Origin of the sequence: Bacteroides sp. AM54-2NS (assembly GCF_003602935.1) — a bacterium.
In the GTDB taxonomy this organism is placed as follows: Bacteria; Bacteroidota; Bacteroidia; order Bacteroidales; family Bacteroidaceae; genus Bacteroides; species Bacteroides xylanisolvens.
In genome coordinates this window covers 1-57,671 of sequence record NZ_QTMZ01000035.1, presented here as the reverse complement: position 1 = coordinate 57,671, position 57,671 = coordinate 1, and the positions used below count along the sequence as shown (strand labels likewise).

Annotated in this window: 50 protein-coding genes and 4 pseudogenes (1 of these 54 running past the window's edge); 37 read left to right on the top strand and 17 right to left on the bottom strand. The window is 39.0% G+C overall.

The window, feature by feature from the left end; translation table 11 throughout:
* The 3 genes from DXA05_RS18885 to DXA05_RS18870 all read right to left on the bottom strand — a co-directional run.
* Nucleotides 1–388: the start of a clostripain-related cysteine peptidase gene (locus tag DXA05_RS18885; protein ID WP_087318716.1), read on the bottom strand. Its footprint begins 887 nt before the window's first position; only the first 388 of its 1,275 coding nucleotides appear in the window; its start codon is at nucleotides 386–388; the stop codon falls past the left edge of the window.
* Between the two features lie 422 nt (nucleotides 389–810).
* Nucleotides 811–1,710 (bottom strand): response regulator transcription factor, encoded by a 900-nt coding sequence (locus DXA05_RS18875; protein ID WP_008022588.1) that lies wholly within the window; start codon nucleotides 1,708–1,710, stop codon nucleotides 811–813.
* A 30-nt stretch (nucleotides 1,711–1,740) separates the two neighbouring features.
* A complete protein-coding gene (locus DXA05_RS18870) occupies nucleotides 1,741–2,643 on the bottom strand; it encodes a helix-turn-helix domain-containing protein (protein ID WP_008022585.1) in 903 nt (300 codons plus the stop codon).
* 204 nt (nucleotides 2,644–2,847) lie between these two features.
* Between DXA05_RS18870 and DXA05_RS18865 the strand changes: the two genes are divergently transcribed.
* Nucleotides 2,848–3,864: an SDR family oxidoreductase gene (locus tag DXA05_RS18865; RefSeq protein ID WP_087318113.1), complete on the top strand. Its 1,017-nt coding sequence runs from the start codon at nucleotides 2,848–2,850 to the stop codon at nucleotides 3,862–3,864.
* 105 nt (nucleotides 3,865–3,969) lie between these two features.
* On the opposite strand, the pseudogene DXA05_RS18860 reads toward DXA05_RS18865, so the two are convergent.
* The 3 genes and pseudogenes from DXA05_RS18860 to aspT all read right to left on the bottom strand — a co-directional run bounded on the left by DXA05_RS18860 (nucleotide 3,970) and on the right by aspT (nucleotide 8,049).
* Nucleotides 3,970–4,517 (bottom strand): annotated as a pseudogene (locus DXA05_RS18860) (occludin).
* A 174-nt stretch (nucleotides 4,518–4,691) separates the two neighbouring features.
* Nucleotides 4,692–6,332, bottom strand: coding sequence for an aspartate 4-decarboxylase (gene aspD / locus DXA05_RS18855; protein WP_008640015.1), 1,641 nt, complete (start codon nucleotides 6,330–6,332; stop codon nucleotides 4,692–4,694).
* Nucleotides 6,333–6,354: 22 nt separating this feature from the next.
* Entirely contained in the window at nucleotides 6,355–8,049 is a 1,695-nt protein-coding gene (aspT, locus tag DXA05_RS18850) for an aspartate-alanine antiporter (RefSeq protein WP_008022577.1), read from the bottom strand.
* Nucleotides 8,050–8,218: 169 nt separating this feature from the next.
* On the opposite strand from aspT, the gene DXA05_RS18845 reads away from it, so the two are divergent.
* The gene (locus DXA05_RS18845) at nucleotides 8,219–9,886 is read left to right on the top strand and encodes a formate--tetrahydrofolate ligase (RefSeq protein WP_008640016.1); all 1,668 of its coding nucleotides are present in this window, start codon (nucleotides 8,219–8,221) and stop codon (nucleotides 9,884–9,886) included.
* A 338-nt stretch (nucleotides 9,887–10,224) separates the two neighbouring features.
* Here DXA05_RS18845 and glyA read toward each other — a convergent pair whose 3' ends face one another.
* The 8 genes from glyA to DXA05_RS18805 all read right to left on the bottom strand — a co-directional run bounded on the left by glyA (nucleotide 10,225) and on the right by DXA05_RS18805 (nucleotide 16,373).
* Nucleotides 10,225–11,505 (bottom strand): serine hydroxymethyltransferase, encoded by a 1,281-nt coding sequence (glyA, locus tag DXA05_RS18840; RefSeq protein ID WP_004303451.1) that lies wholly within the window; start codon nucleotides 11,503–11,505, stop codon nucleotides 10,225–10,227.
* 134 nt (nucleotides 11,506–11,639) lie between these two features.
* Nucleotides 11,640–12,380 carry a porin family protein gene (locus DXA05_RS18835; RefSeq protein ID WP_087321158.1) on the bottom strand — a complete coding sequence of 247 codons (741 nt, stop codon included), beginning with the start codon at nucleotides 12,378–12,380 and terminating at the stop codon, nucleotides 11,640–11,642.
* 16 nt (nucleotides 12,381–12,396) lie between these two features.
* Nucleotides 12,397–12,966, bottom strand: a complete 570-nt coding sequence (locus DXA05_RS18830) for a flavin reductase family protein (protein WP_004303449.1) — start codon at nucleotides 12,964–12,966, stop codon at nucleotides 12,397–12,399.
* Nucleotides 12,967–13,074: 108 nt separating this feature from the next.
* A complete protein-coding gene (gene pyrI / locus DXA05_RS18825) occupies nucleotides 13,075–13,536 on the bottom strand; it encodes an aspartate carbamoyltransferase regulatory subunit (RefSeq protein WP_009039537.1) in 462 nt (153 codons plus the stop codon).
* Nucleotides 13,533–14,474 (bottom strand): aspartate carbamoyltransferase, encoded by a 942-nt coding sequence (gene pyrB, locus DXA05_RS18820; RefSeq protein WP_009039538.1) that lies wholly within the window; start codon nucleotides 14,472–14,474, stop codon nucleotides 13,533–13,535. The genes pyrI and pyrB overlap by 4 nt, the downstream gene beginning before the upstream one ends.
* Nucleotides 14,475–14,586: 112 nt before the next feature.
* Complete coding sequence (locus DXA05_RS18815) at nucleotides 14,587–15,366, bottom strand: DUF4373 domain-containing protein (RefSeq protein WP_008022568.1); 780 nt, start codon at nucleotides 15,364–15,366, stop codon at nucleotides 14,587–14,589.
* Nucleotides 15,367–15,389: 23 nt separating this feature from the next.
* Nucleotides 15,390–15,734, bottom strand: coding sequence for an SH3 beta-barrel fold-containing protein (locus tag DXA05_RS18810; RefSeq protein ID WP_009039539.1), 345 nt, complete (start codon nucleotides 15,732–15,734; stop codon nucleotides 15,390–15,392).
* Nucleotides 15,735–15,962: 228 nt separating this feature from the next.
* The gene (locus tag DXA05_RS18805; RefSeq protein ID WP_008022561.1) at nucleotides 15,963–16,373 is read right to left on the bottom strand and encodes a DUF4119 family protein; all 411 of its coding nucleotides are present in this window, start codon (nucleotides 16,371–16,373) and stop codon (nucleotides 15,963–15,965) included.
* Between the two features lie 128 nt (nucleotides 16,374–16,501).
* Here DXA05_RS18805 and DXA05_RS18800 point away from each other — a divergent pair, with 128 nt between their 5' ends.
* From DXA05_RS18800 to DXA05_RS26550, 30 genes and pseudogenes are all read left to right on the top strand, one after another.
* Nucleotides 16,502–17,452 carry a tyrosine-type DNA invertase cluster 3b gene (locus DXA05_RS18800; protein WP_008022559.1) on the top strand — a complete coding sequence of 317 codons (951 nt, stop codon included), beginning with the start codon at nucleotides 16,502–16,504 and terminating at the stop codon, nucleotides 17,450–17,452.
* A gap of 395 nt (nucleotides 17,453–17,847) precedes the next feature.
* The gene (locus DXA05_RS18790) at nucleotides 17,848–18,375 is read left to right on the top strand and encodes a UpxY family transcription antiterminator (RefSeq protein WP_128859497.1); all 528 of its coding nucleotides are present in this window, start codon (nucleotides 17,848–17,850) and stop codon (nucleotides 18,373–18,375) included.
* A gap of 70 nt (nucleotides 18,376–18,445) precedes the next feature.
* Entirely contained in the window at nucleotides 18,446–19,333 is an 888-nt protein-coding gene (gene rfbA, locus DXA05_RS18785; protein WP_128859496.1) for a glucose-1-phosphate thymidylyltransferase RfbA, read from the top strand.
* Between the two features lie 44 nt (nucleotides 19,334–19,377).
* Nucleotides 19,378–19,947, top strand: coding sequence for a dTDP-4-dehydrorhamnose 3,5-epimerase (rfbC, locus tag DXA05_RS18780; RefSeq protein WP_087321143.1), 570 nt, complete (start codon nucleotides 19,378–19,380; stop codon nucleotides 19,945–19,947).
* A 5-nt stretch (nucleotides 19,948–19,952) separates the two neighbouring features.
* Nucleotides 19,953–20,239 (top strand): annotated as a pseudogene (locus DXA05_RS27900) (sugar nucleotide-binding protein); the annotation flags it as partial.
* 14 nt (nucleotides 20,240–20,253) lie between these two features.
* Nucleotides 20,254–20,727, top strand: a complete 474-nt coding sequence (locus DXA05_RS18765; RefSeq protein ID WP_120068620.1) for an acyltransferase family protein — start codon at nucleotides 20,254–20,256, stop codon at nucleotides 20,725–20,727.
* Between the two features lie 4 nt (nucleotides 20,728–20,731).
* Nucleotides 20,732–22,258 (top strand): oligosaccharide flippase family protein, encoded by a 1,527-nt coding sequence (locus tag DXA05_RS18760; protein WP_128859495.1) that lies wholly within the window; start codon nucleotides 20,732–20,734, stop codon nucleotides 22,256–22,258.
* Complete coding sequence (locus DXA05_RS18755; RefSeq protein ID WP_120068612.1) at nucleotides 22,255–23,442, top strand: Coenzyme F420 hydrogenase/dehydrogenase, beta subunit C-terminal domain; 1,188 nt, start codon at nucleotides 22,255–22,257, stop codon at nucleotides 23,440–23,442. Before DXA05_RS18760 ends, DXA05_RS18755 begins: the two co-directional genes overlap by 4 nt.
* Nucleotides 23,443–23,451: 9 nt before the next feature.
* Entirely contained in the window at nucleotides 23,452–24,612 is a 1,161-nt protein-coding gene (locus tag DXA05_RS18750) for a polysaccharide pyruvyl transferase family protein (protein ID WP_128859494.1), read from the top strand.
* The gene (locus tag DXA05_RS18745) at nucleotides 24,609–25,859 is read left to right on the top strand and encodes a Coenzyme F420 hydrogenase/dehydrogenase, beta subunit C-terminal domain (RefSeq protein ID WP_128859493.1); all 1,251 of its coding nucleotides are present in this window, start codon (nucleotides 24,609–24,611) and stop codon (nucleotides 25,857–25,859) included. Before DXA05_RS18750 ends, DXA05_RS18745 begins: the two co-directional genes overlap by 4 nt.
* 11 nt (nucleotides 25,860–25,870) lie before the next feature.
* Nucleotides 25,871–27,007 carry a polysaccharide pyruvyl transferase family protein gene (locus DXA05_RS18740; RefSeq protein ID WP_128859492.1) on the top strand — a complete coding sequence of 379 codons (1,137 nt, stop codon included), beginning with the start codon at nucleotides 25,871–25,873 and terminating at the stop codon, nucleotides 27,005–27,007.
* A gap of 131 nt (nucleotides 27,008–27,138) precedes the next feature.
* Nucleotides 27,139–28,332 carry an O-antigen ligase family protein gene (locus tag DXA05_RS18735; protein WP_165861533.1) on the top strand — a complete coding sequence of 398 codons (1,194 nt, stop codon included), beginning with the start codon at nucleotides 27,139–27,141 and terminating at the stop codon, nucleotides 28,330–28,332.
* Nucleotides 28,310–29,296: a glycosyltransferase family 8 protein gene (locus DXA05_RS18730; protein WP_165861532.1), complete on the top strand. Its 987-nt coding sequence runs from the start codon at nucleotides 28,310–28,312 to the stop codon at nucleotides 29,294–29,296. The genes DXA05_RS18735 and DXA05_RS18730 overlap by 23 nt, the downstream gene beginning before the upstream one ends.
* Before the next feature lie 208 nt (nucleotides 29,297–29,504).
* A complete protein-coding gene (locus DXA05_RS18725; protein WP_128859491.1) occupies nucleotides 29,505–30,626 on the top strand; it encodes a glycosyltransferase family 4 protein in 1,122 nt (373 codons plus the stop codon).
* Nucleotides 30,627–30,630: 4 nt separating this feature from the next.
* On the top strand, nucleotides 30,631–31,197 hold the full coding sequence (locus tag DXA05_RS18720) for a 4Fe-4S dicluster domain-containing protein (RefSeq protein ID WP_128859490.1): 567 nt from the start codon (nucleotides 30,631–30,633) through the stop codon (nucleotides 31,195–31,197).
* A complete protein-coding gene (locus DXA05_RS18715) occupies nucleotides 31,188–31,841 on the top strand; it encodes a Coenzyme F420 hydrogenase/dehydrogenase, beta subunit C-terminal domain (RefSeq protein WP_165861531.1) in 654 nt (217 codons plus the stop codon). Before DXA05_RS18720 ends, DXA05_RS18715 begins: the two co-directional genes overlap by 10 nt.
* Complete coding sequence (locus DXA05_RS18710; RefSeq protein ID WP_128859488.1) at nucleotides 31,838–32,875, top strand: polysaccharide pyruvyl transferase family protein; 1,038 nt, start codon at nucleotides 31,838–31,840, stop codon at nucleotides 32,873–32,875. The genes DXA05_RS18715 and DXA05_RS18710 overlap by 4 nt, the downstream gene beginning before the upstream one ends.
* A 10-nt stretch (nucleotides 32,876–32,885) precedes the next feature.
* On the top strand, nucleotides 32,886–33,857 hold the full coding sequence (locus DXA05_RS18705) for a glycosyltransferase (RefSeq protein ID WP_128859487.1): 972 nt from the start codon (nucleotides 32,886–32,888) through the stop codon (nucleotides 33,855–33,857).
* Between the two features lie 244 nt (nucleotides 33,858–34,101).
* Nucleotides 34,102–34,404, top strand: a complete 303-nt coding sequence (locus DXA05_RS18700) for a hypothetical protein (protein ID WP_284515619.1) — start codon at nucleotides 34,102–34,104, stop codon at nucleotides 34,402–34,404.
* A gap of 38 nt (nucleotides 34,405–34,442) precedes the next feature.
* Complete coding sequence (locus tag DXA05_RS18695) at nucleotides 34,443–35,621, top strand: glycosyltransferase (protein ID WP_128859485.1); 1,179 nt, start codon at nucleotides 34,443–34,445, stop codon at nucleotides 35,619–35,621.
* Between the two features lie 46 nt (nucleotides 35,622–35,667).
* Nucleotides 35,668–36,738 carry a radical SAM protein gene (locus tag DXA05_RS18690; RefSeq protein ID WP_120068578.1) on the top strand — a complete coding sequence of 357 codons (1,071 nt, stop codon included), beginning with the start codon at nucleotides 35,668–35,670 and terminating at the stop codon, nucleotides 36,736–36,738.
* A 4-nt stretch (nucleotides 36,739–36,742) separates the two neighbouring features.
* The gene (locus tag DXA05_RS18685) at nucleotides 36,743–36,928 is read left to right on the top strand and encodes an acyltransferase family protein (RefSeq protein WP_128859484.1); all 186 of its coding nucleotides are present in this window, start codon (nucleotides 36,743–36,745) and stop codon (nucleotides 36,926–36,928) included.
* A gap of 17 nt (nucleotides 36,929–36,945) precedes the next feature.
* Entirely contained in the window at nucleotides 36,946–37,725 is a 780-nt protein-coding gene (locus tag DXA05_RS18680; protein ID WP_128859483.1) for an acyltransferase family protein, read from the top strand.
* A 19-nt stretch (nucleotides 37,726–37,744) separates the two neighbouring features.
* Nucleotides 37,745–38,827 carry a glycosyltransferase family 4 protein gene (locus tag DXA05_RS18675; RefSeq protein ID WP_128859482.1) on the top strand — a complete coding sequence of 361 codons (1,083 nt, stop codon included), beginning with the start codon at nucleotides 37,745–37,747 and terminating at the stop codon, nucleotides 38,825–38,827.
* 25 nt (nucleotides 38,828–38,852) lie between these two features.
* Nucleotides 38,853–40,259 (top strand): undecaprenyl-phosphate glucose phosphotransferase, encoded by a 1,407-nt coding sequence (locus DXA05_RS18670; RefSeq protein ID WP_128859481.1) that lies wholly within the window; start codon nucleotides 38,853–38,855, stop codon nucleotides 40,257–40,259.
* A gap of 53 nt (nucleotides 40,260–40,312) precedes the next feature.
* A complete protein-coding gene (locus DXA05_RS18665) occupies nucleotides 40,313–41,119 on the top strand; it encodes a polysaccharide biosynthesis/export family protein (protein WP_128859500.1) in 807 nt (268 codons plus the stop codon).
* Nucleotides 41,120–41,128: 9 nt separating this feature from the next.
* Nucleotides 41,129–43,567, top strand: a complete 2,439-nt coding sequence (locus tag DXA05_RS18660; protein ID WP_128859480.1) for a polysaccharide biosynthesis tyrosine autokinase — start codon at nucleotides 41,129–41,131, stop codon at nucleotides 43,565–43,567.
* A 351-nt stretch (nucleotides 43,568–43,918) separates the two neighbouring features.
* Nucleotides 43,919–45,480, top strand: a pseudogene (locus DXA05_RS18655) (ATP-binding protein).
* Between the two features lie 161 nt (nucleotides 45,481–45,641).
* Complete coding sequence (locus tag DXA05_RS18650) at nucleotides 45,642–46,172, top strand: HU family DNA-binding protein (RefSeq protein ID WP_008022512.1); 531 nt, start codon at nucleotides 45,642–45,644, stop codon at nucleotides 46,170–46,172.
* A 67-nt stretch (nucleotides 46,173–46,239) separates the two neighbouring features.
* On the top strand, nucleotides 46,240–46,332 hold the full coding sequence (locus DXA05_RS26550; protein ID WP_151433315.1) for a smalltalk protein: 93 nt from the start codon (nucleotides 46,240–46,242) through the stop codon (nucleotides 46,330–46,332).
* A gap of 87 nt (nucleotides 46,333–46,419) precedes the next feature.
* On the opposite strand, the pseudogene DXA05_RS18645 reads toward DXA05_RS26550, so the two are convergent.
* A pseudogene (locus DXA05_RS18645) lies at nucleotides 46,420–48,167 on the bottom strand (AAA family ATPase).
* A gap of 228 nt (nucleotides 48,168–48,395) precedes the next feature.
* On the opposite strand from DXA05_RS18645, the gene DXA05_RS18640 reads away from it, so the two are divergent.
* The 5 genes from DXA05_RS18640 to DXA05_RS18620 all read left to right on the top strand — a co-directional run bounded on the left by DXA05_RS18640 (nucleotide 48,396) and on the right by DXA05_RS18620 (nucleotide 54,530).
* On the top strand, nucleotides 48,396–50,723 hold the full coding sequence (locus DXA05_RS18640; protein ID WP_009039563.1) for a transglycosylase domain-containing protein: 2,328 nt from the start codon (nucleotides 48,396–48,398) through the stop codon (nucleotides 50,721–50,723).
* A 124-nt stretch (nucleotides 50,724–50,847) separates the two neighbouring features.
* Nucleotides 50,848–51,234 carry a 2-amino-4-hydroxy-6-hydroxymethyldihydropteridine diphosphokinase gene (locus DXA05_RS18635; RefSeq protein ID WP_009039564.1) on the top strand — a complete coding sequence of 129 codons (387 nt, stop codon included), beginning with the start codon at nucleotides 50,848–50,850 and terminating at the stop codon, nucleotides 51,232–51,234.
* Nucleotides 51,235–51,987 carry a 3-deoxy-manno-octulosonate cytidylyltransferase gene (gene kdsB / locus DXA05_RS18630; RefSeq protein ID WP_008022505.1) on the top strand — a complete coding sequence of 251 codons (753 nt, stop codon included), beginning with the start codon at nucleotides 51,235–51,237 and terminating at the stop codon, nucleotides 51,985–51,987.
* 4 nt (nucleotides 51,988–51,991) lie between these two features.
* Nucleotides 51,992–53,275: a pitrilysin family protein gene (locus DXA05_RS18625; RefSeq protein WP_008022503.1), complete on the top strand. Its 1,284-nt coding sequence runs from the start codon at nucleotides 51,992–51,994 to the stop codon at nucleotides 53,273–53,275.
* Nucleotides 53,276–53,360: 85 nt separating this feature from the next.
* On the top strand, nucleotides 53,361–54,530 hold the full coding sequence (locus DXA05_RS18620; RefSeq protein ID WP_128859479.1) for a phosphatidylinositol-4-phosphate 5-kinase: 1,170 nt from the start codon (nucleotides 53,361–53,363) through the stop codon (nucleotides 54,528–54,530).
* A gap of 291 nt (nucleotides 54,531–54,821) precedes the next feature.
* Here the strand turns inward: DXA05_RS18620 and DXA05_RS18615 are convergent, their stop codons facing one another.
* Nucleotides 54,822–56,180 carry a transposase gene (locus tag DXA05_RS18615; protein ID WP_008022065.1) on the bottom strand — a complete coding sequence of 453 codons (1,359 nt, stop codon included), beginning with the start codon at nucleotides 56,178–56,180 and terminating at the stop codon, nucleotides 54,822–54,824.
* A 214-nt stretch (nucleotides 56,181–56,394) separates the two neighbouring features.
* Nucleotides 56,395–57,336 (bottom strand): ribose-phosphate pyrophosphokinase, encoded by a 942-nt coding sequence (locus DXA05_RS18610; protein ID WP_165861529.1) that lies wholly within the window; start codon nucleotides 57,334–57,336, stop codon nucleotides 56,395–56,397.
* Between the last annotated feature and the right edge of the window lie 335 nt (nucleotides 57,337–57,671).

Sequence of the window (57,671 nt, the reverse complement as noted above, 5' to 3'; positions counted from 1 at the left end):
TTTTTAAAGCCTTCTGCACAGCTGCGCCTTTTTCGTAAGAAAGCTCATAGAGAGTGGCTTTTGTAGCCGTTGTGCACATAAATACGAGAACCCGCTCGTTTTTCAATATATTCTGTCCGATAATACTTTTCAGATCAGCAATATTTTGATAGAAAAAGGAAGTCAGGTCAGTCGACCAAGGCAGATACATAAATACAGTTTGTTCATTATCCGAACGAACCACCGGGTCGGTAGGATCAGGATCTGTCGGATCAGTGTTGTCCGTCTGCCTTGTGTTGGGAGATGTAGAAACCGGATCTTCTTTCTCACACGAAATCATGCCGAAAGAAAGAAATAATACGAAGAGGATTGATTTCATCAGACGATAATATTGTTGCATTGTTTCCATTATTCTACTAAGGATTAAATTTTCTTTTTATATATAACGTAAAAAGAGAACTTTTTGATTTGCTTTACCGGGACATAATTGATACATCTCTCTTTGCAAAGTTACTGAAAAATAGCGTAATTCCAATACCGTCATTCATAAGAAAGAACAGCTGTCCGGGAAATGGTAACTTAGGAAGTTAAAGAGGAGAGTTGACGTATGGACATAAAAAAAGGAGCAACGCCTTGCTCCAACCTTTGTTAACCTTAAATCTAATACTATGAAAAACACATTGCAAAGATACGGACTCTTGGGAAATTAGCAAATAATCCAAGCAAAAAAGTATGTTTCATAACATAGATTAAGAATTGGATATTTCAATTCAAATTTTATTAAGACTTTTTTGTTGCTTTATCGTCCTCCAATCCTTTTAGATTTCATTTCTAGTTAGGTACTCTGAAATCATTCGGAGAGCAACCGGTAACTTTCTTGAATAGCCGGCTGAAATACTGCGGATTCTGGAAACCCAGTTCTCGTGTTATCTGATTAACTGTTTTATCAGTATTCAGCAACCAGTCTTTGGCAATCTCGAAACGTTTGAACTCGATGTATTCTTTAAAAGATTTCCCCGTTTCGTGCTTCAGCAAGTCGTTGAAATATTCAGGAGATAAATGAAGCACGTTAGCGCAATACTCATTTGAAAGCACATCGACACCCGGTACCGGCTTCGTTTCGAAATGGTTATTTATGATTTTATCAAATTGCTTGATAATCTTTTTATTCACTTCGTTACGTGTAATGAATTGGCGTTCGTAGAAACGTACACAGTAATCCAGCAATAGCTCTATATATTTGGAAACTATTTTTTTGCTGTGGCGATCAATACAACGTTCGAGTTCCTGGTTGATTCTGTCCATAAATTCCAGAATGATCTGTTTCTCGCGCAATGATATATGCAGTGCCTCTTCAGGCTGATAAGAGAAGAAAGTATAGTTATCTATATTAAGCCCGAGCGGAGTACCACAAATCAGATCGGGATGAAAAGCCAATATCCATCCTTTGGAAGGAAATCTTTTATTCTTTTCTTTCATGCTGATAGACTCTCCGGGAGTCAGGCAGATCAAAGTACCGTCCGAGAAATCATAATACTGGTGACCATACACATAGGCCTCACATTTACACTCACTCAATAGAATCGTATAAAAGTCGAACTTGATGTCCGTATGAGGCGACAAGTCAGCCTTTGAGAGATCAATGACACTCACTAGTGGATGTAGTGTTTTGCTTCCCAGACAACAATTGCATTGATGCACGGTTCCTATTTTGAGTACTTTATCTCCCATGATGTTGAGACTCCTGTAGCTAAAAAATGCTTAGTTTCTTTGTTTATATTCGTTCGGGGTGCAACCGACATGCTTTTTAAACAATCGGCTGAAGTGTTGTGGATATTGAAATCCCAGTTCATAAGCCACCTGGCTGACAGTTTGAACACCTTCCAGTATTCTTTCTTTTGCCAGTTCGATAATCCGGCACTGGATATATTCCTGTGCAGTTTTTCCTGTTTCCTTCTTTATCAAGTCTCCGAAATAATTAGGAGAGAGACATGCCTTGTCTGCAAAATATTTCACGGATGGCAGTCCTTCGGTTATTGCCACCTGATTCTGGAAGTATTCGTCCAGCAATTGCTCGAATTTTACGATAATATCTTTGTTCGCCTGATTACGTGTAATAAACTGCCGTTCGTAGAAACGCATACAGTAATCCAGCAGCAGTTCGATGTTTCGCACGATGAGTTGCTTGCTGTGTTTGTCGATAGGGTGTTCCAGCTCGATCCTGATTTTATGTATGCAATCAGTTACGATTTCTCTTTCCTGGTCTGAAAGATGCAATGCTTCATTTACCTCGTAAGAGAAAAAAGTATAGTTCTTGATATGCTGTCCTAATGAAGTTCCGCGGATTAAATCGGGATGAAACAAAACGCCGATTGACTTGGTGCGGGGAGCAGGCCTGTTGCGGTTGTCTATTCCGCTCACTTGTCCCGGTGCCATACAAACAACCGTTCCTTCCTGATAATCGTAATTCTTACGTCCATAAGTGAGGTCGCCACATTTTGCATCCTTCAGGAACAAGCAGTAGAATCCGATATTCATACGGATATATTCAACTGACCTGGTGGCTTTTGAGAAGTCGATTACATTCACCAAAGGGTGCAATGTTTCCAGTCCAAACAATTGGTCATACTGATCGACGGTTTCAATTTTTGTTATTTCATCCATATGCTTCTGTTATTAATCTGATACAAAGATAAAACATTTGAAGGTATCTTTTTAATTTCATTCAGCAAATCAGTAATATGGGTATAAGAATCAGTAATCTGTATACTACATAAACTTTCGGGCAGAAAAATAAATGGCAATGATTGCTGGAAGTAAGTGATGGAATTGATATATTTGTTCCGGAGAATATAAAAAACAGGTTTTATGAAAGCATTATTTATTGGAGGAACAGGTACGATTAGTACAGATGTAGTGGCATTGGCGCAACAAAAAGGGTGGGAGATTACTCTCCTAAATCGTGGTTCGAAAAAGATGCCGGAGGGAATTCACAGTATCATTGCGGATATTAATGATGAAGAAGCTGTGGCAAAAGCCATCGTGTCCGAACATTACGATGTGGTTGCGCAGTTCATCGGATATACGGCAGAAGACGTGAAGCGTGATATCCGCCTGTTCCAGAATAAAACGCGGCAATATATCTTTATCAGCAGTGCCTCTGCCTACCAAAAGCCATTGGCCGATTACCGCATAACCGAAAGCACCCCTTTGGTCAATCCCTATTGGCAGTATTCCCGTAACAAGATAGAAGCGGAAGAAGTGCTGATGGCAGCCTATCGCACAAACGGTTTCCCCGTTACAATCGTTCGTCCCAGCCATACCTACAACGGAACAAAACCTCCCGTATCTGTACATGGCGATAAGGGAAACTGGCAGATCCTAAAACGAATCCTTGAAGGTAAACCTGTTATTATCCCCGGCGACGGTTCTTCTTTGTGGACATTGACTCACTCTAAAGATTTTGCCAAAGGTTATGTAGGACTGATGGCGAACCCTCATGCCATTGGGAACGCTTTTCATATCACTATCGATGAAAGCATGACCTGGAATCAGATTTATCAAACCATTGCCGACGCGTTGGGTAAACCTCTGAATGCATTACACGTAGCCTCCGATTTCCTTGCCAAGCATAGCGATCATTATGATTTCAGAGGTGAACTGTTAGGAGATAAAGCAGCTACGGTAGTCTTTGATAACTCGAAGATAAAGCGGTTGGTTCCTGATTTTATATGCAATACTTCCATGGCAGACGGATTACGACAAGCCGTACACTATATGCTTTCCCATCCGGAATCACAAATACCCGATCCGGAATTTGATTCATGGTGTGATCGTATTGCCAACGCAATAAGTGCGGCAGATAAGGCCTTCGAGCTTTCCTAATTCTGTGCCGAACTTACTTAATTTAATTCCGGACTGTCTGATCTAATCTATAGGACTACTTGGTTTTATTTCAGACTTCCGGGGTTGTATATTGAAGTACCTTATTTAATAAGGCGCGTTTCGTCCTTGTTGTACTTCGATTCGTATTCCGAAATTACCATTTGCCGATTTCAGTTCGAATGCTCCCCGGAAATTATTTCTTTCCCAAGGCATAGCGCTGCGGTTAGCACCCGCCAGCCATCCTTATCATAATCTCCGTAGGTATTGATTCTCATTCCGTTTTTCAGTTTGAAAGACCCCATCTGTATAAACTGTGGAGAAGAGGACAATCCCCAACCATATCCGTAGCCAAAGCCAGAAAAACCAGAGAAAGAAGACGAAGAAAAAGAGTCAGTGAATCCTTGCGAATAAGTAACGTCTGTATTTAAACGAAAGAGCTGATTATAATCTTTCGTCATATTAGGCATCTCTAAATTAAACTTGGGAAGTTCGGGAGTCGCTACATTCATTAACCCCATATCCAGCAGAAAGCCACCAAACTCTTTAATATTGGTGGATGGAGCACGACGAATACTATCGGAAGGAATTTCCGACTGTGCGGATGCAAAACCGACCGATAATATCAGCGAAAGAAATAGAATCAGTTTTTTCATCTTCGTAAAGGTTGATTTACCACAAAGATAGAGATTTTCAACCTGACTATTCGCTTCCGTTATGTTTTCTTAGAAAAAAACTATCTTTTCAGTTATTTACGATTAGGCGATTTACAATGTACGATTGAGGTTACTATCCTCAATCATACGATCGTAAATCGTCTAATCAGTTAATTATTTTGATGCTTTCCATGTTTGGGCATATTCTTCCAACACACACTTGATGCTTTGCCCGATTTTCACATAATCGGCTTCATTCAGATTAGCTAGTGACACACGCACGCTCCATTTCGGTCCGGCAAAGCCACCGCCATTCAACAGCACGAGTGAAGTTTCGTTTGCCAGACGGAAAACCACATCCAGCGGATTGTATGTCTTTTGCAGATAAGCAACGAAGTCATCTCCGTAGAATTTCTTCGCCCATACCAGCATATCAATCTCCGAATAATATCCGGCACGCAGCGGATCCTCTACCAGTGTGAACCCCGTGTTATCCCACAACGCATGCAGGCGTCGATGAATAATTTCCTGCATCTTGGTTTTATAACTGTCTTCTTTATCCAGAAGCGAGAAGATGGCAAACAAACTCATTTGCATTTGTTGAGGCAGAGAAAGCCCTGCGGTATGATTCAGCGCAATCTGCCGGCTGTCAGCCACCATGCGGTCGATAAATTTCATCTTTTCCGGTTGCAGGCTAAGACTGGAATAACGTTTGTTCAATATTGATTTCTGCTCCTCCGACAGGCGGGCAATCATTTTGTCGTAGATGTTGTCTTCGTGTAAAGCAATCACTGCGGTTCTCCATCCCGTAGCTCCGAAATATTTGGAGAACGAATAAACGCAAAGCGTATTGTGTGGCAATTCTGCCATCAATGAACGGAAATGAGGGATAAACGTTCCATACACATCATCCGTAATAATCATCAGGTTCGGATTGTCATTCTTCACAATGTTGATGATACGTTCGGTAGTCTCCCTGCTAAGTGCGTAACTGGGCGGATTACTCGGATTGGTGATAAATAACGCTTTGATCCGCGGATCTTTCAACTTGTCTATATCTTCATCCTTATACTGCCAGGTGTGCAATCCGTCAGGAGTCATCTGGTCGGCGGAAATCTCGGTAACGTCAAACTGATAGCGTCGCAATTCCGGGATTTCTATATAAGGAGTGAACACGGGAATCATCAAAGCAATGGCATCTCCCTGATTCAACAGGAAATTCTCTTGCAAAGAATCGAACAGATAACACATGGCTGCCGTACCCCCTTCGGTGGCGAAAAGGTCAAAAGTCCCTTTCGGTGGACGGCGGTCACACATCTCTTGTGCCAAGTAATCCTGCACGATTAACTCTGTAAAATGTAAAATACGGTCGGGCACAGGATACTGGTCGCCGATGACCGATTCCGCCCATTCGTGAATCAGCGTATCCGGATCGGCAGCATGCTCCATCAACATATAATTGTAGCCCTCTTTCAGCAGATTAGCCCCCGGAGCTTTTTCATTCTCTTTTAGGAAAGCCTCGAAACGGGCGGCTATTCCAGCCTTTTGCGGAATACCTGCTATTCCTTCTTCCAGTGAAAACGCATGGCGACATTCGCAAAGTCCGAATTGTCCCAACAGAAAAAATGCTTCGCGTGGTTCGGTAGCAATCCAGTTCGGATTACCTCTTCCCGCATTCAGCATGGTATGTGCTATTTTCTTGATACTTTCATCTGCCATATCGATCAGTTTGTTTTTCAGCTCGAACGGGCTGATCGTTTCCATTTTCTTGGCATAACTTTTCGTAATGGCAGGGTTATTTGTTTTCTTTTCCATAATGATATTTATTTATATAGTTTTACATAAGTAACACGATGACGACTCCCCAGATAATCAGTAGCGTATTGCCGACTGCATACGTCACTGTATACCCTAATGCAGGTGTATCACTTTCCACTGCATCCTGAATCGCTCCCAGTGCCGCTGTTGTGGTACGTGCTCCTGCCGTGCATCCCAATGAAAGGGCAGGGTGGAATTTGAACAGGTATCTCGCCATCAGCAATCCTGCGAGAAGAGGGATGGCTGTTGCCAGTGCACCGACAATAAACAGACTGACTCCGACTTCCTTGAATCCGGCTATAAAACTGGGGCCTGCAGCAATGCCGACCACTGCGATAAACATATTCAGCCCTACATTATTCAATACCCATAAAGAGGGTTCGGGGATACCTCCGAAAGTAGGATGCTTGCTGCGTAACCAACCGAACAGAAGTCCGGCAATCAATGCGCCGCCACTGGTAGAAAGACTGATAGGAACACCTCCCAGATGGATAGCCAGTGCACCGAAAAGACCACCGAGCAAAATGCCCAGCCCGACGAAAATCATATCCGTCTGATTGGTCGGACGGTCAATGTAACCCATTTGTTTGGCAGCGTCTTCCACTTCATGTTTAAGACCGGTGAGCTCGAGAATATCTCCCGAATCCACAACTGTTTTGGATAATACCGGAACATTGATTCCGGCACGCTTGATGTTGCGGATACTGACTCCGTGCATAAATTTCTGTGCCCGGATTTTGGCTACCGTTTCGCCGGCAAACGTCCGGTGAGTCACCATTACGGGAAGAGTTTCCGCCGGAAAATCCAATAATTGTGCGTCGATCACTTCCGGACCGATCCAGTCTTCTTCTCCGATTACAAACTCACGGCGTCCGCTTAGTACTACTTCGTCGTTTTTGTGAAGAATCAGGTTCGGATTGACATCTTTCACCACTCCTCTTTGACGAATCCGCTCTACAAACAGCCGTTTATCATTCTTGCATAAATATGTTTCGAGTTCACTGACTTTCTTTCCTTTGCCGAACCATTCATTGGTGATTTTATAGGCACGGAATACCACCGGACGAAGAGCCGGGGAAAATCCGGGTTCATCAGCTTCCGATGTTCCCATTTGAGCCTCCAATTCTTTGCAGTCAGCTTTCACCTTATCCAGTCCGCCCAGCATTTTAGGGCCGAGAGAAGCCAGAATCCATGCAGAACCGGCTGTACCGAAGATATAAGTTACAGCGTAAGCTACCGGAATCGCATTGATGAATGTCGCTTTTTGCGCATCGCTGATTCCCAATTGGTTGATTGTATCGCTTGCCACGCCGATCACGGCGGATATGGTCTGTGAGCCTGCCAAAAGTCCGGCAGCTTCCCCTACATGGTATCCCATGATTTTGGCGAGTATCCATGGTGCCACCAGGCTGACAATACACATCAGTACAGCGAATCCCACCTGTGGCAGCCCATCCTTTTTTAATCCACGGAAAAACTGCGGACCTACCTTATAGCCGACGGCAAACAGGAAAAGCAGAAAGAACACAGCTTTCATCGGACCATCCACAGTGATATTCAGTTGCCCGACCAATACTCCGACCAGCAGAACACTGGTGACTGTCCCCAATGAAAATTTTCCTATTTTGAGTCTGCCCAGCCAGAATCCGGCAAAGAGCGTCAGGAAAATAGCAAGTTCAGGGTGTACCCTTAATTGATTAATAATCCATTCCATAATTAAGTTGTTGTTTTAGGTTATGCCATTTACAACAGTTATTGCGTGAAAAGAGTTTATAGTGTTTATGATAAATAGATATATAAATATCCGATGAACTTTAAATTTCTCTATTTCGCTTTTTTGTTATACTTTTGTTCTTTCAAAAATAAAACTAATCATATTCTGTATGAAATCAGACATAGAAATTGCTCGCAGCATTGAGCTGAAGAAGATTAAGCAAGTTGCCGAAGGTGTCGGAATTCCTCGCGAGGAAGTGGAGAATTATGGTCGCTACATCGCAAAGATCCCTGAACAACTGATTGATGAAGAGAAAGTGAAGAAAAGCAATCTCATCCTGGTCACTGCTATCACAGCAACCAAAGCGGGCATTGGCAAAACTACCGTATCTATCGGTCTTGCTTTGGGACTGAATAAAATTGGAAAGAATGCGATTGTTGCTCTTCGCGAACCGTCTCTCGGTCCTTGTTTCGGAATGAAGGGAGGAGCGGCCGGTGGAGGATATGCACAAGTGCTTCCGATGGATAAGATTAACCTTCATTTCACAGGGGATTTTCACGCCATTACCTCTGCCCATAACATGATTTCGGCTTTGCTCGACAATTATCTCTATCAGAACCAGGCAAAAGGTTTCGGATTGAAAGAAATTCTTTGGCGGAGAGTGCTTGATGTGAATGACCGTTCGTTGCGCAGCATCGTTGTCGGTCTTGGACCTAAATCCAACGGGATTACCCAGGAGTCTGGTTTCGATATTACTCCTGCTTCGGAAATTATGGCGATTCTTTGTCTTTCCAAAGATGTGAGTGATTTGCGTCGTCGTATCGAAAACATCCTGTTGGGCTTCACTTATGACGACCAGCCTTTTACCGTAAAAGATTTGGGAGTGGCAGGAGCCATCACCGTGCTATTGAAAGATGCCATCCATCCTAATCTGGTGCAGACTACCGAAGGAACCGCTGCTTTTGTACACGGCGGTCCGTTTGCTAATATCGCACATGGTTGTAACTCTATTCTGGCCACTAAATTGGCAATGTCTTTCGGCGATTATGTAATTACAGAAGCCGGATTCGGTGCCGATCTTGGTGCAGAGAAGTTCTACAATATCAAATGCCGCAAGAGTGGACTCCAACCGCGTCTCACGGTGATTGTCGCTACGGCACAAGGATTGAAGATGCACGGAGGTGTCAGTCTCGACCGTATCAAAGAACCGAATATGGAAGGACTGAAAGAAGGATTGCGTAATCTGGACAAACATGTCCGTAATCTTCGTTCATTCGGTCAGACGGTTATCGTAGCTTTCAATAAGTTTGCGTCCGATACCGATGAAGAAATGGAATTGCTGCGTGAGCATTGCGAACAGTTGGGAGTCGGTTTTGCCATCAACAATGCGTTCAGTGAAGGAGGAGAGGGGGCAGTAGACATGGCCCGCCTGGTGGTAGATACAATCGAAAATAATCCGTCCGAACCTTTGCGTTATACATATAAGGAAGAAGATAATATACAGCAGAAGATTGAAAAGGTGGCTACTAATATTTACGGAGCCAGTGTAATTACTTACAGCAGTATTGCACGCAACCGTATCAAACTGATCGAGAAAATGGGCATCACTCATTACCCGGTTTGTATTGCTAAAACACAGTATTCATTCTCTGCCGACCCTAAGATTTATGGTGCGGTGAACAACTTCGAGTTCCATATTAAAGATATTGTAATCAATAACGGAGCTGAAATGATTGTAGCCATTGCCGGAGAAATTCTTCGTATGCCGGGATTACCTAAAGAACCGCAAGCATTGCATATCGATATTGTGGATGGAGAAATAGAAGGATTGAGCTGATATACACTTAAAGAACACTTGTTCTGGCGCTATGCCGGTAAAATAAATCCCCGTCTTTCCCTATAAAATGAATGTGGAAAGACGGGGATGACTGTATATAGAGTCCAGTGTGCTTCTCTTTTCTCTTCATGCACACTGGACGGTTGAATTCGTACTTGTTGTGGGTGATATATGACATCATATATTTCTTTTATAGTAAGAAAAACGAAATTCCGAAAAGATGGTTCGAACGGGACCGTTAATAAATAAAAAAAAGGCCTGCTCCTTTCGTAAAGAGCAGACCTTAAATGGGAATTAAGCTAATAACAGTTTACAATTACTAGCTTTAAAATTGTGTTTTAGTAAGCGAAAAGAGGATATTTTTTCATTGTCTCATTGACGCGTGCACGTACTTGTGCAATAACTTCCTCATTTTCTACGTTAGACAATACAGTCTCGATCATTTCTGCAATTTCGAGCATCAAGTCTTCTTTTGCACCACGAGTTGTGATAGCAGGAGTACCCAAACGGATACCGGAAGTCTGGAAAGCCGAACGGCTGTCGAACGGAACCATGTTCTTGTTAACGGTAATATCAGCAGAAACCAATGCTTTTTCTGCCACTTTACCTGTCAGATCAGGATATTTGCTACGCAGGTCGACCAACATAGAGTGGTTGTCTGTACCACCGGAAACGATGGTAAAGCCGCGGTCGATCAAAGCCTGTGCAAGTACGGCAGCATTCTTCTGTACTTGTTTAGCATATTCCTTAAATTCAGGTTGCAGGATTTCACCGAAAGCAACTGCTTTAGCAGCAATTACATGTTCCAACGGTCCGCCTTGGATACCCGGGAAAACGGCAGAATCCAGTAATTGAGACATCATCTTGATCTCACCTTTCGGAGTTTTCTTACCCCATGGATTGGGGAAATCCTTACCCATCATGATGACACCACCACGAGGTCCGCGAAGTGTTTTATGTGTAGTAGAAGTGACGATATGTGCATATTTAACCGGATTTTCGAGCACTCCGGCAGCGATCAGACCAGCAGGATGAGCCATGTCGATCATCAGGATAGCGCCTACTTTGTCAGCGATTTCACGCATACGTTTGTAATCCCATTCACGAGAGTATGCAGAACCACCACCGATAATCATTTTTGGTTTCTCACGAAGAGCGACTTCTTCCATCTGGTCGTAATCAACGCGTCCTGTTTCCTGATTCAAGTTATATTCGCAAGGAGTATAGATGATACCGGAAGTGTTCACTAATGAACCGTGAGACAGGTGTCCGCCGTGTGCCAGATTTAATCCCATGAATTTGTCGCCCGGATTCAGAACAGCAAGGAAAACAGCAGCATTAGCTTGTGCTCCCGAGTGTGGCTGTACGTTTGCCCATTCAGCGCCGAAAATTTCTTTCAGGCGGTCGATAGCGATTTGTTCGCTTTGGTCTACTACTTCGCAACCTCCGTAGTAACGTTTGCCGGGATAACCTTCTGCGTACTTGTTAGTCAGGCAAGAACCCATTGCCTGCATTACCTGGTCACTCACAAAGTTTTCTGATGCAATCAGCTCGATTCCTTTCAACTGACGTTGATGCTCTTTTTCGATGATGTCGAAAATGATGTCGTCTCTTTTCATTCTTTTATAAGTAAGATTAAATTTCTAATTCGAGATACCTATTTTAAGCGCACAAAGTTAATGAAAATAAATAAAGAATGAAGGAACAGCAAGAAAAATGTTAGTAAAAAGCGGGATTTAATGATATTTTATTCTTAAAGAATGAATCCCAATGAAAAACTTAACGCGCTGTCACGGCGACGGAAAATAATGTTGCTCACACCCGTACTGCCGTCGGAGTTGATATTGTCATAAATGATAGACTTGGAGATGTTTCCTATACCTTGTTCGTAGCGGAAATCGAAGAAGATACGTGAGATGTTGACACCTACGCCAATCACTGCGCTGACATTGAACGGATACAACTTTTCGTGAATACCCTTTTGGTCGAAATTCTTAAAAGTGATTTCATTGTGCTTTCCCCATAGGTAGCGAAGCTTGGGACCTGCGAAGATAGACATTCCGTATGGTCCTTTTTTCACTACGTTATATCCATATAGAACGGGAAAATCGACACTGTGCAACACCGATTGCACCGAAGCGTAATCAGGCTCGATGGCAGGATGCTGGGAACCGAGTTTGTCGAAAGTAATCTCACATTTGCTTACATTATACGACACTTCAGGCTGGATGAAATGTTTTTTCATATTGATGCGCATGAAGAGAGCACCAAAATAACCTATCTTGTAGTTATTCTGCACCTCATCGATAGTTACATCTTTAATTTTCAGTTCAGACACCATGAACATGGAAGAGTTGAAGCCCGCTTTGATACCGATATTTATTTTTTTTGTGTTGGGACGGTCTACTCTGTCTGCGTTATAATTCTGTCCGACAACCGGGCTGCCGGCTGCAACTAATAAACCAAGAAGAATGAATTTACGCAGCATATCCATGACAGTATTGTTCCTTTTATGATTTTTTCTTTTCTACACTCCAACCGAACTTACCGATTTTCTCTCCCAAATTGTAATATCCTCCGTGCACATATACCAGCGGATTAGCTTCCGCCAGTTCCAGCTTTCCGGTTTCGGGGTTCAGGTTCCGTTCGTCGGCACGCACATTTACCACGTCGGCAATAAACATATCATGTGAACCAAGAGAGATGATTTCTTTTACACGACATTCAATGCAAAGAGGTGATTCTTCAATCAGCGGGGCACTGACTACCGTACACTGTCCGGGTGTCAGTTTCATCTCTTCGAATTTATGATAATCACGTCCCGAACGAACTCCGCACCAGTCGGTGGCAAAAGCCATGTCTTTGGTTGTCAGGTTGATAACAAACTCCATGTTCTTTTTGATAATATCGTATGAATGGCGTTCCGGACGTACGGATATATAACACATGGGCGGGTTCGTGCAAATCGTACCCGTCCATGCTACTGTGAACATATTATATTCGCTTTCCTCTTTTCCGCAACTGACTAGTACAGCCGGCAGCGGATAAATCATCGTTCCTGGTTTCCAGTCCTGTTTCATAGTTGTCATTTTTTCACCACAGATTACACAGATTAACACAGATATAGATGTTATTGTCCCATAAAATAAAAATCTGTGTGAATCCGTGTAATCTGTGGTGAGCTGAAGTTAGAGGATTGTTATCTCTTCACGTCTCTGTTCTTTTTCGCAATAATGGCATTTCACGATGCAATTATCCTTATCTATCACATGAAAGATGGTGCTCATCGGTTCATTGTTGGTAATACATTTCGGATTGGCACATTTCACGATGCCACGAAGCTCATCCGGCATTTTTACCTCTTTCTTTTCCACTACCTCGTAATCGCGGATAATATTCAGTTTGACGTGCGGTGCTACTACCGAAATACGGTTGATCTCTTCGTCACAAAAGAATTTATCTGCAATTTTGATGATTCCTTTTTTACCCAGCTTCTTGCTGTCGAGGTTGAATCCGATCGTGATATTGCTTGTCATTTGTTCCACACCGAGCAGTTGCACTACGGTGAAGAGCTTTTCAGATGGGATATGGTCAATCACTGTTCCGTTTTTCAGGGCAGCTACTTGCAATGCTTGTTTATTTTCGCTCATAATAAAATATCGTTTTTAACGTCCTCTAATGTGATACCTAATACATCGCAAAGGATTGCTTCGCGGGCATACAGACCGTTTTGTGCCTGTTGGAAATAATATGCTTTCGGGTTGTCATCCACATCGTAAGCAATTTCGTTGACACGGGGAAGCGGGTGCAGGATACGCAGGTTCGGACGTGTGTTTTCCAACATTTTGTTACGGAGAATATATACATTCTTCACCCGTTCATATTCCATCAGGTCGGTGAAACGTTCGCGTTGTACACGGGTCATATACAGAATATCGGCGTCGGCGATAATCTCTTCGGAAAAGTCTGTATGTTCAACGTATTTTATTTGGTGCGTTTTGCAGTAAAGTTTGTATTCTTCCGGCATTTTCAATTCTTCGGGAGCGATAAAATGGAAAGTCGGATTAAAGTGTCGCATCGCCATCAGCAAAGAATGTACGGTGCGGCCGTATTTCAAGTCACCCACCAGGAAAATATTCAAATTTTCCAGCGTTCCTTGCGTCTTGTAGATAGAGTAAAGATCGAGCATCGTCTGCGACGGGTGCTGGTTAGCTCCGTCACCTGCATTGACAATGGGCACCGGGGCTACTTCGCTGGCATATCGTGCAGCTCCTTCGAGATAGTGTCGCATGACGATAATATCTGCATAGTTACTCACCATCATGATCGTGTCTTTAAGTGTTTCCCCTTTGGAAGAGCTGGTGGCCTTGGGGTCAGAGAATCCGATTACTCGTGCACCGAGACGGTTGGCAGCTGTTTCAAAACTCAAGCGGGTACGGGTGGAAGGTTCGAAGAACAGGGTTGCTACTACCTTTCCTTGTAATAACCGGCGATTGGGGTTCATTTCAAACTGCTTCGCCATTTCGAGCATGTAGAGGATTTTTTCTTTAGAATGTTCGGCAATGGTTACTAAACTTCTGTTTTCCATTTTGTTATCTTTTATGTGGATAGAACTTGTTTTACCGGAGCGTAAAGGTACGAAGAATTTGTGAAAAGCACAGATTTTTCGTACCTTTTTTATCAGCTTTTAATCAGTCGGTTTATTTCCGTCCGCTGGCTAGTGCTGCAATGATATATTTCCCCGGTGCTCCGATTTTGCTCCAAGCCGTATTGGAGAGTAGTTTCCATACTTGGGTGCCTTTCCTGCCATAGTCTGATAACCGGAGAATTGTCTGCCTCTCCTTCAAATTAGTCACTTTGTGGCGTTCCAGACTTTCTATCAGTCCGTTCATGTTGTGTGTGGCCTGATTGTATGCATACCCCGGAATTTCAAACGAAGCATCGCTTATTTCTTCTTCTTCAGTATTTAGTTTAGTTTCCTTTAGTTTAGTTTGTCGAGAAATGTCTGCATTTTCAGAACTCACCTCCTCTTGAGTTGGAAAAATGTTAGCATTTTCCTTGTTCAACTCATCCTTGTGTATCCTTTTTCTCTGTTTGGTCTCTAATAAATAAGGTAGTTGTGAGAAATCTATTTTTCTTCGTGTCGTAGCTTCGAACCACACTCTTTGAATCTGTTCCGAAGTGAGTATACCGTGTTTCTCGTAGGTTTCTTTATGGAAAAATCCTTTTTCCAATAACAGATCGACAATCTTTTCCATCATGTCCTCTTTGATCCCGCCACCTACTTTGCGGACGAAAATTAGATTTTGTTCTTTCCCCCAAGAGATGTAATATCCCTCTTTATAGATTTTGCAAAGCAATCTCATGACCATGTAAGAAGCTAACACTCCGAATTTTGCTTCTAATAATTCCATCACTTCTTCGTCAAAAAAGTTTGCCGGTGTCGGGAAGTAAGGTATCCCTTTATTAATCATATTCATTATTCAGTATTTTTTATTATAAACTATACAATGGCTTTCCATTCCATCAGGTTTCCGATCATGAATCTTCTCCATCCTTTTTGTTCTTCACTCCAATAGATAATAGACTCTTGTTGTGCTGTGATATTAAATTCTCTATGAAAGAATTTTTCATATCCTACCAGTGTTCCTCTTTCCAGGCAGAACGTACCATCCTGCTTATGAAAAGCTATCATTGCATTTCCATACAACATGTGTTCTATTAGTTTAATGCACTCCTGTACAATTCTCTCTGCACATTTATCCGAAATCCCCTTTTCGGCAGTAATACGTTTTTTCCATACTAATTTGCAAGCTTCCAACTTGCCTTTCTTGATCTTTTGTCTCATTTTCTTCTGTTTTTTGATTGAAAAATTAAGTTTTTATTTAAACATAAATATCCCCTGTCGGATAGTGACGGTATGCTGTTGTCATAGCGTTACTATCCTTTCATTATAGTGACGCTATGACAACAGCATACCGTCACTATTTTTTGAGAGAAATTCTTGTTGTTTTCCGACCGGTTGAAAACGGCGGCGAAGGTAGGTCTTATATTTCACTTGTCCCATTATTTTTTCTTAGTACTTGCTTTTAAGCTTTTCAGCCTGTTCTCTTTTTTCCTTTTTCTCTTTCATATATTCTTCTTCGACAGACTTTTTCAATGCCGCCAATTCTGCATGTATACTGCTAAGTTCCATTAACTTATAGCCGCCATGCTTGTGAATGTATAATACTTTTTGGTCATAGATATATTGGGCCAGATTTATCAGCTTTTTTTTCTTAGGATGGTGGAAATATCCATCGATAAAGATTCTCAAATGCATGGTGAGATAAAGGCGGATATCTCCACTGATTGCTATTCTGTTTTCCAGCTCTTCTTCACTGATGATTTCTTCCTTTGACTGTCTTCCAGGGGCTTTTCCCACTGTTTGAACATTTCTTTTTGCTTTGTTGTTTTTACTTCCTTTTTTAGATTTTTCGCTTCTCATAATTAGTTAATTTTTGCAATATTAATGAATGTTAATTCGAAAATAATATCTGGAAAGTGAAATTGAACCTGCAAAAAGATTTGTTCTTTTGTCGCTTGCCAAATAGTATATATATAAAATAACTAGTGATGCAAATGATGAATAAAAATGGATTTAGTCGATGTGGTGAGAACTACATCAATCGTTTACGAAAGGAAGGGCGTTATTCTACGGCGCACGTTTATAAGAACGCCCTTTATTCTTTCGGGAGGTATTGTGGTACATTGAATGTGTCGTTCAAGCAAGTTACCAAGGAACGTTTACGACGTTATGGTCAGTATCTTTATGAGTGTGGTTTGAAGCCCAATACGATTTCTACGTATATGCGTATGCTTCGTAGTATTTACAATCGGGGAGTGGAAGCGGGGAGTGCCCCTTATGTTCCTCGATTGTTTCATGATGTCTATACAGGTGTGGATGTCCGGCAAAAGAAAGCTTTGTCTGCCGGTGAATTACATAAGCTTTTGTATGAAGATCCCAAATCGGAACGTTTACGTCGTACACAAATTATTGCCGCCCTGATGTTTCAGTTTTGTGGAATGTCATTTGCTGATTTGGCACATTTGGAAAAATCAGCTTTAGATCAGAGCGTGTTGCGCTATAATCGAATCAAGACGAAAACTCCTATGAGCGTAGAAGTATTGGATACCGCCAGGGGAATGATAAATCAACTCCGGAGTAATCAGGAACCCATTCCCGATTGTCCGGACTATCTGTTTGATATACTTTGTAGTAACAAAAAACGGAAGGATGAAAGGGCATATCGTGAATATCAGTCTGCTCTTCGGAATTTTAATAATCGTTTGAAAGATTTGGCGAGAGTTTTACGGTTGAAATCTCCGGTTTCTTCTTATACACTGCGCCATTCTTGGGCAACGACAGCGAAGTATCGTGGAGTGCCAATTGAAATGATCAGTGAATCATTGGGGCATAAATCTATAAAAACGACACAAATCTATTTAAAAGGTTTTGAACTCAAAGAACGTACAGAGGTAAATAAAGGGAATTTATCTTACATTAGAAACTATCGTTTAGGTTGATAGTTAACGATAAAGTGTTAGAAATCAAGGGCGAAATGTTTCCGTTACTTCTTAGGTAACGGATAAGGTACTCATTCACAGAAAAACAGATGAAAGCAGAAAAACATGGACAGGAACTGCCTACAAAGATGTTTTTCTAACCTACGCGAAGGGAAAAGCATCTTTGGAAACAGAGTACAGGAATTTCAGGCACGATCAAACAGAATCATCATGTCCTGATATATTTTTGTTGCATATTTCAACAATTCAGAAAAAAAAGAAGATTTTACTTGTTTACTATTTGTATTTTTGCATATCTTTGCACCGAATAATTATCCGTTACCTAAGAAGTAACGGAAAAGTAAGGGGTAAAAAAGTATGATCTAACGAAAGAAACTTTAAGTGCTGGGCCTAGTATTGGGACAGGGGAAGGCGTAGCACACTCTAAACGCTGGTATGTCGCTCTGGTCCGTATGCATCATGAAAAGAAAGTAGCCGAGCGTTTAGATAAAATGGGGATTGAAAATTTTGTACCAGTCCAGCAAGAAGTACATCAATGGAGTGACCGCCGTAAAGTGGTTGAATCCGTATTGCTTCCTATGATGGTTTTTGTACACGCTGATCCCAAAGAACGTAAAGAGGTTCTTTCCTTTTCCACTGTTAGTCGGTATATGGTAATGCGCGGTGAGAGCAGTCCAACTATCATTCCTGATGAACAAATGGCTCGTTTCCGTTTTATGCTCGACTATTCCGAAGAGGCAATTTGTATGAATAGTGCTCCTTTGGCACGTGGTGAAAAAGTACGTGTTATTAAAGGTCCTTTGACTGGTCTTGTAGGAGAACTTGTTACGATAGATGGTAGAAGCAAAATTGCTGTTCGGTTGAATATGCTGGGGTGTGCTTGTGCAGATATGCCGGTGGGATATGTGGAACCATTTAAATAGGCACAGAATAAAAGCTACTTTGTGTCCATCTCAAAACAGTTTACTTATTTTGAAATTGAAATAAGCTTTTATGAAAGGAATAGTTTTAGCTGGTGGTTCAGGCACTCGTCTGTATCCTATCACCAAAGGAGTGAGTAAGCAGTTGCTTCCTATCTTTGACAAGCCTATGATTTATTATCCGATTTCAGTCCTTATGTTGGCTGGAATCCGTGAGGTCCTGATCATTTCCACTCCTTATGATCTTCCGGGCTTCAAGCGTCTTCTGGGTGATGGCTCCGACTACGGAGTACGGTTTGAATATGCCGAACAACCATCCCCGGACGGTCTGGCTCAAGCTTTTATTATCGGTGAAGACTTCATCGGCAATGATTCCGTCTGTCTGGTATTAGGTGATAATATCTTCTATGGCCAAAGTTTTACCCGCATGTTGCAGGAGGCTGTCCGTACAGTCGAGGAAGAGCAGAAAGCAACTGTGTTTGGCTATTGGGTTGCCGATCCCGAACGTTATGGAGTTGCCGACTTTGACAAGGATGGAAATGTTTTGAGCATTGAAGAAAAACCTGCAAACCCAAAATCCAATTATGCTGTAGTAGGACTCTATTTCTATCCCAATAAAGTGGTAGATGTAGCTAAACATATAAAGCCTTCTTCTCGTGGGGAACTAGAAATTACGACTGTCAATCAGGAGTTTCTTGATAACCACCAATTAAAAGTTCAACTATTAGGCCGTGGTTTTGCCTGGCTTGATACCGGCACACACGATTCCCTTTCCGAAGCCAGCACTTTTATTGAAGTGATTGAAAAACGTCAGGGATTGAAAGTAGCCTGTCTTGAAGGTATTGCCCTACGTCATGGCTGGATAACAGCTGATAAAATGCGTGAACTGGCAAAACCCATGTTAAAGAACCAATATGGTCAGTACCTTTTAAAAGTAATAAATGAACTGGGACTGGAATAATGCCATATTCCTTTCCGGTAATCTAATAACTAACACTAATCACAGTGGAAATAATCAAAACTACTATAGAAGGCGTTGTAATTATTGAGCCCCGCCTTTTTAAAGATGACCGTGGTTACTTTTTCGAATCTTTCTCTCAACGTGAATTTGCAGAAAAGGTCCGTAAGGTAGATTTTGTCCAGGATAATGAAAGTAAATCCAGCTATGGTGTTTTGCGTGGTCTTCATTTTCAGAAGCCACCTTATGCGCAAAGTAAACTGGTACGTGTCATTAAAGGCTCTGTCCTTGATGTGGCTGTCGATATCCGTAAAGATTCACCAACATTTGGAGAGCATGTATCAGTGGAATTGACTGAAGAAAATCACCGTCAGTTCTTTATTCCGCGCGGATTTGCCCATGGCTTTGTTGTCCTGACGGAAGAGGTTATTTTTCAGTATAAATGTGACAACTTCTATGCTCCCCAATGTGAAGGTGCCCTGGCTTGGGATGATCCTGCATTGAAAATTGACTGGAAGGTTCCTGCTGATAAAATAATTCTTTCCGAGAAAGACAAACATCACGAATGTCTGGAAGAAGCTAGCTGGTTATTTGATTATAACGAAAATCTGTATTAGGTTCAATGAATATTCTAGTGACAGGAGCTAACGGTCAGCTTGGTAATGAGATGCGCCGTGTTTCATCAGTCAGCTCCAACCATTATATTTTTACCGATGTGGCAGAGCTGGATATAACCAGTCGTAATGCTATCCGTAGAATGGTTAATGACAACCATATGTTATCTATCAAGTGATTGAGGAGAATCAATTCTATAAAGAGGGTATTTACTATTTCAGTAAGGAAGGTGTATGTTCATGGTATGACTTTGCAAAAGAAATCTGTGACTTGAGTGGCAATGTGTGTGATATTATATAAAAATAGCAATGCCAAACTACTATTCTGGGGTGAAACCGGCATTTACGCAATTTCCTTCTTTTATCATTGGCGTTTTAATTGGTAGCTTTTCAAAGCTAGGAGTTAGAGTTCCTACTTTAAAATATTTTCTTATTCTGTGTCTATGTAGCATTATTTTCATGGGGGTATTTTATGATTTTTTCTTATACGATTATTTTGCTATGATTAGGGTGCTTCTTTCTATTCCGCTTGTGTGCATTATTTGTGAGTTAATTTCAACTAAAAAATACTTTTTAAAGATTAAATCGGTCTTAGTATGGTTTGGTAAGTATTCATTAGAGTTGTATGTTATCCATTTGATGCTTATGAAATTAGTTAAAAGTATATCACCTTATACTGTACAGATGAATGTAATCATAGTGCTTGCCATCACATTTGTTCTTCTCATTCCTATATCAAGAGTTGTGAATAAAGTTAGTGATTTTATATGTGCGCATCTTTAAATTTATGTCAGATACCTCAATTAATAACAAACGTATAGCCAAGAATACACTTCTTCTGTATTTTCGTATGTTTTTCATGATGGCGATTACACTCTATACAAGTAGAGTTGTTTTGGCAGCATTGGGTGTTGAAGATTTTGGTATTTATAATGTGGTTGGTGGTGTGGTAGCTATGATGGGGATTCTTAATGGAGCAATGTCTGTTTCTACTCAACGTTTTCTCACTTTTGAATTAGGGAAAAATGATAAGATACGGCTGAAGCAAGTATTTAGTATGTCTATGAGTATATACATATTATTTGCAATCATATTAGTCCTTTTAGCTGAAACCATTGGCCTTTGGTTTCTTAACACATATTTGGTGATTCCTTCCGAAAAAATGGAAGCAGCAAATTGGGTTTATCAGTTTTCAATTATTTCAGCTGTCATAACCCTTTTATATAACCCTTATAATGCAATGATTATAGCTCACGAACGAATGAAAATTTATGCTTATGTGAGCGTTTATGAAGCTATATTGAAGCTGACTGTAGCCCTATTAATCCAGTTTCTTGCGGATGACCGACTGTTTTATTATGGACTTTTTCTCTTGATAGCATCGTTTATGGTCACTCTAACTTATTTCATTTATTCGGTACGATCATTCGAAGAGGCTAGATATACGTTTTATTGGGAGAAAGAATTATTTAATCAGTTATTGTCTTATTCAGGATGGAATATGTTTGGCTCTATTGCTAGTTTAGTCAAAGGGCAGGGTTTGAATATCTTGCTTAATCTGTTTTTTAATCCTTCTGTGAATGCGGCACGGGGCATCGCTTTTCAAATAAACTCTGCTGTCAGCCAGTTCTTTACAAATTTTTATACGGCAGTGCGCCCACAAATTACAAAGTATTATGCACAAGACGATATAGAGAATATGACGAAACTTGTCTTTCGTAGCTCAAAATTTTCATTTTTCTTGATCATGTTTATTTCGCTGCCACTTATAGTGGAAGCTCCTTTTGTTATTAAATTGTGGTTGGGACAAATACCTGAATATGTGATACCTTTTATGCGTCTCATTATTTTGATTACAGCGGTGGACGCAATGGCTACTCCGTTAATGACCACGGCGCACGCAACTGGAAATATCAAGCTCTATCAATCTGTAGTTGGTACATTGGTAATGTTTAATATACCTATTTCTTATGTAGCCCTTGAATTAGGATATTCTGCAGTTTCCGTGTTTTATATATCACTGGTTATTTCTATTATTAGTCTTTTTCTTCGATTATGGATTGTAAACAGACTTTTGGATTTTCCGGTTATCGATTATATGAAAGACGTTTTTGGACGTTGTACTCTTTGTTCTCTGTTGGGTGCAATTATCCCAGTATTATTAGCTTCTAGATTAGGTACTACTTTCTTATCTTTTTGCTTGGTATCTATCGTGTCCTTATTCTCAAGTAGCTTAACTATCTGGTTCATCGGATTAAATGCTACTGAACGATCTCAATTGTTGACTATAGTAAAGAAAAAAATAAAAAGATGATTCAACTCGCCCCTAAAAATCTATGTACGGGATGTGGCGCATGTGCTTTTGTCTGTGGTAAGAACTGTATTGTGATGAAAGAGAATGAAGTAGGCATTGTTTATCCGGAATTGGAAATGTCTAATTGCGTACAATGTGAACGTTGCCAAAAAGTTTGTCCTATAATTGAGAATGTGGATTCTCGAAAATCTTTAACTGCTTATGCAGCATGGAGTAGTAATGAGAATGAACGAGCTACCAGTGCCTCTGGAGGTATTGCTTCTGAAATATACAAGATGGCCATTGCGAACGGTTATCTTGCAGCCGGGGCGGTCATTAATAATGATTTTTATGTATCGATGCAGTTGACAGATTCTATGGAAGATGTGGGACTCTTTAAAAATTCGAAATACGTATTTAGCAGTGCAATAGAGCTTTATCCAAAACTTCGTATTCTTCTGAAAGAAGCAAAAAAGGCGGTAATTATAGGCTTACCCTGTCAAATAGCTGCTATACGGAAGCTTTTTAAAGACAATGAGAATCTTTTGTTGATAGATGTTGTATGTCATGGAACTACACCGTACAGCTACCTAAAGCAACATATTGCTATGTTGGAAAAGAAATATGGTGAAGTGGCGAAACGAATGTCATTTCGTGATCCGTCTCTATATACTTATACTTTCACTTTCACTTTATATAATGCCGATAATAAACGTTTTTATGCGCAGCGGACAAAGGATGGTGATACTTATCAATTCGGTTATCATCGGATGGTGAGTTATAGAGAAAATTGCTATTACTGTAAGTTTGCCAAAAGTGAACGAATTTCAGATGTTACATTGAGTGATTATAAAGGATTGGGAACGATGGCGCCATGTACTTTCAGTGCTCAAAAAGTATCAAGTGTTTTAATTAATACCGATAGAGGCAAAACCTTTATCGAATCACTCATAGCTACTGGAAAAATAAAGGCAGAGGAAAGGCCTGTTGATGAGCCTGTTCAAGGTGATGAACAACTACGCCGTCCTTCCACCAAAAGTAAATATAGACTATATTTCGAGAGGGATATACAAGTATTTAGAGGAAATTTTGAGATTGCAATTCAGAAGGCTCAAAATCAATATATTCATGATGAAAAAATAAAAAAAATGATATCTTATCCTAAACGGATTGTTCGTAAACTATTAAAAGTAATCCATATATAAAATCGAAAGATGAAGAAAATAGGTATTATTACTATTCATAATTCTCCGAATTATGGAGCTAGTTTGCAGGCTTTTGCTTTATATGAATACATTCGTCAACAAGGTGCTGAAGTGGAAATTATTGATCTTCATAGACCTAATGCCCATGTTGATTATATTCAAAGTAAGAAGTATCTACCCTATCGATTACAGAAGAAAAGTGGTGCCAACCAACTAAAAATAATGGTAAAGAAGTTACTATATACAATTGTTTATGGGAAAAAAAAGGCATTTACAATGGGGTATTATGATGATGCTCTTATGAAATTTAAAGTTTTTAATTCTGCAATTAAGATGTCAAAACCATATAAAAGTGTGGACGCTATATATGCAGATCCCCCTGTGTATGATGTTTATATAACAGGTAGTGATCAATTGTGGAATCCAACTCAGCGATTCTGCTTAGAGCCTTTTTTCTTGACTTTTGCTCCTAATGATGCTGTGAAAATATCTTATGCGTCAAGCATCGGGATTTCTTCATTGACCAATAGAGAGAAGAATGACTTTAAAAGATGGTTGCCGAGCTATAATGCGATTTCTGTAAGAGAGAAACAAGCTCAAAAAATGCTCAATGAAATATTGATAGGGAAGAATGTATTTCAGGTTTCTGATCCTACATTTTTGTTGGATAGAGACTTTTGGAAAAAAATGGCAATTGTTCCAGCTAATAGAGAGCCTTACATTTTACTTTTTCCATTGATGCATGATGTTTACTTGCTTAAGTTCGCTATTCGTATGGCACATGAAAGTGGAAAAAAGTTAGTGGTTGTGGACCAAAAAAAAAATGTAGAAGGAAGTTATGTTCTGATAAAGGATGCTGGTCCTTGCGAATGGCTCGGACTTATAGCTAACGCTGATTTAGTATTGACAGATTCTTTTCATGGAACAGTATTTTCTATTTTGTTAAGTTCTCACAATTTTTATTCATATATTGCTCCTACCAATAAGAGGGGGGCACGTATTACCGACTTATTAGATACTTTTGAGTTAAGTGATCATTTGCTTAGTTCATCTTTAGAGGAGAGTTATCAGCAGTTATCATCAAATATCCCCAGCAAAGAAATAATTTCTAAAATCTTTCAATGTGAGCAGGAGAAGTCTCGTCTGTTTTTAGACAAATATATCCAATGAACATATCAAAAATACATAATTGCTATGGTTGCGGCGTTTGTGCTATCTCTTGTACAAAGAATATTATCAGCATAGAGCTAAACGATAACGGTTTTTATGAGCCTAGGATAAGTGATGTGAATAAATGTACAGATTGTGGTTTATGCTTTGACGTGTGTGCTTATTCACATGAAGAAATTAGTCTTCAAAATTTAGAGATTCACAGTTATGCCGCATGGAGTAATGATCATGCGGTTCGACGAAAGTGTAGCAGTGGAGGTGCTGGATTTGAATTAGGGCGCGTGATGTTATCTGAAGGGTATAAAGTGTGCGGAGTGCGATATAATGCGGAAGTTGCACGTGCAGAGCATTACATTGCTACCACTCTTGAGGAACTCATCCAAAGCATAGGGAGTAAGTATATCCAAAGTTATACTGTTGACGGCTTTAAGGGGATTAATCGGAAGGAAAAATATTTGGTAACGGGGACCCCCTGTCAAATTGATTCTTTCAGAAGATATATTCGCAGATTTAAAGTAGAGGATAATTTTGTACTGATGGACTTCTTTTGCCATGGTGTTCCTTCTATGTTTGTATGGCAAAAGTATCTGAAAGATGTGGAAAATGTAGTAGGTAAAGTTATTTATGCTTCTTGGCGTAACAAGCGGTGGGGTTGGCATGATTCTTGGGCTATAGGAATAGATGGTGAAGAGTATGGTGAAAAGGTGAATTGGCATGATTCTTACAATATGTTAATAAAGGGAGAGAAAAGTTTCCTAAATTCACGTTTGTCACAAGGTGATAAATTTTACGCTCTTTTCTTAGGTGATGGCTGTTTGGGGAAGGCTTGTTATGATCATTGTAAATATAAATATGAATATTCTTCCGCTGATATTCGTATTGGTGATGCTTGGGGTACATGTTATAAGAAAGATGAGGATGGAGTGAGTGCTGTTATTGCATTTACTGCAAAAGGAAATGAATGGATCAAAAAGGCTAATTTGCATATAGAACAAAAACCTTTTGATGTTGTAGCGGAATTGCAGATAAAAAAGGCTTCTAAGAGAACGTTGATAACAAAAATATTGATGAAAGAACTTAAAAAAGAAAGTTCAACAATCGATGATGTGTATGCTATACAGTTGTTGTATAATAAACTGAAAAAGTTGACTCGAAGGATGGGTAACCCTAAACAATCAATAGTGAATCTTTTTAATAGATTTTCAAGTTCGCGTTCTAATAAACTGAATGCACCGCGCCAACTTTAAAATAACAGTATATGAATATTAAGATTATAACATGTCATGACGTTTATAATTATGGAGCATCATTGCAAGCGTATGCTTTGCAAACCTATTTGAAACAAAAGGGACACGATGTTGAAATTATAGACTATTTGCCAGCATATATGGATAAAGCTTATAGTTCGAACTTTAATAGATATATGTCAATTCCTAAAATGTCTCCTTTGTACAAATATAAGGATAATGCATTCTTTAGAATTGTTTATGCTATAAGGAAATATTTGCCACAATTATGTAAAATTGTACGGCAGAAAGGGCGGAAGCAGGCTTTTGACAGGTTTAAGCATGCTTATTTGCATCTTACGGATCATTATGTAGAATATAAGGATTTGAAGGATGTACAATGGGTGGCTGATGTTTTTATTGTTGGAAGTGATCAAGTGTGGAATCCTTTATTTAATAACGGAAGAGATCCTTCTTATTTTTTGCAGTTTGGTAGTTTGGAAACCAAAAGAGTGGCGTATGCTGCGAGTTTTGGGGTATCAACTTTAGAAGAGCAAGATGTAAAAAGAATGAAAGAGTGGCTAAAGAGCTTCTCGGCCATATCGGTAAGAGAAACTACTGGATTAAGGCTATTATCCAATATAGGGATATTAGAAGGCCAACATGTTGTTGATCCCGTTTTTCTACTATCTCCAAAGGATTGGGACATATTAATCCAAGATAGAAATTCACGTGTTCCGGCTTACGTTTTAGTATACAATCTAGGGCAAGTTGATGAGTCTATTAAAAGTTGTGCACAAGAATTAGCACGGAAACATAATTTGTCTATTCTATCCATAGAAGATAGTAATAAAATTAAATATGCAGATAAAATTGTAGAAAATGCGGGGCCTATAGAATTTGTGAGGTACATTAAAGCAGCGAGGTATGTTGTAACGAATTCATTTCATGCGACGGCTTTTTCATTAAAATTTAATGTTCCTTTTTATGTGTTCATCAAAAATGTAACTTCTTCACGAATTTCCGATGTGTTGAATTTAGTTGCTCTTCAAGAGCGGTTGAATGCTACATCTTTTGAAATGGAAATAGATTGGACAAAAATTAATCTGAAAATGGGAAACTGTATAAAAAGTTCGAAAAAGTTTATAGATGATATTCTATGCTTATAATTAAGGTTCTTTCTATTGCACTAATATTGCTATGTGTTTATAAGATATATAATAGCAAAAATTATCTGCATTGTTTTATGTGGTTTATGCTTGGTATGTACTTGATACATCCGAACGCGGAACTTTTTCGTATGTCTTATGCTGGATCAAGATTAGTACTTATTTTTGCTTTTATAGCAAGACTGTTAAAAGATCATACATTTTCTTCAGTTATAAATAGATTTCCTCTTAAAATAGAGTTGCTTCTAATGTTTGTATTTCTGCTTATTCAACCTCTTTTTACGGGATGGTCAGGCATTAAAGGTGTAAATTGGGCAATTCAGGATTTCTTGTCAACCTATTTTCTTTTCTTTTTGGGTTTTGCATCTCTTCCATCCAATGTGAATATCTGGAAGAATATAAAAAAATATATATATATTATTCTTCTTGTCGTAGTACTTGTTGGTTATATGAGTTATTTTATGACAGAGAATTTTGTTACTCTTGCTCATTCAGCATCGGGTGAAATATTATGGAGTTCTGAGAGAGCTTTATCTGAAAGGGGATTTAGAAGTACAGGTACACAGTTTTCTCCTAATATTTTTGGCTTGATTAATGTAACTCTTATATTATTGCTTTTTCATTTTGAGAGAAAAAATTATGTAAAACTGATAGGCACAGGTTTGTTACTGATGAATATATTCTTTTGTGGAACACGAGCTCCTTTTGTTGTATTGCTCCTTTCATTAATTGTGTATGGATTCCTCATTAATAAAAAGCAAATGTTAAAGTCTTTGTGTTTGGGATTGCCTTTTCTGGTTGTATTTATATATTTTTTGAGAGATATACCAATTGTCCAATCATATGTTGAAGGTGTACTTGATATTTTGTTGACAGGTGGTGAAAATACAGGAGGTAGTTCTGTAGAACTTAGGAACTATCAAATGGCGACGGCCTTAATGTATTTTGCGGAAGCTCCTTTGGTGGGGCATGGTATATATTATACGATGAACCTAATTAATGAAGATGGACTTTTTTATAATCGTTATAATTCGTTGTTGGCAGGAGCAGAAGGTTATCCATTTTATTTATTGATAGATTATGGAGTTATTTATATTACACTTGTAATTTCTTTTATGGCTAGAGTTGCTTTGTATTTTTATCGGAATTTGAATATTCATCGTTCTATCGCTATAGCATTGCTTTTTGCTGAAATATTATTTGTAATGACCTCACAACCTGCCCACTCATGGGAAGTGCTATTTCCTTGGTTGGGGTTGTTTATGAGATATGTTTATAATTCAAATTTGGAAAAGAAAACTCATGGATATTGTATTAGCTTGTGATAATAATTTTGCACCTTATTGTGCTACAACAATAGCTTCTGTTGCAGATCATAATATAGGAACCTGTTTTTATTTGTTAACGGATAATCTTAGCAATGACAATGCGGTAAAACTTAAAAATATGACTGAGGATATGGGTAGTTCTCTTCAGATTATATATGTAGACTCTAGATTGTTTGGAGATTTTCCTATGCCGTCATCTCCAGGCTTATCCCATATAAGTCTGGCCACTTATTTTCGACTTTTTATACCGTTACTTCTTCCTTTATCCGTAGAAAAGTTAATTTACTTAGATTGTGATATTATAGTACGTCATAGTATAGCTGAGTTATATGATACTGACATTGAAGATTATCTGCTGGGAGCAGTTTATCACAATGATAAACTATCTGTGAATAATGGTGCTTTCAAGCGTCTTCATATACCGGTTGAACAAGGCTATTTTAATGCGGGGGTTCTACTGATTAACCTTAAGAAATGGCGAGAGGAGCATATTTATGAAAAAAGTATTGAATTTCTAAGGAATAATAGTGAGAGTATCGTTAATCACGATCAAGATGTATTGAATGTCGTATGTGGAAAGAAAACTAAGATGTTGTCATACACTTGGAATACTATGAACTATTTTTTTATGAAAAATTTTCAATTATCACAGGATAGAGTTTTGAAGATATATCAAAAAGAAGAACAAACGAATGTGATCGACCCTACAATAATTCACTTTGCTTCACGCCCCAAACCTTGGGAGAGATTATGTATACATCCGTTTGTGTGTGAATTTGATAAATACTTGCGGCTTACACCTTATAAAGGGATAAAAAAGAAGAAAAATTCTGTAGGTGAATTCTGGAATTTGGTGGTTAAACCCATGATTTTAGGTTATCATCGTTATACCTATATTAGAGTTTGTGGCTGTCGAATATATATTGGTTGGTTACCAATATTAAAAAAATATAGAGATTGATTGAGACTAAATGAAAATAGAAGAAATATGAGTTTCACGTTTTGTCAAAAGTTGGCGGTTGTTCAACCTTCGCATGGTTTAAAAAATAACGGTCAAGTAGTGAAGAATTTGAGAAATAATGTAAGCTATAGCTCCAAAACCCCAGGAATACTGGAGCTAAGGATTATTGTTATAGGGGTTGGATACTTACGATATATACCTTTTTTATATGAATAAGAAAAAAATATCTTGGATAACTCCAAGTTGTTTCATTGATGTAGATTTGCCAATTATAAATCTTTTAGCCAAAGATTATTTTATTGACTGGCAAATAGTGGTGGAAAATAATCAGGAGATCGATTATGAGTTATATGTAAAATCTGTACTGAAAGACAATCCTAATGTTCTGGTTTATTTTTTCTATTTAACGCATCGACTTAGGAGCCCTCATAATATAATTGATTTAATACGTATCATTAAAAGAGCTAGAGCATTCCTTCCAAATTTGTATTATATTTCAGCAGCTATGCATCCTTATGGCACTATGATGTATCGTTTAATGCTTCCTAAAAGAAATGTCGTTATCGCATGTCACAATGTTTCTACTCCAAGAGGAGCTAATTCGGAAAAATGGGCTAAAAAACTAACTAATATGTGGATTCGTAGTTTTAAGAATATTCAGGTATTCTCAAGAAGTCAGGAAGTAATTCTCAAAGAGAAAGTTCATGGAAAGAATATTCTAATGGCACATTTGGCTTTAAAGGATTATGGAGAATCTACTATTGAAGTAAATAAAAAGGAAGAACGGACTTTTAGATTTTTATTTTTTGGAAATATTGTTGCATATAAGCGGGTTGATTTATTGATTGAAGCTGCAAATATTTTGCATGATAGAGGTATTGAAAACTTCAAAGTAAGGATTGCTGGTAGCTGTAATTGTAATTGGGAACAAAACTATGCATCGTTTATAAAGTGTCCAGATGTGTTTGAACTAATGATTAGACGAATTCCTAACGAGGATGTAGCTAATATGTTTGCAGATAGTCATGTTTTTGTTATGCCTTATCAAGATATAGCCCAAAGTGGGGCTATAACGGTAGCATTTAGATATAATGTCGTTACATTGGTCTCTGACATTCCTCAATTTAAAGAGTTTGTAGAAGATGGAGTGACGGGATTAGCATTCCAATCTGGAAATGCAGGTGATTTAGCGGATAAAATGCAGTGGTGTATAGAAAACAGGGATGTGCTTTTAAAAGAATTTTCTGTTAATCAAAAGAATTTTGTAGAAAAGGAGCTTTCACTAACCAGTATTGTTGCGAAATATAAAGACTTCTTTTCTAAATTGTAAATTTATGAGTTTTGTACCTCGACTTGCTACAGATAAACAATGTACAGGCTGCTTTGCTTGTATAGATGTGTGCAATAAAAATGCTATAAATATAGTTGAACATTATGATGGGCATCGGTATGTAGAGATAGATAAAAGTAAATGTGTTGGTTGTGGCATGTGTGAACAAATCTGTCCGGTCGTCTCGAATTTCGAATATCAGCAAAGTGAATATTCTGATTTCTATGCAGCTTGGGCAAAAAATAGAACACATCGAAAGACTAGTGCTTCAGGTGGTGCTTTTTATGCAATGGCATCTTCTGTAATAGAACAAGGGGGTGTTGTGTTTGGAGCAAAAATAGAAGAACCTTGTTACGTTCATCATCAGGCGATTGAGACTAAGGAAGAATTGAGTTGTTTGCAGGGATCAAAATATACACATAGCAATGCATCTGGAAATTATAAACTTGCTTTGAAATATTTGAAGGAAGGTCGAATGGTTCTTTTCTCGGGCACAGGTTGTCAAATTGCTGGACTATTATCTTTTTTGAAAGATAGACCTATAAAGGGAATCTGGTTACGGTGGATTTAATTTGTGGTGGAATTCCTTCTAGAATTTTAATTGATAAATTTATTAGTCAGGCACCGTATAAAGTGAAGCGTGTTTTGTCATTTCGTACAAAGGAAATAGGATGGAAACCTAGAGGATTTCGTTATAATTTGAAAGTCGAAGATGAAAATGGTAAAATTTATGATTATGCAAATAAAAATAATTTAATTACTACTGGGTTTAGTCTCGAATTAACGAACAGGTATTCTTGTTATGACTGTCCTTTCGTTGGAAAAAATCGCAAATCAGACTTTACCATAGGGGATTATTGGGGATGTATTAAATATGATGAAGAACATTTTGATGGTATATCGTTGATTATAGCTCATACTGATAAAGCGAGGCAGTTCCTTTCGTCATTAAGAGATTCTTTATTTTATGATAAGGCTGATATGAACTTAGCCATATCTCATAATCATAGATTGGTAACAGGACATTCGATTCAGCAATATTTTTTAGAACGAAAGTTATTGGCTTTCCTTTCTTCACAATTAAGTGACAGCACATTTTCAAAAATATATGCAAATACATTTTCAAATAAAAGTCCATGGATACTGTTGAAAGTGATTCGGAAAGTTTACGGAATAGTAGTAAATATTATAGATAGAATAGGACATAAGCAATGAAAATCGGATTATTAACATATCATAAGTCGTATAATTGTGGAGCAGTGTTGCAAACTTATGCCACATGTCGGCTTCTTAAGGAATTGGGACATGAAGTAGAGTTGATAGACCTTAGGCAGCCAGAACCTATAAAGTTGAGACAATTGATTTTTATTCCTCGCTTTATTAAATTTTATAGGTTTTGCAAAAAGTTTTACCCATCGCTTACACGGCATTATAAGACAGTGGAGGAGCTTAGAAAGGCAAAGTTGGATTATGATTGTTTATTGGTAGGAAGTGACCAAACATGGAATCCTTTAATTAGTCGTGAACAATGTTTAGCCTATTTTCTTGATTTTGGAGGGGAGCAGGTTCGCAGAGTGTCGTTTGCTTCGAGCTTTGGGGTGAATATGTGGCCGGAGAGCCATAAAGAGCTACTGCCTACTATAGATAAACTTCTTCATCGTTTTTCGGGCATATCTGTGAGAGAAGTTACGGGCCAAAATATATTAAAGCAGCAATTTAGCCTTGATAGTAGCTTAGTGCTTGATCCTACAATGTTACATTCTTCTTATGCGGAAATTACTTCATCTATTACTCCCAATCACCGCATTGTCTGTTATCTCTTGAATCGTAATGATTGTCAGCTTGATATGGCACGTTATCTTTCATACAAGATGGGTATACCGGCTCGTATGATATTTAATGGATATCCTTTGAGAGGGTTTGAATATTGTTATCCTCCTGCTATAAAAGGATGGATAGAGCAGATTGGTGGAGCGGAGGTTGTAGTGACAGATTCCTTCCATGGATTAGTGTTTAGCTTGCTTTATCATCGTCAGTTTGCTGTGATTCCTATAGCGAATGGATTATCGAGCCGTCTGCTGGATTTGCTTGATTTAGTAGGACTAGAAGATCATGTGTTTACTTCACAGGAGGAGTTGGAAAAGAACATGGAGGTGCTTCAGCGTCCGATTGATTATGAGAGGGTAGACAGTATATTGGCTATTTATAGAGAACGGTCAATTGACTTTTTGCGTAATGTTTTAAAATAAGGATAGTAAGATGGTATACATATTACATGGCTTTTCTAATGTGGATAGTGAGTTTAAGCCCCGAAATTTGCGACAAGAGGTGCACTATATTGAATCGCCTCGTACTAAGAAACGTATCGTGGGTTGGACGATAGGCTGTTTTCGAGCTCTATGTTGTTCCCGAAAGGGGGAAACAGTGTTTTGTTGGTATGATTTTCAAGCTGTATTACTTTATTGGATGTGTCTTTTGACTTTCCAGCGTAGAAATATTGGTTGTCTCAATATTCTTTTAAAAAAGAAAGATACTATACAAAATCGCATTGTGTCGAAAATGTATCGCAAAGCTTTAATGTCGAAATATTTCCATGCCAGTGTAACTTCTTCTCATTATGGAGAATTGTTGAAAGAGTGGTTGTGTCTTGATTTTAATTATACTGTAATTCATGACCCTTATCATGAAAAATGGGAAAGAAAATGTGAATCGTTGAATCATGATATATTTGTAGGTGGAGGAAATTCAAGAGATTGGTCTTTTATGCTAGAAGTGGCAAAACAAATGTCTGATGTGAAATTTTTATTTGTAATGAATAGCTTAGACTATCGTATGTATAAAGAATATATAACAGAGAACATTAAGGTGAAATGTAATCTGCCCTTTAATCAGTTTCTACAAGAGATGGCTAATTCCGCCATAGTAGCAATGCCACTGACAACCGAAACTCCGGCAGGATTATTGGTGTTGTTTCAAGCAGCGGGAAGTAAGAGATTTGTTATTACCACCTCAACCGCCACAACGAGAGCATATATTACTTCTGATCGGGGGTGTGCTTTGGAACGTGATGTGAAGCAATGGAAAGGTGCTATTCGTTATTATTTATTGAATGAGAAAGAACGTAATGATAAGGCACTCAAGCTCCACAAGTTTCTAAAAGATGTTTGTGGAAGAGATAATTTTGATTCTGGCATTCAAAAAATCGTGGACTTATGCGAATCAAATTATTAGTCAAGTATCTGATTGGATGGCTTAAATGCAGATTTAATCACATCGAGTGTGGAGATTGCTGTTATCTCGGGATTAATTTAAATATAATCAATAAGGGGAATTTTAAATTGGGAGATAATGTAAAGTTCCGGCCTCGTCGGATGTTTATATAAGTCGGAATGCTCTTTTGTCTATAGGAGACCACACAGAGATAGGCAATCATTCCACAATATCAGCACATAACATTGTGATAATAGGAAAAGGAGTGCTAACCGGTCCTCATGTATTTATAGCAGACCATAATCATGAATATAGAAATCCGGATGTTTATATTTATAAACAAGGATGTAGGGCTGGTAAGGATGATCGTGTACTGATAGATGATGGCACTTGGCTTGGAACAAATGTAGTCGTAGTGGGCAATGTCCATATTGGCAAGCAATGCGTAATAGGGGCAAACTCTGTAGTGACCAAGGATATACCGGATTATTGTGTAGCAGCAGGTAGTCCTGCAAAAGTGCTTAAAAGGTACAATTTTGAAAGTAAAGAATGGGAGAGGTTTAGATAACTAAATTGTATGATTAGAAAAATACTCAATTATTTCTTATGAAAATATTATTGGCAAACAAGTTTTATTATCGTCGTGGTGGTGATTGTGTCTATACGCTTAACCTGGAGTTATTGCTACGAGAGTATGGACATGAGGTAGCGATATTTGCAATGGATTATCCTGATAATTTGGAAACTCCATGGAGAAAATATTTTCCGAGTGAAGTGAAGTTTAAACCCGGATTAGGAATGTTGGAAGCTTTTCTGCGTCCATTGGGAACAAATGAAGTAAAAAGAAATTTCTGTGCATTATTAGATGAATTCAAACCTGACGTAGTACATTTGAATAATATTCATACGCAACTTTCTCCCATAATTGCTGAACTAGCACATGAAAGAGGAATTAAAGTTGTATGGACTCTACATGATTTGAAGCTTCTTTGTCCTCGTTATGATTGTCTTCGTAATGGAAAAATAGCCTGTGAAGAATGTTTTATGGATAAACGTAAGGTGCTTGAGTATAAATGTATGAAGAACTCTATTGTTGCTAGTTTCTTAGCTTATAAGGAAGCAGTATCATGGAATCGTGAGCGTTTGGAGAAATGTACAGATATATTTATTTGCCCAAGTTTATTTATAGCGAATAAGATGATACAAGGAGGCTTTGATAAAACAAAAATGTGTACACTCTGTAATTTTATAGATATAGAAAAAACAAGGAAGCAAGAGTATAATAAGTTGGATTATTATTGTTTTATAGGTCGTCTATCTAATGAAAAAGGGGTGGTTACATTGGTAAAAGCAGCTCGTCAGTTGCCATATAAATTGAAAATTATTGGTGAAGGCCCCCTGATGGAAGAGTTGAAAATACTGTGCAAAGGAACAAATATCGAACTTGTAGGCTATAAACAATGGCCGGAAATAAAAGAACTATTAGGATGCGCTCGTTTTAGTGTTATTTCATCGGAATGTAATGAAAATAATCCACTTTCAGTGATTGAAGCACAATGTTTAGGAACTCCAGTTTTGGGAGCGTGCATTGGAGGTATTCCCGAATTGGTAGAAGAGGGAAAAAGTGGAATGTTGTTCAAATCAAAAGATATAGTGGACTTAAAAAAGAAAATTGAGATGATGTTCACATATACGTTTGATTACGAATCATTGGCCAAAAAATCACAAGAAAGATACTCTGCTGATACTTACTATAAACAGCTGATGAAGATTTACACCAAGTGATGAGGAAACATATTTCTTTCGTATATATTTAAAATCTTATTATATTATGACTACAAATAATATCCCGTGTCCTACGGACGCGAGCATTATTCTGACGTATCGTTGCCCGATGCGTTGCAAGATGTGTAATGTGTGGCAGTATCCCACAGAAAAGAGTAAAGAAATACAGCCAGAGGAGTTACGTACACTTCCGAAGCTGAAATTTATAAATCTGACAGGTGGCGAGCCTTTCATTCGTGAGGATTTGGATAAGATTGTTGAAGAATGCTATAAACATACGGATCGTATTGTGATTTCCACTTCCGGATGGTTTGAAGACCGTGTGGTAGCATTGGCTAAGAAATTCCCTAATATCGGTATTCGTATTTCTATCGAGGGATTAAGTTGCAAGAATGATGAGTTGCGTGGTCATGCGGGTGGCTTTGATAAAGGGTTGCGTACGTTATTGACGCTGAAAGGTATGGGACTGAAAGACATCGGTTTTGGATGTACAGTATCCAATAATAACTCAAAAGACATGCTTTCGCTTTATCAATTGAGTAAGTCATTGGGAATGGAGTTTGCTACAGCCGCTTTTCATAATTCGTATTATTTTCATAAAGATGATAATGTGATAACGAATAAAGACGAAGTTTGTAAAAATTTTGAACAGCTGATAGAATGGCAATTGAAAGAGAATCATCCGAAAAGCTGGTTCCGTGCTTTCTTCAATATGGGACTAATCAATTATATAGAAGGAGGTCGCCGTATGCTGCCTTGCGAAGCCGGTTCTGCCAATTTTTTTATTGAGCCTTATGGCGATGTGTATCCATGTAATGGTTTGGAAGAAAAATACTGGATGAAGAAAATGGGTAATATCCGTGAGACTCCGAACTTTATGACTATTTGGGAAAGTGAACAAGCACAGCAGGTGCGTGATATGGTACGTAAATGTCCGAAAAACTGCTGGATGGTGGGTACTGCTTCTCCGGTGATGCATAAATATATTAAGCATCCGTTGAAATGGGCATTGAAGAATAAATTCTTGAGTATACAAGGTAAGCCTGCGTGTCTGGACAAATGTTGGTATAATGTGGGACAAGATCCTTGTCAGGGGGATTTAAGAAATAAGTTCTAAAAAAATGAATAGAATAATATTTCTTGATATAGCGAAAGCAATCTGTATTATATTGGTTGTTGTCGGACATTATATGCCTGATAATTCGCCAATGTGGTATGTGATGCTCAATAAGGTGATTTATACATTTCACATGCCACTTTTTATGTTTGTCAGTGGATATGTCTACATTGCTACTAAAAAGATATAAGTTATGGTTCTTTTTTAATGAAGAAAGTGAAGAGACTGATGATACCTTATTTCACAACGTCAGTAATAGTAATCACCATAAAACTACTTACACAAGATTTTATGCTTGTAGAGCACCCTGTAACCCTTTTATCTTTTTTTGAAATATTGTATTTGCCGGTAGCAGGCTATTTCCTTTGGTTTATTTGGGCTTTGTGGTGGATGTTTGTTATTCTTCCTTTCTTCAAAACAAAGACGAGCCGTGATGTACTCTTCTTAGTGAGTGTTTTATTACATTTCATTCCTTTAGAGGTAACATCGCTATTTTGTTTGGAGCAATTTAGAGGAATGTTGGTGTACTTCATGTTCGGTATATTTGCTTTTGAAAATCGGTGGTTATATTACTTTATCGTAAATTTTAAATGGAGTAAGTTGGTGTGTGCTGTACTGCTTTTTATATCAATGGAAGTTATATACTTTCTGAACATGGATGAAAATATAAACATTGTACTTCCTTTCATTGGAATATGGTTTATCATTGAAGCTTCAAAAAGTATTAGTAAAAGATGGGGTGAGGTGAATAAGAATAGTTGGTTGATGTTGGTGTCAGCATCTTCTTATATCATCTATCTTTTTCATACGACCTTTGAAGGAATCACCAAAGCCATGCTTCATAGGATTCCTTTTAATAGTGGTTTATGGTATGTGTTTGTATTCGAATCTATTACTGTTGTACTGATGGGAGTAATAATTCCGATGATACTTCACCGATGGGTCTTAAAAAAATATAAGATAACAAGAATACTTTTTGGTTTGTAATCTGCAAAAAGAATTATAAATGAAAGTCGTAGTAACCGGTACTCGTGGAATCCCTAATATTCTTGGTGGTGTCGAAACACACTGTGAGGAACTTTTTCCTCGTATTGCACAAAAAGGCATTGATATAACTATTATTCGCCGTAAAAGTTACGTTCATGATTCGCTTACAAGATATAAAGGTGTGGAGCTAGTAGATATAGAGACTCCCAAAAAGAAGTCATTCGAAGCTATCATCCATACATTTAAAGCAATTATGAAAGCTAAAAGTCTACATGCGGATATTGTACATATTCATGCTATCGGTCCAGCGCTATTGACTCCTTTGGCACGTTTACTGGGTATGAAAGTTGTATTCACACATCATGGTCCAGACTATGACCGGGACAAATGGGGGAAGGCTGCCAAATTTATGTTGAAAGCGGGTGAACGCATGGGATGTATGTTTGCCAATGAGGTAATCGTTATTTCGGAGGTTATCAATGATATTTTAGTACGTAAGTATAACCGAAAGAATTGTCATCTGATATACAATGGAGTGCCGACATCGGACAAGGTGAAGGATACAGATTATTTGGCGGAACTGGGGATAGAACCGCAGAAGTATGTCTTTGCCATGGGACGTTTTGTTCCAGAAAAGAACTTTCATCAGTTGATTCGTGCTTTTGCAGCTCTGAAACAACAGAGCTATAAACTGGTGCTTGCAGGTGATACAGATTTTGAGGATGATTATTCAAAGAAACTGAAGTCTTTGGCAAAAGAGAATGGGGTAATCCTGACTGGTTTTATTAAAGGTACTAAGTTGCATGAACTGCTGACTCATGCCCGTTGTTTTGTTTTGCCGTCTTCTCATGAAGGTTTACCTATCGCTTTATTGGAGGCGATGAGCTATGATCTTCCAGTAATTGTGAGTAATATCCCTGCAAACCTGGAAGTAGGGCTGGCTTTTGATTGCTATTTTCAGACAGGGAATGAAAAGCAACTCCAGGAAAAATTACAAAAGAATTTAGTGCAGGATTTTTGTCCTGTCCATTATTCAATGGATGAATATAACTGGGATAGAATAGCAGAACAGGTTGTTTCTGTATACAAAAGTATGTTTTAATTTTTATATATTTAAGTTTGTTGTTATGCAGGAAGTCCAACGTTTTAACAAAGTCCTAAAATCTTTGGTCCTTTTGGGGGATCTTATTTTGCTGAACCTGCTTTTATGGGGATTTAATTTGTTACTGGGTACCCGTTTCTGGTGTATCCATTGCGGTTCTATTTTTCAGGGAATGACTCTTATTACTCTGTGCTATTTACTTTGTAACATGCATTCAGGTGTTATTCTTCATCGTCCTGTGGTGCGTCCTGAACAGATCATGATCCGTGTCTTACGTAACATGGTTCCTTTTGTCTTTTTTTCGGTTTGTACGTTGCTTGTTTTTCATTTTCATTTTTCTCATTCCCGCTATTTCGGACTCTTTTATGTTACACTGATAATTGTCATTATTAGCTACCGCCTAATTTCCCGTCATTTTCTGGAGCTTTATCGGAAAAAGGGAGGAAATGTCCGCAAGGTTGTATTAGTTGGGAGTCATGAGAATATGCAGGAACTTTATCATGCGATGACAGATGATCCTACGTCTGGTTATCGTGTACTGGGTTATTTCGAAGATTTTCCTTCGGATCGATATCCGCAGGATGTTCCATATTTGGGACAACCCAATGAAGTAAGTGTTTTTTTAGAAAAATATACGGGAGAGATCAATCAGCTTTACTGTAGTCTTCCTTCTGTGCGCAGTGCGGAGATTGTTCCTATCATTAATTACTGTGAAAACCATCTGGTTCGTTTTTTTAGTGTTCCTAATGTCCGTAATTATTTGAAGCGTAGAATGCATTTTGAATTATTGGGGAATGTTCCTGTACTTTCTATTCGTTGTGAGCCATTGGAATCACTGGAGAACCGTATTATCAAGCGTGCTTTTGATGTTGTTTGTTCAGGGTTATTTCTTATTACGGTTTTTCCGTTCGTTTATATATTCTTTGGAATTGCGATCAAGTTAAGTTCTCCCGGTCCTGTTTTTTTCAAACAAAAACGCAGTGGTGAGGATGGCCGTGAATTCTGGTGTTACAAGTTTCGTTCAATGAAGGTTAATGCGCAATGTGATACTCTTCAAGCCACGGAAAACGATCCTCGTAAAACACGTATTGGAGAGATTATGAGGAAGACTAGTGTAGATGAATTGCCACAATTTATCAATGTATTGAAAGGGGATATGTCTATTGTAGGTCCCCGTCCACACATGTTGAAACATACGGAGGAATATTCCAATCTGATAAATAAGTTTATGGTTCGTCACTTTGTAAAACCCGGGATAACGGGTTGGGCCCAAGTGACGGGCTTTCGCGGTGAGACGAAAGAACTCTGGCAGATGGAGGGACGTGTGCAGCGTGATATCTGGTATATAGAGCATTGGACTTTTTTATTGGATTTATATATCATGTATAAGACGGTGTATAATGCCATACACGGAGAAAAAGAAGCATATTAGAAAATTAAAAATTAGGAATTAAAGGGCGTTTAATTATGAATTTAAGAATTATGATGAGAAGACTTAACAAAAGAAATTCGTGGCTACTATTGTTGCCATTCCTATTGGCTGCCTGCCAGTCTTATAAAAAGGTTCCCTATTTTCAGAATGTGGAAGTTGTGAACGAGGTAGAACAACAGGAAAAATTGTATGATGCCAAGATCATGCCCAAGGATTTGTTGACTATTGTGGTATCGTGTACTAATCCTGAACTTGCGATACCTTTTAACCTGACAGTTGCCAGTAATGCCGGAATAGCCGTGAGTACTTCGTCTTATGTGACTACTCAACCTGTATTACAGCCTTATTTGGTAGATAATGAAGGAAACATAAATTTTCCGGTGTTAGGAGAATTGAAGTTAGGAGGCTTAACGAAAAGGGAAGCAGAACAGCTGATTATAGATAAATTGAAGCCTTACATGAAGGAAACTCCCATTGTAACGGTGCGTATGGTAAATTATAAGATATCTGTTATCGGTGAGGTTACCCGTCCCGGAACTTTTACTATTTCCAATGAGAAGGTAAATTTGTTGGAGGCATTGGCCATGGCAGGTGATATGACAGTATACGGTCTTCGTGATAATGTAAAGTTGATTCGTGAAGACGCAAACGGCAAACAACAGATTGTAACCTTGGACTTGAATAAGGCCGAAACCATTCTTTCGCCTTACTATTGGTTACAACAGAATGATATTATCTACGTAACTCCTAATAAAGCAAAAGCTCGAAATTCAGATGTAGGTAACAGTACCAGTCTTTGGTTCTCTGCTACCTCTATTTTGGTATCCATTGTCAGCCTATTAGTAAATATTTTAAAATAATGATTTGCAATGAAAGAAACAGATTTCAACGAAGCACAAGAATCTAAGGAAGAAAATATAGATGTCAAGGAACTCTTGTTTAAATATTTGCTCCACTGGCCTTGGTTTGTGGGTGCGGTTATAGCGTGTTTGATTGCGGCATGGGTCTATCTTTATATGTCCACTCCTGTATATAATATTTCTGCTACGGTTTTAATAAAGGATGATAAGAAAGGTGGTAGTGCCGGAATGCTTTCCGGGTTGGAGAGTCTGGGATTGGATGGTATGATCTCTTCTTCGCAGAATATTGATAACGAGATTGAAGTTCTCCGTTCAAAGACTATCGTCAAAGAGGTGGTTGAAGATTTGGGACTCTATATTTCTTATACAGACAAGGATGAATTTCCTTCCAGAAACCTGTATAAGACTTCACCAGTACAAGTGAGCTTGACTCCACAGGAGGCTGATTTGTTGGAGGAGCCGATGATTGTAGAGATGATGTTACAACCACAAGGAAGTATGGATGTGACTGTGAAGATTGACGATGATGAATATCAGAAACATTTTGAGAAATTGCCGGCGGTTTTTCCTACTGATAAAGGGACATTGGCTTTTTTCCTGACGCCGGACTCGGTATTATCTTCTAAAAGAACATTGGAAGAAACTACAAATTTGGAAAAGACTACACGCAATATAACAGCAACAATTAATAAGCCTTTGGCTGTAGCGAAAGCGTATTGCAAGAATATGACTATTGAGCCTACTTCCAAAACTACTTCTGTAGCTGTCATATCATTGAAAAACTCAAATGTGCAGCGAGGCAAGGATTTTATCAATAAATTATTGGAGATGTATAATATCAATACGAATAATGATAAGAATGAAGTGGCACAGAAAACAGCCGAATTTATCAATGAACGTATTAGTATTATCTCCAAAGAACTGGGTAGTACGGAAAAGGACCTGGAAAGTTTTAAACGTGGGGCAGGTATTACGGATTTGACCAGTGATGCTCAGATAGCTTTAACTGGTAGTGCTGAATATGAAAAGAAGCGTGTGGAGAATCAAACCCAGATTAATTTGCTGCAGGATCTGCAGAAATATATGCAAAATGAAGGTTATGAGGTTCTGCCCAGTAATATCGGATTGCAGGATTTGAATCTTGCTGCTGCTATCAACCGTTATAATGAGGTGCTTGTTGAGAGAAAACGTTTGCTGCGTACATCAACGGAGAATAATCCTACCATTATAAACCTGGATACCAGCATTAGTGCAATGAAAGAGAATGTCCAAGTCTCTTTAGACAGGGTTTTGCGTGGATTATTTATAACAAAGGCTGATTTGGATCGTGAAGCGAACCGTTATTCCCGTCGTATCAGTGAGGCGCCTGGTCAGGAGCGTGAATTTGTGAGTATTGCGCGTCAACAGGAGATAAAGGCCGGACTTTATCTGATGTTACTTCAGAAGCGTGAGGAGAATGCTATAACTTTGGCTGCTACTGCCAACAATGCAAAGATTATAGATGACGCGATAGCAGATGATGCTCCTGTATCTCCTAAAGGTAAGATGATTTATCTGGTTGCCTTAGTGTTAGGAGTGGGAATTCCGGTGGGAGTTATTTATTTGCTTGAATTAACCAAATTCAAGATTGAGGGACGTTCTGATGTAGAAAAACTGACTAATGTACCTATTGTCGGTGATATCCCATTAACTGATGAAAAACAGGGAGCTATTGCTGTATTTGAGAATCAAAATAACCTGATGAGTGAAACCTTCCGCAATATCAGAACGAATCTTCAGTTTATGCTTGAAAATGACAAGAAGGTGATTTTAGTTACTTCTACAGTTAGTGGTGAAGGTAAATCTTTCATTTCTGCTAATCTTGCTATCAGTCTTTCTTTATTAGGCAAAAAGGTTATTATTGTCGGTTTGGATATTCGTAAACCGGGTTTGAATAAGGTATTTAATATTCCAAGAAAAGAAGTGGGTATAACTCAATATTTGGCCAATCCGGAAAAGAATTTGATGGATTTGGTACAACCCTCTGATGTTAGCAAGAATTTGTATATTCTTCTTGGTGGAACAGTTCCTCCTAATCCGACTGAATTGTTGGCACGCGATGGATTGGATAAAGCAATTGAAACACTCAAGAAGAATTTTGATTATGTAATTTTAGATACAGCTCCTGTTGGTATGGTAACTGATACATTGCTGATAGGACGTGTGGCTGATTTATCTGTTTATGTTTGTCGTGCAGATTATACTCACAAGAATGAGTATACTTTGATCAATGAACTTGCTGAAAATAATAAATTACCTAAGCTGTGTACTGTAATAAATGGTTTGGATCTGAAGAGAAGAAAGTACGGTTATTATTACGGTTATGGCAAATATGGCAAGTATTACGGTTATGGTAAACGATACGGTTACGGTTATGGATATGGAGAACAAACTCACGACAAGGAATAGTAAATCCAACCAATATAATGGTCAATAAACTTCGATGCTGGATGCATAGATGAGATCCATTGATGACCTCTATTTTAAGTTAATAATGTCATAGAGTACTTTTAATACTTTACACAAAAGTGAGATGGAATATGTAGGTCCCTAACTTCATGCTACACACATGAAGAACCCTACATTTTGTGGTCAGGAAATATACAGCGGTGTATTCCTGATCAACGCCCTCATATCGGTGCAAATCCGATGTGATTTCTATTATATCAACTGTCTGTGAAGATCGTTGATATTTTTTTTTGTAAAACAGTGAATGGCGTGATGAATATTTTTTGTAGCTTTGTGAAAAATCGAATTGAAATGGCAAATTTACGAAGATACCCCATTGGGATACAGACTTTTTCGAAGATACGGGAAGGGAATTACCTTTATATTGATAAAACGGAATATGTTTATCGGATGACTCATTCGGCTTCTAGCTATATGTTCTTGAGCCGTCCACGGCGTTTTGGCAAATCATTGCTAACTTCTACGTTACATAGTTATTTTTCCGGTCAGAAAGAGTTATTTCAGGGGTTGGCTATGGAAAAACTAGAGGAGGACTGGGTGGAATATCCGGTGCTTCACTTTGATATGAGTACCGCCAAACATGCAGACTGTGAACAGCTGTTGCAAGAGTTGAATATGAAGCTAATCCGTTATGAGGAGGTTTACGGAAAGATGGAGGGAGAGGTTAATCCAAATCAGCGTCTGGAAGGACTCATCAAGCGCGCTTACGAGCAGACAGGGAAACAAGTGGTTGTGCTGATAGATGAATACGATGCTCCTCTGCTGGATGTAGTACACGAGGAAGAGAGTCTTGGCGTATTGCGTAACATCATGCGCAATTTCTACAGCCTCTTAAAGCGTGTGATCCTTATTTGCGGTATGTGTTTTTGACCGGTATCACCAAATTCTCCCAACTTAGTATATTTAGTGAATTGAACAATATCAAGAATATTAGCATGAATGAGTCTTATGCTGCCATTTGCGGTATTACAGAAAACGAGATACTTGCCCAAATGAAAGATGATGTAGACGCATTAGCCCAAAAACTGGAGGTTGCTTCTGAAGAGGTATTGGCAAAACTGAAAGAAAACTACGACGGCTATCATTTCACTTATCCGTCTCCTGATATATATAATCCATTCAGTTTGCTTAACGCTTTTGCAGATGGTAAATTTAATTCTTATTGGTTTGGTAGTGGTACGCCTACTTATTTGATAAAGATGCTGGATAAATTTGGTGTAGCGCCTTCCGAGATAGGGAGAAAAACTGCAGTTGCGGAGGATTTTGATGCACCTACAGAAAGGATGGTGAGCATTACTCCATTGTTATATCAAAGTGGCTATATCACGATAAAAGATTATGATAAGGAGTTGGATTTATATACATTGGATATTCCTAATAAGGAGGTAAGAATAGGTTTGATGAAAAGTCTTCTTCCTAATTATGTTGCTAGTAAAACACCGGAAACCAATACTATGGTAGCTTATCTTTCCCGTGATATTCGTAATGGTGATATGGATGCTGCTTTACGTCGTTTGCAAACGTTTCTGTCTACCATTCCTCAATGTGATAATACGAAATATGAGGGGCATTACCAACAGATGTTTTATATTATATTCAGTTTGTTGGGCTATTATGTAGATGTGGAGGTTCGTACTGCCAGTGGACGGGTGGATATGGTGCTTCGTACAAAGACTACGTTGTATGTGATGGAATTGAAACTGGACAAGAGTGCGGATAGGGCGATGGAGCAAATTGATCTGAAGAATTACCCCAAACGTTTTGCTTTGTGCGGATTGCCTATAGTAAAGGTGGCTGTCAGTTTTGATAGCGAACAGTGTACAATAGGGGAATGGAAAATTCTAAAAGTTTAATTATATTGCTGATTAATAAATTGTTATATACTAGTATGAATATAAAGAGCTCCGCAAGGGGCTTTTTTCTTTTCTATCCGGAATAAAAGCGGCACCTTTGCATTGTTGATCAACGAAACGTGAATAAATAACTTGAATTTAAATCTTTAAAAAAACGTAGTATGAGTGTAATTTACAAAGTCATTACGCGGCCGACGGATCCGCGTGTTCCCAATTCTCCCAAGAGATATTATCCGCATCTGATCACTTTAGGTCAGTCTGTCAATCTGAAATATATTGCACAGAAAATGCAGGATCGTTCCTCGTTGTCTGTCGGTGATATCAAGAGTGTGATCCAAAATTTTGTGGAAAAGATGAAGGAGCAGCTGCTGGAAGGTAAGTCTGTGAATATTGAAGGTTTGGGTGTCTTTATGTTGACTGCTCGTTCGAAAGGTGCTGAACTGGCGAAGGATATTAATGCCAAAAGTGTAGAGAGTGTTCGTATCTTTTTTCAGGCGAATAAAGAGCTGCGCGTTACAAAGACTGCCACCCGTGCAGATGAGAAGTTGGATTTGATTAGCTTGGATGAATATCTGAAGAAGCTTAATATGACTATTTCTCCTAATGATCCTGAAAAACCGGATGATGGTGGAGAAGAAGGTGGAGGAAATGAAGGTGGCGGTAGCGGAGAAGCACCGGATCCTGCCGCATAATGAATTGTCAATTAATGATTGATGGTTAGGGTGTTTATTTAGTGTTTAATAAAAAAGAAAAATGTCTATGAAAAAAACGTGGAGTATTATTTTGAAAGTGATTATTGCTGTTGCTGGTGCAATTGCCGGAGTGGTCGGTGTACAGGCAGCAAACTTGTAATTGATTATCTTATAAATAGGTATATTTATGAATGAATAACAGGCGGGAAAAATCCCGCCTGTTTGTGTTTTAGATATAATTAGAGAATTATACTTCCTCGCATACTCTCATTTCCATTCCTTTATACACTACTACAATCTTATGCAACTGTGTGGTGCCAATTGCATTTTTCACTGTATCAGTATCAGCATAACGGTTTGTTTGGGCGATACCTTCCAATCGTAATTCTTCCACACGATTCTCTGAATCTTTGTATTTGGCATATTTCAACTCGATTATGTAGCTGTGTTTCATGTCGGGATAAATATCCAATAATGGAGATAGGAAGATGTCGGCATATCCCTCTTGTGTGTCTGCCTCCGAAATGGGACGGTAGAATCGGTTTTGTGCAGTCATGGCTAATGTGAAACCATGCACGAAAAATTCTCCCTTTTGTTTGTCACGCTGGGAGGCATAACTCTTCAGGCAATCGGCTATATAATCAAAATATGCTTTCCATGTACCTCGATAAGCGAGTGAACTGGATAATTCATTTTTTTCATAATTACTGAAGCTTAAGTTGGCTTCATTGTAAGTGTTCAATAGATAGGTGTAAAGCTGTTCGCGGACTACTTGATTAGGAATGGTGAGTTTGCACTTTCCTTCATGTGTACCATTAATAGTAAGCATACCAAAATAATAGAGTAGGCTGATGAAGTTGTCTGGATCAATAATACTGGCGGCTGGAAATCCTTTCTTCACTTCTCCAGTGATGTAGCTTGGCTTATTAAGGTCTGTATGATGGAAGCATCGTGCGCAAACTCTTTATCTTTGCGGATGAGCATACGCAATTTCTCGTAGTCGATACGGATGTTGTCTTCTACCATGTCCTTCGGTACTTCACCGTATCGGATGTAGTTTTTGACGAAATAAAGCACCATGTTAGAATTGTACATAGTGGTTTGACCATAACATTCTTGTGCAAAGCAGTAATTATCATACCACGGTTTCATAATTTCTATCAATTCATCGATGGTATGGTTGAAATGCCCTGTATTAGAATAATAAGTTAACATTTCGCGAACTTCACTTTCTGTGAATCCCATCATTTCATTGAATTCTGATGAAAGGGAGTAATTAGTGCCGATATTGAAGCCGCTGGTCAAGTCATCCATTGTTACGGGACTGACACCTGTGATGAAACAACGTTTGATGCTGGAGTCGGTACCGGATTTTATTTTATTGAAGAAGGCACGTAAATAACCTTCTTTGTGTGTCTCATCAGTGTAACGGTTCATGCTGTCGACATCAGAGAGTATTGTATTGGTGAAATGGTCATATTCATCAATGAAGAGATAAATCTTTTGATTTACACGAGCGCATTCCGTAAACAGATATTCGAATTGGCTGACTGCCCCGTCTTTTTCGTTCATTTTTTCTTTGATTCCTTCGGGTAAATAGTCGGCATAAACATCGCAGAAATAGTCAAATACGATTTTGCAATGTTCGTCTAGACCTTTGCGGTAGCTGTGTAAATCTCCACTGATTCCTGAGAAATTTAATTTTATTACTAGATAGCTATTACGGTCTTTCGTAGGGTGCTTTCCGATATAAAGGTCGCCAAATAAAGCGTCAAACTTATCTTTGGTACGTATGTCATAATAATGTTGAAGCATATTCAAGGTCAGACTTTTTCCGAATCGACGCGGACGGATAAAAAAGAAGAAACGATCCGACTGCTCTATCAAAGGGATGAAAGCGGTTTTATCCACGTAATAATAATTGTCCAAACGAATGTCCTCGAAGTTCATCATACCATAAGGTAACAACTTCCTGTCTGATAATACATATTCCATAATTTATACCTTTTATATGAATATACTTTGAATAAGTGTAGACAAAGATACTTCCTTTCCGCTACTTTCCCAAACAAACGTTCTTTCTTTTTGGTTTCGTACTATTTGTTATGAGTGCCGCTCCATATTTTAACAAAATAGAAATTATAATCAAACTCGTTGGCTGAATAGCGGATTTTATCTACCTTTGTACCTTAATTAAATGCGTCATTTTAAGCAAGAAAAAACATGATTCGAAAAATAATAAAGGCTCTTTGGATATTTCTGGCAGTCATTGTGTTGGCTATTGTTGTCATCTTTGTCTCTATCTCAAAGGGTTGGATTGGCTATATGCCTCCTGTAGAGGAACTTGAGAATCCGAGCTATAAATTTGCAACGGAGATTTTCTCTGAAGATGAAAAAGTGCTTGGTACGTGGTCTTACAGTAAGGAAAACCGGGTGTACACAGCTTACAAGGATTTGTCGCCTAGTATTATCAATGCTCTTATTGCAACGGAAGATGTTCGTTTTGTCGAACATTCAGGAATTGATGCCAAGGCATTGTTTCGTGCGTTTGTAAAACGTGGTTTGATGTTTCAGAAAAATGCAGGTGGAGGTAGTACCTTGTCGCAACAGCTTGCCAAACAGTTGTTTACAGAGAATGTGGCGAGAAATACACTGCAACGTCTTTTCCAGAAACCGATTGAATGGGTGATTGCGGTGAAGCTTGAACGTTACTACACCAAAGAGGAAATATTGAGTATGTATCTCAATAAATTTGATTTCCTGAATAATGCGGTTGGTATTAAAACTGCTGCGCATACCTATTTCGGCTGCGAACCGAAGGATTTGAAGATTGAAGAAGCGGCTACGCTGGTTGGTATGTGTAAGAATCCGTCGCTTTACAATCCGGTTCGTTTCAACGAACGTTCGCGTGGCCGTCGTAATGTAGTGCTTGAGCAGATGCGTAAAGCTGGTTATATCACAGATGCAGAATGTGATTCTTTGCAGGCTCTTCCGCTGAAACTAAAATATAACCGCGTTGACCACAAAGAGGGATTGGCTACCTATTTCCGCGAATATCTCCGTGGTGTGATGACAGCACCGAAACCGGTAAAAAGTGATTATCGTGGTTGGCAAATGCAGAAATTCTACGAAGATTCTATTGCGTGGGAAACTAACCCGTTGTATGGCTGGTGTGCAAAAAATAAAAAGAAAGACGGTACGAATTATAACATCTATACAGATGGATTGAAGATTTATACAACGATCAATTCACGTATGCAACAATATGCAGAGGATGCCGTAAAAGAACACTTGGGTGACTATTTGCAACCTGTATTCTTCAAAGAAAAAGAGGGAAGCAAAAATGCCCCGTATGCAAGATCACTACCGGAAAAACGAGTAGAAGAGTTGCTGACAAAAGCTATGAAGCAGACGGATCGTTATCGTCTTATGAAAGAGGCGGGAGCTTCGGAACAGCAGATTCGTAAAGCGTTCGATACCCCGGAAGAAATGACTGTCTTTTCCTGGAAGGGAGATAAAGATACAATTATGACACCGATGGATTCCATCCGTTACTACAAATCTTTCCTGCGGACAGGATTCATGTCGATGGATCCGGTAAGCGGACATGTGAAGGCTTATGTAGGCGGACCGAATTATGTATATTTCCAGTATGATATGGCAATGGTGGGACGTCGTCAGGTAGGTTCTACTATCAAACCGTATTTATACACATTAGCAATGGAAAATGGCTTTTCTCCTTGTGATCAGACACGCCACGTAGAGCAAACGTTGATTGATGAGAACGGAACTCCTTGGACGCCTCGTAATGCAAATAATAAACGTTATGGGGAAATGGTGACTCTGAAGTGGGGATTGGCTAATTCTGATAACTGGATTTCTGCTTATTTGATGGGCAAACTGAATCCGTATAATCTTGTACGTTTGATCCATAGTTTTGGGGTTCGTAATAAAGCAATTGACCCGGTGGTTTCGCTTTGTCTGGGACCTTGTGAAATTTCTGTCGGTGAGATGGTAAGTGCATATACAGCTTTTGCCAATAAAGGAATTCGTGTGGCTCCATTGTTTGTTACACGCATTGAAGATAGTGACGGTAATGTGCTTTCTACCTTTGCACCGCAAATGGAGGAGGTGATAAGTATTTCAAGTGCATATAAAATGCTGGTTATGTTGCGCGCCGTTATTAATGAAGGAACAGGTGGACGTGTTCGTCGTTATGGAATTACCGCTGATATGGGTGGAAAAACAGGTACGACCAATGATAACTCTGATGCTTGGTTTATGGGATTCACTCCTTCGCTGGTATCCGGTTGTTGGGTAGGTGGTGACGAACGTGACATCCATTTCGGTAAAATGACCTATGGACAGGGAGCTGCTGCTGCTTTGCCTATTTGGGCATTGTATATGAAGAAAGTGTATGATGACCCGACTTTGGGATATGACCAGCAGGAGAAATTTAAACTTCCTGAAGGATTTGATCCGTGTGCCGGTTCGGAAACTCCGGACGGAGAGGTGATAGAAGAGGGGGGATTGGACGATCTTTTTAACTAAGTCTGAAATAAGTATTAAGTATAAAGTATTAACCGTAGCGTTTGGGGCACTGAACTGTAGGTGTAATATCTCTAATATCTAATGTTTAATACTTAATACCTAATACTTAAATACTTATTTTTTAATGCATAGGTATATTGTTTGCATAGGGAGTAATTACAACAGGAAAGAGAATTTGACTTTTGCCAGACAGGAACTGACTGAATCGTTCTCTTCTATATGTTTTGCGCCCGAATTGGAAACTGAACCTTTATTTTTTAAGAATCCGGCCTTGTTTGCCAACCAAGTGGTTATGTTCTTTTCCGATAAAGATGAAGAGGTAGTGAGGAAAATGCTGAAAGATATAGAACAGAGGTCCGGACGTCGTCCGGAAGATAAAAAAGAGGAGAAAGTTTGTCTGGACATTGACATGCTTTTATATGATAACAAAATAGTAAAACCGGAGGATTGGCAAAGGGGATATATACAACAGTCATTATCTGCCTTCCATTCTTCATTATTTATTAAGTAGATGAAATTTCTTGGAATTATACCTGCCCGCTATGCATCCACTCGTTTTCCTGCAAAACCGTTGGCTATGTTGGGTGGAAAAACTGTTATACAACGTGTGTATGAGCAAGTGGCTGGCGTTTTGGATGACGCTTATGTAGCCACGGACGATGAGCGTATTGAAGCTGCTGTCAAGGCGTTCGGAGGTAAGGTTGTGATGACTTCTGTTCATCATAAAAGCGGTACGGACCGCTGTTATGAAGCCTGTACAAAGATTGGAGGTGACTTTGATGTCGTGGTCAATATACAAGGAGATGAACCTTTTATTCAGCCTTCACAATTGGATGCGGTAAAGGCTTGTTTCGAAGATGTAACCACGCAGATTGCCACGCTGGTGAAACCTTTTACTGCAGATGAACCGTTTGCTGTACTGGAAAACGTAAATTCACCGAAAGTGGTAGTCAATACGAACTGGAACGCGCTTTATTTTAGCCGATCCATTATTCCTTATCAGCGTAATGCCGAGAAACAGGACTGGCTGAAGGGACATACCTACTACAAGCATATCGGACTGTATGCCTATCGTACAGATGTGCTGAAGGAGATAACCATGCTTCCGCAGTCTTCTCTGGAACTGGCTGAATCTTTGGAGCAGCTCCGTTGGCTGGAGAACGGATATAAAATAAAGGTGGGCATTAGTGAAGTAGAAACCATCGGAATCGATACCCCGCAAGATTTGGAACGGGCAGAAGAGTTTTTGAAGAATAGAATCTAATCGTATGGATCGTAAAATACAACCTGAAATACAAACCCTGAAAAATTTTCGTATACTTCCTCCCGTCCGAATGACATTGCCAAATGGTATTCCATTGACTGTTATTAATGCGGGTGAACAGGAAGTAGTACGCATAGATGTGCTTTTCGCTGGAGCCCGTTGGCAGCAGTCGCAGAAACTGCAAGCCTTGTTTACAAACCGGATGTTGCGCGAAGGTACGACAAAATATACGGCTGCTACCATTGCCGAGAAACTGGATTACTACGGTTCGTGGCTCGAACTGTCCAGCTCGTCGGAGTATGCATACATCACTGTTTATTCGTTGAATAAGTATTTGGCGAAAACATTGGAAGTGGTAGAATCCATGATTAAAGAACCGCTTTTTCCGGAAAAAGAATTGCATACTATCCTCGATACCAATATCCAACAATATCTGGTCAATACTTCCAAAGTTGATTTCCTGGCACATCGTGGTCTGTTGAAGTCGCTTTATGGCGAACAGCATCCATGTGGTAAAATAGTGGTGGAGGAAGATTATCATGCTATCACTCCGGAAGTGCTTCGTGAATTTTATGAACGGTATTACCATTCGGGCAATTGCTCTATTTTCTTATCCGGCAAGGTGACGGAGGATATTATCAGCCGGGTGACGGATACATTCGGCACTTCTTTTGGTCAACATCAACAGCCGGCATCGAAATTAAGTTTTTCTTTTACTGCCGTTCCCGAAAAGAGGATTTTTATAGAACGTGAGGATGCCATGCAGAGTGCTGTAAAGATGGGATATACAACCATCACTCGTAACCATCCTGATTATCTGAAACTCCGGGTATTGATGACTTTATTCGGAGGCTATTTCGGCAGTCGTCTGATGTCTAATATCCGTGAAGAAAAGGGGTATACTTATGGCATTTCAGCAGGAATCATGTTTTATCCGGATAGCGGATTGCTGGCTATATCGACAGAAACGGATAATGAATATGTGGAACCGTTGATACAGGAAGTATATCATGAAATTGACCGTCTGCATCAGGAACCTGTGTCGATGGAAGAACTGACTATCGTACGCAACTATATGTTGGGCGAAATGTGCCGTAGTTATGAGTCTCCTTTCTCACTTTCGGATGCATGGATCTTTATTGCTACTTCCGGTCTGGATGATGACTACTTTTCACGTTCTCTGCTGGCTGTAAACGAGGTTACTCCTGCAGAAATACAAGATTTGGCACAGCGCTATTTGTGCAAAGAGACATTAAAAGAGGTCATTGCAGGTAAAAAGTTGTCATAAATTGCTTTCCGAAAGTGGGCTGTTTGGGATAGAAATTGTATCTTTGTCCAAATTGTAATTCTAAAATGAGTAACGACTAAAACCAATGAGGAAATATCTATATACTACACTTTTATTGGCTCTCCTCGCACAAGAGGGAGTAATGGCACAAGAAAATGAAGGAAAAAAAGGCGGATTTTTCGGAAAAATTAAAGATACATTCTCCACTGAAATAAAGATTGGCAACTATACTTTTAAAGATGGTAGTGTCTATACGGGAGAAATGAAAGGCCGAAAACCGAACGGAAAAGGAAAAACGGTTTTTAAAAACGGTGATGTCTTTGAAGGTGAATATGTGAAAGGGAAACGTGAAGGATATGGAATTTATATGTTCCCCGACGGAGAAAAATATGAAGGACAGTGGTTCCAGGATCAGCAGCACGGAAAAGGTATCTATTATTTTATGAATAATAACCGTTACGACGGTATGTGGTATCAGGATTATCAGCATGGTGAAGGAACTATGTATTATCATAACGGTGATTTGTATGTAGGTCATTGGGTAAATGATAAGCGTGAAGGCGAAGGTACATATACTTGGGCAAACGGTGCCAAATATACCGGTCACTGGAAAAATGATAAGAAGAACGGTAAAGGTATCATGAACTGGGATGACGGCTGTAAATACGATGGAGACTGGAAAGATGATGTTCGTCACGGAAAAGGGGTATTTGAGTATACCAATGGAGATAAATATGATGGTGACTGGGCGGATGATATTCAACATGGAAAAGGTACTTATTACTTTCACACGGGCGACCGTTATGAGGGCTCGTATCTCTTAGGTGAGCGAACCGGTCCAGGAGTTTATTACCATGCTAACGGTGATAAATATGTAGGTAATTTCAAGAACGGCATGCAAGACGGAAAAGGTACTTTTACCTGGGCGAATGGTGCTGTGTATGAAGGAAGCTGGAAAAATAATAAACGTGATGGTAAAGGAATTTATAAATGGAGCAATGGCGATGTTTATGACGGTGACTGGAAAGATAACCGTCCCAATGGACAAGGCACTCTGAAAACTGTTGCTGGTATGCAATATAAAGGTGGGTTCGTTGATGGATTGGAAGAGGGTCAAGGCGTACAAATCGACAAAGATGGTAATCGCTTCGATGGCTTTTTCAAACAAGGAAAGAAGGATGGTCCTTTTGTAGAAACAGATAAAGATGGAAAAGTGATTAAAAAAGGAACCTATAAATTCGGAAGACTCCAATAATAAATGAAGAATGATGAATGATGAATGAAAAATTGGTTGCTTACTATCACCAATTCAAATTCTTAGTAGGGATATTCAGTAAATGTTCCTCTTTCTAAAAAATCAAGAGAAAAGCTTTGCTTTACGTGAGCTTTTCTCTTGATTTTTTCGTTCAACTCTCCCAGTCTTCTATCTTTTTTGTAGAATATTGTTTACATATTCTTATTTTTTCCTTCCCACCCATGCATTATGTACATGTCTTTTTTAGGGGAAGTTAAAACCTCTCCTGTTTTTCCTGTTATTTTAGTTAGATTATGCTGCCTTTCTTTTTTTCTTTTCGACCTTTTCTATCATACATACCGCATTGGCTGTATGTATCCCAAAGAAAATCCAAAGTACTTCCGTTTTCCTGTTTCTAGCTTTTATCCTGGCCAGTGAGTAATGTTGTTTCTGCGTTCCAAAACTTCCTTCCAGGCGGGTAGCTCTTTCACGGCTGAGTTCCGACCGTAAGATTTTCCGAAGCGGCTCATCTTTGGCAGCTCTGCCCTTACGCTTAAAGGAAGTACTTATATGATATTTTGTACAAAATTTCCGGTTGGCATTATTGGCATAGATTGAATCCGCCGCAAGCGCCTTAACCCTAACCCCGGTCAGTTGTTGTTGCAGATGAATACAGTCTTTCAAACGTACTCCTTCGTTAAAAGCCTTAAAGGAGATATGTTCTATAAAGGAGATTCCGTCTATCTGTATATTGTTGACTTTGGCTCCGAATTCAACGGATTTGGTTTCCTTGCCTCTGATAATGGGGCGAAGGTAATGCCGGTCGATACTCACGATACGGTTGGACACTTTTTTGCCTGCAAATAAATTCTTCCCTTGCTCAAGGACTGTCTGTATGACCGAGAAACGTCTTTGGTAATCAGAGGATAGTGTAAGCCTGTTCCTGTAGGATGAATGAAGCAGCTCCAGCTGGTCAAGTAACTTTTCCAATAACTGAAGTAACCTTCGTGTAATCATACGAGTCTGTGATTTCTTGCGTTTACGCAGTTTGCTATAAGCAAGATAGGCACGGCGTACATCAAGATACTTGTTACGGGGACGTTGTATGTGCAAGGTCTGGCAATGTTTGCACAGATGACGATGAAGCCATACAATACCTTCCCATAAGAGTTTGGTATCAGTAGGGAAACGCAGATGACTTTCATAACAGGTGGCATCGGTCATACAGACATGAAGGTTCTCAAGATAAGGTGTCCAATGCTCGGCAAGAATGAGCTGGAGGGACTCAACGTCAAGGCGATCCGCTAGTTCCTGACGAATTGCACTAACGATTTTAGGATTGGTTAGTGGATGAAGCGGATCAATCTGAACACCACAAAATAACTGGTAATGAATATTACCGTTTAAATGCTCAATCAGTTGTGCATCGGAAAAGTTGGTATAGGACTTCAAGACCATCAAGGCTATTTTACCTTCGGGAGAAAAATAACTTTTACGCCCAAAAGGAGAGGACTTCAAATGCATTTGTCGGGCCAGTTCCGAGAAAGGGAACAGAGAATGGAGGCGACCTAATTCACTCGTTGCAAAACTTTGACGATATTTTTTAAGCATATCGAACTCGGTAAAACCTAAACAAGGTTCGATTTCTGAGATTTTTTGTATCTTTACCATGTGTTTTTATTTTTAATTACCCCCGTTTTGGCCGTCAAACCGTTTTTGGGGGGGAATGCTTAAAGATACAAAAAAGGCAACTAACTCGCAATGAATTAGTTGCCTTAAATTTTATTATTTTAGGAATATCCCTTAGTATGTTGAGACAAATAAGAAAGCCGGCTAAACTTGAAATTAGCCGCTTTCTTATTCTTCATTCTTTATTTATCATTCTTCATTTAAATGATATATTGTGACTGATAGATTCGTTATTCATTACTCGTTTGATTGTTTCAGCAAACATATCAGCAATGCTCAACTGTTTCACTTTCGGGCATTTCTTAGCGTAAGGGATACTGTCAGTAAATACCATTTCTGTCAGGGCAGACTCTTGCACACGGAAAGAAGCCGGATCAGACATTACGCAATGACTGGCAATAGCGCGTACAGATTGGGCACCGGCTTCCAACATGATGTTGGCTGCTTTGGTGATTGTTCCTGCTGTGTCTACGATATCATCAATCAAGACAACGTTTTTACCTTCCACGTCACCGATGATTTGCATAGATGCTACTTCATTGGCTTTTTCACGTGATTTGTTGCAGAGTACCAATGGTACGCCAAGGTATTTGGAGAAAGTGCTGGCGCGTTTTGAACCTCCTACGTCCGGTGTAGCAATAACCAGATTTTCCAACTGTAAAGACTGGATGTAAGGGAGGAATACTGCTGATGCGTACAAGTGATCTACCGGGATATTGAAGAATCCCTGGATCTGGTCAGCATGCAAATCCATCGTAATCAGTCGGTCGATACCTGCAACAGACAGCAGATCAGCTACCAACTTAGCCCCGATAGATACACGAGGTTTGTCTTTTCTATCCTGACGAGCCCATCCGAAATAGGGGATTACAGCTACAACGCTCTTTGCTGATGCACGTTTAGCAGCATCAATCATCAGGAGAAGTTCCATTAAGTTGTCTGAGTTAGGGAAAGTGGATTGAACCAGGAATACATGTGCGCCACGAATTGACTCCTCGTATGAAACCGCAAATTCGCCATCGGCAAAATGGGTAATGTTCATATTTCCCAGAGGACAATCCAGGCTCGCGCAGATTTTTTCTGCAAGATATCTCGAGTTCGTTCCCGAGAATACCATAAAGGGTGCTTTTTCGCTCATTTTGTAATAGATGTTACCTATTTGTTAATTTGCCTGCAAAGGTAGGAATTTCTCTTATTATTTAGAAGGACTTATTGTATAAAAAATATTTTTCTCTCCAACTTATCGGAAATATTTGTAGATTTGCTTTCTGAAAACAGTTAATAGTCAAAAATGAGTTCACGTTTTCCTTTATATATAATAGGTATAGTGTTGTTTACCTCTTTTTTTTCGTGCACTGATATGGTGCCGACCAAAGAGGTGCGCCTGATTGATTCTTTAAACGGGAAAGCGTATACTTATCGTTATCGAAGCTTGGATTCCTCCTATAAATATGCCAATGAAGCTTATCAACA

What these genes read in the sequence shown, in the direction of transcription:
- DXA05_RS18875 (WP_008022588.1), bottom strand. Translation starts at nt 1,710, where the DNA reads ATGGGAGATAAAGTACTCAAAATAGGAACCGTGCATCAATGCAATTGT.
- DXA05_RS18870 (WP_008022585.1), bottom strand. Translation starts at nt 2,643, where the DNA reads ATGGATGAAATAACAAAAATTGAAACCGTCGATCAGTATGACCAATTG.
- DXA05_RS18865 (WP_087318113.1), top strand. Translation starts at nt 2,848, where the DNA reads ATGAAAGCATTATTTATTGGAGGAACAGGTACGATTAGTACAGATGTA.
- aspD (WP_008640015.1), bottom strand. Translation starts at nt 6,332, where the DNA reads ATGGAAAAGAAAACAAATAACCCTGCCATTACGAAAAGTTATGCCAAG.
- aspT (WP_008022577.1), bottom strand. Translation starts at nt 8,049, where the DNA reads ATGGAATGGATTATTAATCAATTAAGGGTACACCCTGAACTTGCTATT.
- DXA05_RS18845 (WP_008640016.1), top strand. Translation starts at nt 8,219, where the DNA reads ATGAAATCAGACATAGAAATTGCTCGCAGCATTGAGCTGAAGAAGATT.
- glyA (WP_004303451.1), bottom strand. Translation starts at nt 11,505, where the DNA reads ATGAAAAGAGACGACATCATTTTCGACATCATCGAAAAAGAGCATCAA.
- DXA05_RS18835 (WP_087321158.1), bottom strand. Translation starts at nt 12,380, where the DNA reads ATGGATATGCTGCGTAAATTCATTCTTCTTGGTTTATTAGTTGCAGCC.
- DXA05_RS18830 (WP_004303449.1), bottom strand. Translation starts at nt 12,966, where the DNA reads ATGAAACAGGACTGGAAACCAGGAACGATGATTTATCCGCTGCCGGCT.
- pyrI (WP_009039537.1), bottom strand. Translation starts at nt 13,536, where the DNA reads ATGAGCGAAAATAAACAAGCATTGCAAGTAGCTGCCCTGAAAAACGGA.
- pyrB (WP_009039538.1), bottom strand. Translation starts at nt 14,474, where the DNA reads ATGGAAAACAGAAGTTTAGTAACCATTGCCGAACATTCTAAAGAAAAA.
- DXA05_RS18815 (WP_008022568.1), bottom strand. Translation starts at nt 15,366, where the DNA reads ATGAATATGATTAATAAAGGGATACCTTACTTCCCGACACCGGCAAAC.
- DXA05_RS18810 (WP_009039539.1), bottom strand. Translation starts at nt 15,734, where the DNA reads ATGAGACAAAAGATCAAGAAAGGCAAGTTGGAAGCTTGCAAATTAGTA.
- DXA05_RS18805 (WP_008022561.1), bottom strand. Translation starts at nt 16,373, where the DNA reads ATGAGAAGCGAAAAATCTAAAAAAGGAAGTAAAAACAACAAAGCAAAA.
- DXA05_RS18800 (WP_008022559.1), top strand. Translation starts at nt 16,502, where the DNA reads ATGCAAATGATGAATAAAAATGGATTTAGTCGATGTGGTGAGAACTAC.
- rfbA (WP_128859496.1), top strand. Translation starts at nt 18,446, where the DNA reads ATGAAAGGAATAGTTTTAGCTGGTGGTTCAGGCACTCGTCTGTATCCT.
- DXA05_RS18765 (WP_120068620.1), top strand. Translation starts at nt 20,254, where the DNA reads ATGCCAAACTACTATTCTGGGGTGAAACCGGCATTTACGCAATTTCCT.
- DXA05_RS18760 (WP_128859495.1), top strand. Translation starts at nt 20,732, where the DNA reads ATGTCAGATACCTCAATTAATAACAAACGTATAGCCAAGAATACACTT.
- DXA05_RS18755 (WP_120068612.1), top strand. Translation starts at nt 22,255, where the DNA reads ATGATTCAACTCGCCCCTAAAAATCTATGTACGGGATGTGGCGCATGT.
- DXA05_RS18750 (WP_128859494.1), top strand. Translation starts at nt 23,452, where the DNA reads ATGAAGAAAATAGGTATTATTACTATTCATAATTCTCCGAATTATGGA.
- DXA05_RS18745 (WP_128859493.1), top strand. Translation starts at nt 24,609, where the DNA reads ATGAACATATCAAAAATACATAATTGCTATGGTTGCGGCGTTTGTGCT.
- DXA05_RS18740 (WP_128859492.1), top strand. Translation starts at nt 25,871, where the DNA reads ATGAATATTAAGATTATAACATGTCATGACGTTTATAATTATGGAGCA.
- DXA05_RS18735 (WP_165861533.1), top strand. Translation starts at nt 27,139, where the DNA reads ATGTCTTATGCTGGATCAAGATTAGTACTTATTTTTGCTTTTATAGCA.
- DXA05_RS18730 (WP_165861532.1), top strand. Translation starts at nt 28,310, where the DNA reads ATGGATATTGTATTAGCTTGTGATAATAATTTTGCACCTTATTGTGCT.
- DXA05_RS18725 (WP_128859491.1), top strand. Translation starts at nt 29,505, where the DNA reads ATGAATAAGAAAAAAATATCTTGGATAACTCCAAGTTGTTTCATTGAT.
- DXA05_RS18720 (WP_128859490.1), top strand. Translation starts at nt 30,631, where the DNA reads ATGAGTTTTGTACCTCGACTTGCTACAGATAAACAATGTACAGGCTGC.
- DXA05_RS18710 (WP_128859488.1), top strand. Translation starts at nt 31,838, where the DNA reads ATGAAAATCGGATTATTAACATATCATAAGTCGTATAATTGTGGAGCA.
- DXA05_RS18705 (WP_128859487.1), top strand. Translation starts at nt 32,886, where the DNA reads ATGGTATACATATTACATGGCTTTTCTAATGTGGATAGTGAGTTTAAG.
- DXA05_RS18695 (WP_128859485.1), top strand. Translation starts at nt 34,443, where the DNA reads ATGAAAATATTATTGGCAAACAAGTTTTATTATCGTCGTGGTGGTGAT.
- DXA05_RS18690 (WP_120068578.1), top strand. Translation starts at nt 35,668, where the DNA reads ATGACTACAAATAATATCCCGTGTCCTACGGACGCGAGCATTATTCTG.
- DXA05_RS18685 (WP_128859484.1), top strand. Translation starts at nt 36,743, where the DNA reads ATGAATAGAATAATATTTCTTGATATAGCGAAAGCAATCTGTATTATA.
- DXA05_RS18680 (WP_128859483.1), top strand. Translation starts at nt 36,946, where the DNA reads ATGAAGAAAGTGAAGAGACTGATGATACCTTATTTCACAACGTCAGTA.
- DXA05_RS18675 (WP_128859482.1), top strand. Translation starts at nt 37,745, where the DNA reads ATGAAAGTCGTAGTAACCGGTACTCGTGGAATCCCTAATATTCTTGGT.
- DXA05_RS18670 (WP_128859481.1), top strand. Translation starts at nt 38,853, where the DNA reads ATGCAGGAAGTCCAACGTTTTAACAAAGTCCTAAAATCTTTGGTCCTT.
- DXA05_RS18665 (WP_128859500.1), top strand. Translation starts at nt 40,313, where the DNA reads ATGAGAAGACTTAACAAAAGAAATTCGTGGCTACTATTGTTGCCATTC.
- DXA05_RS18660 (WP_128859480.1), top strand. Translation starts at nt 41,129, where the DNA reads ATGAAAGAAACAGATTTCAACGAAGCACAAGAATCTAAGGAAGAAAAT.
- DXA05_RS18650 (WP_008022512.1), top strand. Translation starts at nt 45,642, where the DNA reads ATGAGTGTAATTTACAAAGTCATTACGCGGCCGACGGATCCGCGTGTT.
- DXA05_RS26550 (WP_151433315.1), top strand. Translation starts at nt 46,240, where the DNA reads ATGAAAAAAACGTGGAGTATTATTTTGAAAGTGATTATTGCTGTTGCT.
- DXA05_RS18640 (WP_009039563.1), top strand. Translation starts at nt 48,396, where the DNA reads ATGATTCGAAAAATAATAAAGGCTCTTTGGATATTTCTGGCAGTCATT.
- DXA05_RS18635 (WP_009039564.1), top strand. Translation starts at nt 50,848, where the DNA reads ATGCATAGGTATATTGTTTGCATAGGGAGTAATTACAACAGGAAAGAG.
- kdsB (WP_008022505.1), top strand. Translation starts at nt 51,235, where the DNA reads ATGAAATTTCTTGGAATTATACCTGCCCGCTATGCATCCACTCGTTTT.
- DXA05_RS18625 (WP_008022503.1), top strand. Translation starts at nt 51,992, where the DNA reads ATGGATCGTAAAATACAACCTGAAATACAAACCCTGAAAAATTTTCGT.
- DXA05_RS18620 (WP_128859479.1), top strand. Translation starts at nt 53,361, where the DNA reads ATGAGGAAATATCTATATACTACACTTTTATTGGCTCTCCTCGCACAA.
- DXA05_RS18615 (WP_008022065.1), bottom strand. Translation starts at nt 56,180, where the DNA reads ATGGTAAAGATACAAAAAATCTCAGAAATCGAACCTTGTTTAGGTTTT.
- DXA05_RS18610 (WP_165861529.1), bottom strand. Translation starts at nt 57,336, where the DNA reads ATGAGCGAAAAAGCACCCTTTATGGTATTCTCGGGAACGAACTCGAGA.